Genomic DNA, 44,606 nt, shown 5'->3' with positions numbered 1-44,606 from the left:
GGCTTCGGCTTCGGCTTCGGCTTCGGCTTCGGCTTCGGCTTCGGCTTCGGCTTCGAAATCAGCGTGCACGGCCACTGCGGCGGCCGACAAGCTCGGCGCACCACCGCTCTGGCGGAAGCTGCGGATCGCCTCGATCAGCGCCGCCGGATCGTTCAGTGGCCGGCGGCCCTGCAGTTGTTCCAGCAGTACGGCCAGGCTGTCGTGGCTCTGCTGCAGCAGGCCGGCCAGGTACGGCGAATGGCTGAAGCGGCGATCGACCAGCCCTTCGTACAAGGATTCCAGCTCGTGGGCCAGATCGCCGATGGCGCGAATCTCGGCCATCCGCGCACCACCCTTGAGGGTATGCAGGTCGCGCTGCAGGGACGACAGCGCCAGGCCGTTGTCGGGCTCGGCGAGCCAGCGGTCCAGCGCCTGACCGGCGCTGTCGAGGATATCCACGGCCTCTTCGAGGAATATCTCGACCATTTCCTCGTCGAGGTTTTCCGGCATGCCGCTGACCACCGGTGCGGGCTGCTCAGGCTCAGCCGCAACCGGCGGGCTCGGCTCGCGCACGGCGGGGAAATCGGCTTCATCCAGCTCGACGACTTCCAGCCCGGCCATCTGCGGTTCGAGCAGGGCCAGGGTGGCCGGGGCGATGGCCTCGGCCAGCAGGGCGTGGAGGGCGGCGACCCGCTCCGGCTGGGCGCTGACCTGCAGGCCGGCGGCGACCTGGTCCATCATGCCGATCAGGGCTTCGTGGGCCGCTTCGGCCTCGCTGAAGAAGCGCTCGCTGATCGGCAGGCGGCCGTCCAGGGCGGCCTGGTACAGGGCCAGCAGGGCCTGGCACAGCTCGTCGATCTGCGGCAGCTCGGCCATCTCGGCACCGCGGCCGAGGGTCGCCAGCTCTTCCAGCAGGGCGCTCAGCTCCTGCTGTTCGCTAGGGTGCTCGCGCCACTTGCGCAGCAGGTCCTCGGCATCCAGCAGGATGTCCATGCCTTCGGCGAGGAAGATCGAAATCAGTTGCGGGTCGCGGGTTTCGCCCGGCTCGTCCTGGCGCTCCTGATCGGCGCTGTCCAGGCGTTCGTGGTGCAGCTTGTGCACATCGGCGAGCAGCTCGGCGGCCCCCGGGATCGGCGCCAGCGGCTGGCTTTCCAGTTGCTCCAGGCCGGCGCGGAACAACTGTTCGGCGCGGTGCAGCAGCTCGGCCTCGGCCAGATCCATGGGGATCAGGTTGGCCTTGAATTCCTTGGCCAGTTTCTCCAGCGGCGTGGCGATTTCGGCGATCGGCAGGATGCCGGCCATGTACGCGCTGCCCTTGAGGGTGTGCAGGGCGCGCTGCAGGGCATCGGTCACCGGCTGCGGCAATTCCTGGGCGCAGTCGGCGAGAAAGCCGACCAGGGCGTCCAGATGGGTTTCCGCCTCGTTGCGGAAGATTTCCAGCAGCTGCGGGTCGAGGGCCTCCTCCAGCTCGGCGGCAGGTGCCTCACCCACCGGAGCGGCGGACTCCGGCGTGGCCTCGGCCTCAGGCGCCTCGGCAACCTCGCCGGCCGGCAGCTCGGGCTCGGCGCCCGGAGCCGAACCAGGACCGCTCGGCGGCGGCTGCTGGCCACGGGCCAGGGCATGGGCGGTGGCGGCCAGCAGGTCGACGTCGTCGCGCTGGCGCTGGGCCTTGGCGGCGAACTCTTCGACCAGGGCCGGCATCAGCGCGACCACATCCTTGACCACCTGCTGCACCGGCGCAGAAGCCTCGATGCTGCGGTCGAGCACGCGGTTGAGCAGGTTCTCGATCGACCAGCCCAACTCGCCGATGACCAGGGCGCGAACCATGCGCCCGCTGCCCTTGAGGGTGTGGAAGGCCCGGCGGATTTCCGTCAGGGCGTCCTTGTCGGCGGTGTCGGCGCACCACTGCGGCAGGTATTGGCCAATGGTTTCCAGCACTTCGCCGACTTCCTCGACGAAGACTTCCAGCAGTTCCTCGTCCACCGGCTCTTCGTCGGCCGGCGGCGGCAGCAGGCTGGGTGGCACATCCTGGGCCGGCGGGTTGATCGCCTGCACCGGGGCGGCCATCACGTCGGCCATCGACAGCGGCTTGTCGATCAGCGGAGCGGGGACTTCGACGGCGAACGGTTCGTTCGACAGCTCGACTTCCGGCAGGTCCAGTTCGGCGATCTCGGCCGTATCCCAGTTCAGCAGTTCGTCGCCCGGGGCATCGAGATCCAGTTCCGCCAGCGGCAGATCGACGGCAATCGGCGCCACCTCAGCGGCCTGCGGCGCCAGCTCCTCGAGATCGAAGCTCGGCAGTTCGGCATCGAAGTCGGCAAGTTCCAGCGGCGCATCCAGGCTCAGGTCGATACTTTCCGGCGCTGCGGCGCCGTCGATCTCGCCGAGGCTCCAGTTGTCGTCGGTGACCAGCAGCTCGGTCTCGCTGGCCGGCTGCTCGTGCGCGGCGAACTCGCTGCTCAGCTCATCCAGGCTGAAGGGTTCGGCCTCGCCCAGCGCCTCGAGGTCGAGCGCCGGCGCCTCGCCTTGAGGCAGCTGCAGTTCGATCTCCGCCTCGGGTTCGGCCGGCTCGGCGGCGGACAGCACGTCGATGTCGTGCAGCGGATCGGCCAGAGGGGCAAAGGTTTCTGCCACCGGCTCGATGCGATCGAGGATCGACGGCTTTTCCTTGAGCGGATAGCCCAGGCTTTCCAGGCTTTCCTCGGCGACATCGAGAATCAGGTCGCCCTGGGTCGCGTGGTCTTCGGCCAGGCGTTCGAGGTAGTACTCGACGCTGGTGATGGCGTCGGCCAGGGTGTCGAGGTTCTGCCAGTTGGGCACGGCCTTGCGCGCCAGCAGCTGTTCCTGGATATAGCGGTTGCAGGCCTGCAGCAGGGCGGCGGCCCGCGCCAGCGGAATCATCGCCAGGCCGCCACGGACCTGGGTCAGCAGCTCCGGCACTCGGGCCAGGTGCTCGTGGTTCCACTGCGAGGCGATGAACTCGATGATCGCGTCCTTGGCCTGTTCCAGGCCATTGCGCGCTTCCTTGATCACCAGCTGGTGAATCTGCGCCACGTCGGTGGTGGGCAGGTGGCTCTGTTCGTTCTGCCGGTCATCGGCCGGGCCGACCATGCCGGCCAGCGTCGCCTCGACGTACAGCAGGGCACCGGCGACATCCATCAGCACCGCATCGCTGGGTTCGCGCTGGCCGAGGGACAGGCTGTGCACCACGTCGATCTGATCGACTATCACCTTGCGCGGCTGGCCGAAGCCGAGCACCGCCAGGGTGTCGGCGATCTGCTTGAGCGGCGCCAGCAGGCCGTCCAGTTCGGCGACCTGCTTGCGGTCGCTGCGCACGAACAGGTCGAGGCTGTCCTTGACCCGCACCAGTTCCTCGCACAGGGCGGCGACCACCGAACGCATGGCGTCGCGGTCCGGACCGGCCAGGCGCGCGCGTTCCTCGTCGACCACTTCGCTGTCCGGCAGCGCGTCGTCGAGACGGTATTGGTCTTTCAGGGCGCGAATGCGTGGCGACTGCGCGGGAGCCTTGGCCACATAGAACAGCAGGTTCTTCGCCAGGTCATCCGGCGCGGCCTGGTTGATGCCGTCGGCGCCCTGTTCGACCAGGCGCTTGAGCTCCTTGTCGACCTGGCGCAGCAGGGTACGCACCGACGCGCCATTGGCCACGCTGCCATTGGCCAGGCCTTCGACCATGCCCGAGGCGATCTGCCAGATCGGGCCGAGCGGCGCGTCCTTGCACAGGCTTTCCAGGCGGGCGAAGACGCGCGCCATGTAGCCCAGGTTGGTCGGCAGATCCTGATTGCGGATCACCCCGACCAGGGCCATCTGCAGCATCTGCCGCAGCTTGCGCAGCAGCACCGGCAGTTCGGCGGTGCGCAGCTTGTCGAGGGATTCGTGGGACAGCGCCGGCTGGCTGCCGGAGAGGTCGGGGGAGAACAGGCTGGTTTCCGACAGCAGTTTCTCGCCGCGGGCGGCACGCAGGTCGTTGAGCAGCGGCAACACCACCATCGGCAGGTCGCGCCGCGCGCTCTGGATCCGCTCCAGGTACACCGGCAGCTGCAGGATGGCCTGCATCAGCACTTCCAGGGCCTCGCCCTGGTTGCTCACGCGGCCTTCCATCAGGGCCTGGGCGAGTTGCTCCATTTCCTCGGCGAGCAGGGCTGCGCCGTAGAACTCGACCATCTGCAGGGTGCCATGCACCTGGTGCACATAGGTCAGGCAGAAACGCATGCGCGTCGGGTCCTGCGGGTTCTCGACGAACGCCTCCAGGGCCTGGCGGGCCTGTTTCAGGGTTTCCGCGATCTCGCCTTTGACCCACTCCAGGGCGACATAGTCGTGCCGATCACCCATACCGACTCCACTCATATTCTTGTCTTAGCCCTTGCGGGTAAACGCCAGCACGCGCTCGTCGGCGACCGGGACCAGGTCCGGGTGCTGCCAACCGATCACTTCCCCCACTCCGACGACCAGCAAGCCCCCCGGCGCCAGGCGTTCGGCCAGGCGGTTGAGGATTTCGCGGCGCCGCCAGCGGCGGAAATAGATCAGCATGTTCTGACAGAAGATAACGTCCATGCCGGTCAGGGGCGCCTTGCCCAGTTCCAGCACATTCAATCTGGCGAAACAGATACGTGCCGCCAGATCCGGCACTACCTTGAAACGACCATCGGCCTGGGTGGCGAAATAGCGCTCGCCCAGGTCCGCGTCCAACTGTTCCAGCCGGCGCGCGCCGTACACGGCCTCGCGGGCCTTGCTCAACGCATTCAGGCTGATATCCGTACCGGTGACGCCGAACTGCTGGGCACTGCCGCTCTCACGCAGCACCTCGGCGGCACAGATGGCCATCGAGTAGGGCTCTTCGCCGCTCGCGCAGCCGACACTCCACAGCGCCCAGGGTTGTTGCTGTTGATCGGTCGCCAGGCGCCCGCGCAAATAGCTGTCGAGCACATCGAAGGACGGCCGATGACGAAAGAAGCGGGTCTCCTGTACGGTCAGGCGATCCAGCAGGGTCGACCATTCCACCGCGCCCCGCGGGCCATCGGTGACCTGACGGTAGTAGGTGGCGTAGTCGGCGACGTCCAGTTCGCGCATGCGCGCAGTCAGGTTGGTCTGCAGAAAGGCCCGGCGCTGCTCGCTGATCACCACGCCGGTGCGCTCTTCCAGCAGCGCCTGCCAGTCGCGGAACTCCGTCTGTGACATATCGGCCAGGGGTTTCAAGGCCCAGACGCCGCTTGGCTGCATGCCGTGCCCCTCGCTCATGGCCGCGTTCCCCGGGCAGCGACCCGTTCAGGCCGCTGCACCTCCCATGATCAGACCTGGCCGTCCGGCAGGGTGAAGCCGGATACCGACTTGCGCATCTCGCTGGCCATCTTGGCCAGGTTACCAATGCTCTTGGCGGTGGCGGTGGTACCGGCGGAGGTCTGCGAGGTGATCTCCTGGATCACGTTCATGGTGTTGGAAATGTGACCGGCCGAAGAGGCCTGCTGACGGGCAGCGTTGGAGATGTTCTGGATCAGGGCCGCGAGGGTCTTGGATACCTTCTCGATCTCTTCCAGGGCCACACCGGCGTCCTGCGCCAGGCGGGCACCGCGTACCACTTCGGAAGTGGTCTGCTCCATGGAGATAACCGCTTCGTTGGTGTCGGTCTGAATCGTTTTAACCAGCGCCTCGATCTGCTTGGTTGCGGCCGAGGAACGTTCCGCAAGGCGCTGTACTTCGTCCGCTACCACGGCGAAGCCGCGGCCCGCGTCACCGGCCATGGAGGCCTGGATCGCGGCGTTCAGGGCGAGGATGTTGGTCTGGTCGGCAATGTCGTTGATCAGGCTAACGATGTCACCGATCTCCTGGGACGATTCACCGAGGCGCTTGATCCGCTTCGAGGTGTCCTGGATCTGCTCACGGATGTTATCCATGCCGGTGATGGTGTTGTGTACGACTTCGTTGCCCTTGTTGGCGATGGCTACGGAACGTTCCGCTACCGCGGAGGACTCCGAGGCGTTCGCCGATACCTGGTCAATCGACACGGCCATTTCGTTGATCGCCGCGGAAGCACCGGCGATTTCCTGGGCCTGGTGCTCGGAAGCCTCGGCCAGGTGCATCGCGGTAGCCTGGGTTTCCTGGGCGGCGGCGGCCACCTGCACGGCGGTCAGGTTGATCGTCGCGACCAGGTCGCGCAGCTGGTCGATGGAGTAGTTGATGGAGTCGGCGATGGCACCGGTGAAGTCTTCGGTTACCGTCGCGGCCACGGTCAGGTCACCGTCGGCGAGGTCGGCGATTTCGTCGAGCAGACGCAGAATGGCGGACTGGTTGCGTTCGTTCTTCTCGGCGGTGGAAGCCAGGCGGCGGTTGGTTTCGCGCACCATCACCAGACCGATCAGGATGATCGAGGCCAGGGCGATCAGGCCCAGCACATAGCCGGCCAGGGTGTTGAAGTAGCGGCCGCCGGCCAGGCTCTCGAAGCCGCCGGTCAGTACCGAGGCCTTGTCCAGCAGGGTCTGCGATTCGTTGAAGATGGTGCTGGCGGATTCGCGGACCTGGAACAGTTCCGGCGAGGTTTCCAGGATCTCGTCCACCGAGCCGGAAACGAACTGGAACAACTCGGAGATCTCGGCCAGACGCTCAAGGGCGTCCGGGTCGGTGACCTGGGAGATTTCCATGGCGGCGTTGCCTTCGGTCATCGCCTTGAGCACGCGACCGAACAGGCTGGCGTCGCGGCCGAACATGTCGGCGGCCTGTACCGAGTCATCGTCACCGGCCAGTACCTTGTTCACCGAGCCGAGGATACGTTCGGCCAGCAGCGACTGGCGCTGGGCCACGGACACCTGGGCCGCCGGCGCACCGCTCTGCAGCAGGATGTCGACCACCTCTTCGTACTCGACCTGCAGCTGCGGAATGGTTTCCGCCAGGGTCGCGGCTACCTGGTGCAGCGAGAGGACGGTCTGTTCGCTGGCGAGAATGGCGTCGGCGTTCTTGCGCAGGCTGTCCCAGTCCTTCTGTACCGCTTCCATTTCCGCCTGCATCGAGGCCGGCGCCGGCGGCAGGCCGCTGGCTTCGCTGCCTGCGGTGAGGAAGCCCCAGCGCTCTTCGAAGCCGTTGCGCGCTTCCTTCAGCAGCGGGAAGGCTTGCGCCTTGCCGGTCGCCGCTTCGGTGGCGTTCTTCGCAATCCGCTGGGACAGAACACGCAGCTCACCGGCGTGGCTGATGTATTCCTTGTCGTAGTTCGACTGGGTGTTGAGGTAGGCGAAGTTGGCGAACAACAACACGATGGAGATGATCAGGACGATGAACAGTCCGGCGATCAGCGTGTTACTGCGCACACCTGCCAAAAGATTGCCTGCGTTGAATTTTTTCATTATCTGGCCCCCGCCTGGACCGACCGCACTACGGTTCCCATGTAACGCCAAAGGGCCGGCAAATGCCGACCCAACCGAAAAACTTTAGATCGCCACGTCGAGAAAACCCTGGTGCTGAGCCAGCGCATGCGGGCTGAACACCAGCCAGGGCTGCTCGCGCTGGAAGACGCCGTGGATAAAAGGTTCTATGGAAGCTTCGAGCGGTGGCAACTGCTCGGAAAAGGTATCCACCGGGAAGTGCTGCATGCCGAACACTTCGTCGACCGTCAGCCCGGCAAATACTTCCTGGTGATCCACCACCAGTACGCGCCGCTGCTTGCGCAGTGGCGACAGGTCGGAACCAAAGAAGCCGCACAGATCCATGACCGGCAGCAGCCGGCCACGCACGTTGGCGACCCCCTTGACCCAGTGTTTCACGCTCGGCAACAAGGTGTGCCGCGGCTCATGCAGGACTTCGCCGATCTCCCCCATGGGCGCCACGAAATAGCGCTCGCCCATGCGAAAACCGATGCCGCTCCAGGTCTGCACGGCCTGCTGCTGGGACGGCAGGCCGGCGGCCAGCAGCCGACAACGCTGGTCGATCTGTACGAGGAGCTGAAAGGGGGATTGCGCGTCCGACATGCCAGCCTTGGCCTTTTCTTGTTATTGGGCTCTACGCTCGTGCCCGGCCTTAGCCGGCCAGCACCGCATTCAGGGTTTTCATCAGGGTGTCTTCGTCGACCGGCTTGGTCAGGTAGTCACGCGCGCCCTGGCGCTTGCCCCAGACCTTGTCGGTTTCCTGATCCTTGGTGGTGACGATGATCACCGGGATGTGACTGGTGTCGGCATCCTTGGTCAGCTGGCGGGTGGCCTGGAAGCCATTGAGCCCCGGCATGACGATGTCCATCAGCACCGCATCCGGCTTTTCCTGGCGCGCCAGGGCGACGCCATCGGCGCCATTCTCCGCCTTGAGCACCTGATGGCCGTGCTTTTCCAGCATGGCGGTCAGTTTGTACATCTCGGTTGGCGAATCATCAACAATCAAAATACGAGCCATGGAGTTCCCCATACGGAATAGGCTTCACCGGCCTGCGGCCGGAAATCAGGAGGCTTGTTCCACCGGAACGAAGTCGGGGACATGCGTCTTGATGGCACCGAGCAGCTCTTCCTTGCTGAAGGGCTTGGTCAGGTACTGGTCGGAGCCAACGATACGCCCCTTGGCCTTGTCGAACAGGCCGTCCTTGGAAGACAGCATGATCACCGGGGTGGATTTGAAAGCACTGTTGTTCTTGATCAGGGCGCAGGTCTGATAGCCATCGAGCCGCGGCATCATGATGTCGACAAAGATGATGCTCGGGTGAGTATCGGCGATCTTAGCCAGTGCATCGAAACCATCAACAGCCGTGATGACTTCGCATCCGACTTTTTTCAGCAGAGTTTCAGCGGTGCGACGAATCGTTTTCGAATCGTCGATCACCATCACCTTCAAACCCTCGGAATGCTGTTCCATGTTTGCCCTACCATCGCCTCGGTGAGTCATTATTCTTGCGTTATCAGTGTGCCTGAGGCCCTGCCACCGACGGGCTGCGTCCCAATCGTCGGGCCTTTTTAGCACACTCTCCAGATGCAATCTATAAGCCCCGGATTCGCGGGGTTTTCCTTGACCGGCAAGGCCACCGGCGCCACCCTTGCGCATCACCGTATGGCCACCCAGGCCTTTTTAGCCGGATTACGCTGCCGAGGTTTACCCCGATGAGCATTCGCCTGGGGATCGTCATGGATCCCATTGCCCAGATCAGTTTCAAGAAGGACAGCTCGCTGGCCATGCTCCTGGCCGCCCAGGCCCGTGGCTGGTCGCTGTTCTATATGGAACAGCAGGACCTTTACCAGAACGCCGGCCAGGCTCGCGCCCGCATGCGCCCCCTGCGCGTGTTCGACAACCCGCTGCAGTGGTTCGAGCTGGACGCCGAGCAGGACAGCCCGCTGAGCGAGCTGGACGTGATCCTGATGCGCAAGGATCCGCCGTTCGACAACGAGTTCGTCTACTCCACCTACCTGCTGGAACAGGCCGAGCGCGCCGGCGTGCTGGTGGTCAACCGCCCGCAGAGCCTGCGCGACTGCAACGAAAAACTCTTCGCCACCCTGTTCCCCCACTGCATGCCGCCGACCCTGGTCAGCCGCAGGCCAGACATTCTGCGCGAGTTTGCCGAACAGCAGCGTGACATCATTCTCAAACCCCTGGATGGCATGGGCGGCTCCTCGATCTTCCGCCACCGCGCCGGCGACCCCAACCTCTCGGTGATCTTGGAAACCCTCACCGCCCATGGCAGCCAGCAGTGCATGGCCCAGGGCTACCTGCCGGGGATCAAGGATGGCGACAAGCGCATCCTGATGATCGACGGCGAGCCGGTGCCCTACTGCCTGGCGCGTATCCCGGCGCAGGGCGAAACCCGCGGCAACCTGGCCGCCGGCGGCACCGGCGAAGCCCGCCCGCTGACCGAGCGCGACCGCTGGATCGCCGCCGAAGTCGGCCCGGTGCTGCGCGAGAAGGGCCTGTTATTCGTCGGCCTGGACGTGATCGGCGAACACCTCACCGAGATCAACGTGACCAGCCCGACCTGCATCCGCGAGATCGACAAGGCCTTCGATACCCGCATCGGCGAACGCCTGATGGATGCGATTGCCGACAAGCTCGCAGCGCGCAGTGCTTCATAGACTTTTGCCCCCTCACTGGGCAGACTGCGCGGCATCCTGATGCCTGTCGAAACCCGATGAACGCAGCCACTCTCGCGCCCGAACTGCCCAGCACTGGCGTCCGCCCGGCGGACCGGCTGGGCTTCACCCTGCTGATTGCGACCATCGTGCACCTGGCACTGATCCTCGGCGTCAGCTTCACCCTGGCCAAACCGGGCACCCTGAGCAAGAGCCTGGAAATCACCCTGTCCACCTTCAAGAGCGAAGAGAAGCCCAAGGACGCGGACTACCTGGCGCAGGACAACCAGCAGGGCAGCGGCACCCTGGAACACAAGGCGGCGCCGAAGACCACCGAACAGGCGATCTTCCAAGACACCCAGGTCAAGCGCGTCACCCCGCCCAGCGCGCCGCCGCAGGCGCAGCGCCAGGAAGCCGCGCCCAAGGCCGCCATTGCCACCCGCAGCCCGCAGCAGCAGAAGACCCCGAGCAAGACCGAGCGCACCCAGCCCGAGCCGGACGCCCGCGCCGCGCCGGTGTTCGACAGTTCGCAGCTGTCCGCCGAGATCGCCAGCCTGGAAGCCGAGCTGGCCCAGGAAGTCCAGCAGTACGCCAAACGGCCGAAGATTCACCGCCTGAATGCCGCCTCCACCGCGCGCGACAAGGGCGCCTGGTACAAGGACGAATGGCGCAAGAAGGTCGAACGGGTCGGCAACCTCAACTACCCGGACGAGGCCCGCCGCCAGCGGATCTACGGCAACCTGCGCCTGCTGGTGTCGATCAACCGCGACGGCACCCTGTATGAAGTGCAGGTCCTCGAGTCGTCCGACCAGCCCCTGCTGGACCAGGCCGCCCTGCGCATCGTGCGCCTGGCCGCGCCCTTCGCCCCGTTCACCGGCGACATGGCCGAATTCGATCGCCTGGAAATCATCCGCACCTGGCGCTTCGAGCGCGGCGACCGCCTGTCCAGCAACTGAGCCGCCGCCGCGCGACGGCGCGCCACACTTGAAGCCGGCGCCGCGAAGCTTGAAACTAGGCCGATGAAGAATTCCGCGCCCAGCTACCTCAAGCACCACTTCCTGATCGCCATGCCGCACATGGCCGATCCGAACTTCGCGCAGACCGTCACCTACCTGGTCGAACACAACGAGCAGGGCGCCATGGGCCTGGTGATCAACCGCCCCAACGGCCTCAGCCTGGCCGACGTGCTTGAGCAGTTGCGCCCGGACGAAGAGCCGCCCGCCCTCTGCCAGAGCCTGCCGATCTTTGCCGGCGGCCCGGTGCAGACCGATCGTGGCTTCGTCCTGCACCCGAGCGGGACCAGCTTCCAGGCCACCCTGGAGCTGGGCGAACTGGCCCTGTCGACCTCCCAGGACGTGCTGTTCGCCATCGCCGAAGGCAACGGCCCACGCCAGCACCTGATCACCCTCGGCTATGCCGGCTGGGAAGCCGGCCAGCTGGAGAGCGAACTGGCCGACAACGCCTGGCTGACCTGCCCGGCCGCCCACGACATCCTCTTCGACCTGCCCGCCGAGCAGCGCCTGGAAGCGGCCGCCGCCCGCCTGGGCGTCAACCTCAGCCTGCTCAGCGCCCAGGCCGGCCACGCATGAGCGCCGACAAACCGCTGCGCCTGCTGCTCGGCTTCGACTACGGCAGCAAGCAGATCGGCGTCGCCGTCGGCCAGGTGATCACCGGCCAGGCCCGCGAGCTGTGCGTGCTGAAGGCGCAGAACGGCGTCCCCGACTGGCAGAAGGTCGAGGCGCTGATCAAGGAGTGGCAGCCGGATGCGATAGTCGTCGGCCTGCCGCTGAACATGGACGGCAGCCCCAGCGAGATGAGCGAACGCGCCGAGAAGTTCGCCCGCCGCCTCAATGGCCGCTTCAACCTGCCGGTACACACCCACGACGAGCGCCTGACCACCTACGAAGCCAAGGGCGAACGCATGGCCCAGGGCCAGCGCGGCGGCAGCTACCGGGACAACCCGGTCGACGCCCTGGCCGCGGCCCTGCTGCTGGAAGGCTGGCTGGCCGAACAGCCGTGAAACGCCGGCGCCTGGCGCCGTCGACCGCTACCGCCGAGCATCCGGCCCAGCTACGCTGAGCCGGATCGCCCACCGCCTGTTAACTGCACGAGGATCGCCCATGGCCCTGCCCAACCCCGCCGAACTGCTGCCGCGCATGGCCGCCGAGCTGCAGCAGCTGCTGGCCAGCCGCGGCATCACCCAGCCGCACTTCATCGGCATCCGCACCGGCGGCGTGTGGGTGGCCGAGGCCCTGCTGAATGAGCTGGGCCTGGACCAGCCGCTCGGCACCCTCGACGTGTCCTTCTACCGCGACGACTTCACCCGCAGCGGCCTGCACCCGCAGGTGCGCCCGTCGGAGCTGCCGTTCGACATCGAAGACCAGCATCTGGTGCTGATCGACGACGTACTGATGAGCGGGCGCACCATCCGCGCCGCACTCAACGAGCTGTTCGACTACGGCCGCCCGGCCAGCGTGACCCTGGTCTGCCTGCTCGACCTGGATGCCCGCGAGCTGCCGGTGCATGCCGACGTGCTCGGCGCGACCCTCGCCCTGGCGGCCAACGAGCGGGTAAAATTGCTCGGCCCCGCGCCGCTCGCCCTCGAGCTGCAAACCCTCTCCGACTCCTAAGGCCTGCCCCATGCCTATCGACGCCAAGCGCTCGCTGCAGCTCAACGACCAGGGCCAGCTGCGCCACTTCCTCTCGCTCGACGGCCTGCCGCGCGAGCTGCTGACGGAAATCCTCGACACCGCCGACTCCTTCCTCGAAGTCGGCGCCCGCGCGGTGAAGAAGGTCCCGCTGCTGCGCGGCAAGACCGTGTGCAACGTGTTCTTCGAGAACTCCACGCGCACCCGCACCACCTTCGAACTGGCCGCCCAGCGCCTGTCCGCCGACGTGATCAGCCTCAACGTGTCGACCAGCTCGACCAGCAAGGGCGAGACCCTGTTCGACACCCTGCGCAACCTGGAAGCCATGGCCGCCGACATCTTCGTCGTGCGCCATGCCGACTCCGGCGCCGCGCACTTCATCGCCGAGCACGTCTGCCCGAACCTGGCGATCATCAACGGCGGCGACGGCCGCCACGCGCACCCGACCCAGGGCATGCTCGACATGCTCACCATCCGCCGGCACAAGGGCGGCTTCGAGAACCTCTCGGTGGCCATCGTCGGCGACATCCTGCATTCGCGGGTAGCGCGCTCCAACATGCTGGCCCTGAAGACCCTGGGCTGCCCGGACATCCGCGTGATCGGGCCGAAGACCCTGCTGCCGGTGGGCATCGAGCAGTACGGGGTGAAGGTCTACAGCGACCTGGCCAGCGGCCTCAAGGACGTCGACGTGGTGATCATGCTGCGCCTGCAGCGCGAGCGCATGCAGGGCGGCCTGCTGCCCAGCGAGGGCGAGTTCTACAAGCTGTTCGGCCTCACCGAGCAGCGCCTCAAGCTGGCCAAGCCGGACGCCCTGGTGATGCACCCGGGGCCGATCAACCGCGGCGTGGAGATCGAGTCGGCGGTAGCCGATGGCCCGCAGTCGGTGATTCTCAACCAGGTCACCTACGGCATCGCCATCCGCATGGCCGTGCTGTCCATGGCCATGAGCGGCCAAACCGCCCAGCGTCAACTGAATGCCGAGGAGCAGAACTGATGCGCACCCGTATCTTCGGCGCCCGGGTCATCGACCCGGCCAGCGGCCTCGACCAGGCCGGCGACCTCTACCTCGACGGCGGCAAGATAGTCGCCCTCGACCAGGCCCCGGCCGGCTTCGTCGCCGACAAGACCATCGACGCCACCGGCCTGATCGCCAGCCCCGGCCTGGTCGACCTGTCCGTGGCCCTGCGCGAGCCCGGCTACAGCCGCAAGGGCAACATCGCCAGCGAGACCCTGGCTGCCGCCGCCGGCGGTGTGACCAGCCTGTGCTGCCCGCCACTGACCAAGCCGGTGCTGGACACCTCGGCGGTGGCCGAGCTGATCCTCGACCGCGCCCAGGAAGCCGGGCACACCAAGGTGTTCCCCATCGGCGCACTGAGCAAGAATCTCGCCGGCGAGCAGCTGGCCGAACTGGTGGCCCTGCGCGATGCCGGCTGCGTGGCCTTCGCCAACGGCCTGGCGCCGATGGCCAACAACCGTACCCTGCGCCGCGCCCTGGAATACGCGGCGACCTTCGACCTGACCGTGGTGTTCCACGCCCAGGACTTTGAGCTGGCCGAAGGCGGCCTGGCCCACGAAGGGCCGACCGCCAGCTTCCTCGGCCTGGCCGGCATCCCGGAAACCGCCGAGACCGTGGCCCTGGCCCGCGACCTGCTACTGGTCGAGCAAAGTGGCGTACGCGCCCACTTCAGCCAGCTGACCAGCGCGCGCGGCGCCGAGATGATCGCCGCCGCCCAGGCCCGCGGCCTGCCGGTGACCGCCGACGTGGCGATGTACCAGTTAATCCTCACCGACGAGGCACTGCTCGGCTTCTCCAGCCTGTACCACGTGCAGCCACCGCTGCGCACCGCCTTCGATCGCGACGGCCTGCGCCAGGCGCTGAAGGCCGGGGTGATCGGCGCCATCGCCAGCCACCACCAACCCCACGAGGCCGATGCCAAGCTGGCGCCGTTCGGCGCCACCGAGCCGGGCATCAGCAGCGTCGAACTGCTGCTACCGCTGGCCCTGACCCTGGTGGAAGACGGCCTGCTCGACCTGCCGACCCTGCTCGCCCGCCTCACCGCCGGCCCGGCCAAGGCCCTGCGCCTGCCGGCCGGGCGCCTGGCCGTGGGCGCTCCGGCCGACCTGCTGCTGTTCGATGCCGGGGCGCAGACCCTGGCCGGCGAAACCTGGCACTCGAAGGGCGGCAACAGCCCGTTCATCGGCCACTGCCTGCCGGGCAAGGTGCGTTACACCCTGGTCGACGGACGCATCAGCTTCCAGGGCTGAACCGTCCACCGATGAAAAAGCCCGCCACTCGGCGGGCTTTTTCATGGCTATGTCCCAATAGCGTGTTGCACAGGCCATCGAGTTTTAGTGGGAGCGGATTTATCCGCGATAAACAGGCAGCTCGGCGTAGGCCCTGATCGCGAATGAATTCGCTCCCACCAACAGCCAGAGCAGCCACCGCGAGCGCTTGAGCCAAACAACAGCGCGGCGTAGCAACGCGTAACAGGTACATAGCTTTTTTCATGGCCGCAGCATTCAGCCGCGCTGGGCGTTGCGCAGCGACACCTGGTCGTTCAGGGTCCAGAAGTCGTAGAGCACGCCCAGGCCGAACAGGCCCAGGGTCAGCAGATAGAGGATGCCGCTGATCCACTTGCCCTGGTACATGCGGTGCACACCGAAGGCGCCGAGGAAGGTCAGCAGGATCCAGGCCACGTTGTAGTCGATGTCGCCGGCGTGAAAGCGCAGATCCGCCTCGCGGTCCATGCTGGGGATCAGGAACAGGTCGATGATCCAGCCGATGAAGAACAGGCCGAGGGTGAAGAACCAGATGGTCCCGGTCACCGGCCTGCCGTAATAGAAACGGTGCGCACCGAGAAAGCCGAAGATCCACAGTAGATAGCCAATGACCTTGCTGTGGGTGTCCTGTCGTTGCATGTCTGCCTCCTGCCGGCATCGAGTCCTAGTGATGCCACAATCTACGCCAGCTGGGCCGCGCAGGAAAATGCCGCGTGCGACAAGGCATGTCCTGGCGGTTCAGATGCGCGCGGGGCTCACTTGGGCTCGACTATGCCCTTGAGCAGCTCCAGCGGCAGCGGGAAGACGATGGTCGAGCTCTTGTCGCCGGCGATCACGCCGAGTGTCTGCATGTAGCGCAGCTGCATGGCGCCGGGCTGGCGACCGAGCACCTCGGCGGCCTGGGCCAGCTTCTCCGAGGCCTGCAGCTCGCCCTCGGCGTGGATCACCTTGGCCCGCCGCTCGCGCTCGGCCTCGGCCTGCTTGGCGATGGCGCGAATCATCGACTCGTTGAGGTCGACATGCTTGATCTCCACGTTCGCCACCTTGATGCCCCAGGCGTCGGTCTGCGCATCCAGCACCTGCTGGATGTCGGCATTCAGCCGTTCGCGCTCGGCCAGCAGCTGATCCAGCTCGTGCTTGCCAAGCACCGCGCGCAGGGTGGTCTGCGCCAGCTGGCTGGTGGCCATGTGGTAGTCCTCGACCTGGATGATCGCCTTCTGCGCATCCAGCACGCGAAAGTAGATCACCGCATTGACCTTGACCGAGACGTTGTCGCGGGTGATCACGTCCTGCGTCGGCACGTCCAGCACCACGGTGCGCAGATCCACCCGCACCACCTGCTGAATCGCCGGGATGATGATCACCAGCCCCGGGCCCTTGACCTTCCAGAAGCGCCCGAGCTGGAACACCACGCCCCGCTCGTATTCGCGAAAGATGCGGAACGCCGAGACGATCAGCGCCACCAGTAGCACCAGCAGGGTGCCCAATGTCAGTGGAAAACCCATGGTCAACCTCCTTGCGGCGGCTGCTCGTCAGCCGCGGCGACATCCAGCAGCAGGCCGCGACGCGCCAGCACCCGCACCCGTTGCCCGGTGCGTAGCGGTGCCTGGCTCTGCACCTGCCAGTTTTCCCCCTGCCATTTCACCCAACCACTCTGCGGATCGTCCGCGCGCAGCTCGGCCACTTCCAGCAGGCAGCCGACCAGGCCGGCGTCACCGCTGACCAGCACGCGCCGGCGCGCCTTCAGGGCCATGCCGAGGATGGCGACGATCAGCACGGCACTGCCCAGGGCCAGGGCCACGATCAGCCCCAGCGGAATGCCGAAGCCCGGCACCTCGGTATCGATCAGGATCACCGCGCCGATGACGAAGGCGGCCACGCCGCCCAGGCCGATCACGCCGAAGCTGGGCAGGAACGCCTCGGCCGCCATGAAGGCGAGGCCGAGCAGGATCAGCGCCACCCCGGCATAGTTCACCGGCAGCAGCTGCAGGGCGTACAGGCCGAGGATCAGGCAGATGCCGCCGAGCACCCCGCCGACGCCGCTGCCGGGGTTGGAGAACTCGAAGAACAGCCCGTAGACGCCGAGCATCATCAGGATCAGGGCCACGCTGGGGTTGGTGATCACCGCCAGCAGGCGGGTGCGCCAGTCCGGCGCATGGACCACCTGCACGGCCTGGGCCGTGTGCAACTGCAGCTCCCGGCCGGCGACACTCAGGCGCTTGCCGTCCAGCTGCCGGAGCAGGTCGTCGAGGTCACGCGCCAGGTAGTCGATCACCCGCTGCCGCAGCGCCTCCTCGGCGGCCAGGCTGACCGCCTCGCGCACCGCCTGCTCGGCCCACTGGGCATTGCGCCCGCGCAGCTGGGCCAGGCCGCGAATATAGGCGGCGGCGTCGTTGACCTGCTTGCGGGCCAGGGTGGCCTCGGCGTCGCCGGCCTTGTCCGCGCCTTGCTCGCCGGCAGGCTTGTCCGGTTTCGGCGCACCGGGCAGGCCGCCGACCTGCACCGGGGTGGCGGCGCCGAGGTTGGTGCCCGGCGCCATGGCGGCGATATGGCTGGCATAGAGGATATAGGTGCCGGCGCTGGCGGCCCGTGCCCCGCCGGGGGCGACGTAGGTGGCCACCGGCAGCGGGCTGGCGAGGATCGCCTTGATGATCTCGCGCATCGAGCTGTCCAGGCCGCCGGGCGTGTCGAGGCTCAGCACCACCAGCTGGGCGCCCTGCGCCTGCGCCCGCGCCAGGCCGCGCACCAGGTAGTCGGCGCTGGCCGGGCCGATCGCGCCCTCGACCGTCAGCAGAACCACCGGCGCCGTGGCCGCCCCCACCCCGCCCGGCACCACCAGCAATGCCAGAATCAGGACCACGCTCTGCATGAGCAGGCGCAACATGGCCGCCTCCACCCTCTGCCGAATGCACCACCGCCGCCGCACCGACAGCCCTGCGACGGTGTGCATATATAAGAGCGTAGTTGAGCCCGCTACGGGGCAACGGATGACCGGACGGAACGGGTAGGTGCGAAGAGCGCCTGGCGGTTTTTTTCCAACGCCTGGAGTGCCGCGCCACGGCCGGATGGTCGCGGCACGGCGAGCGGGCGGGTTAGCGGAAACGCCGGCCCGGTTCTTCCTCGCTGACCTCCAGGCTGAGCCCCTGATTGGAGCTGGTCAGGTGTTCGCCGTCGGTTTCCGAACCGAGCTTGATCATCAGGCGCAGGTCGTTCGCCGAGTCGGCGTAGAGCAGCGCGTCTTCGTAGGTGATCTCGCCCTGGGTGTAGAGGTTGTACAGGGCCTGGTCGAAGGTCTGCATGCCCAGCTCGGTGGAGCGCTTCATCAGGTTCTTCAGCTCGTGCACCTCACCCTTGCGGATCAGGTCGGCGGCCAGCGGGGTGTTGATCAGCACCTCGATCACCGCGCGGCGGCCCTTGCCGTCCGGGGTCGGCACCAGCTGCTGGGCGACGATGGCCTTGAGGTTGAGCGACAGGTCCATCCACACCTGGTTCTGCCGGTCCGGCGGGAAGAAGTTGATGATCCGGTCCAGCGCCTGGTTGGCGTTGTTGGCGTGCAGGGTGGCCAGGCACAGGTGGCCGGTCTCGGCGAAAGCCACGGCATGGTCCATGGTCTCGCGGGTACGGATCTCGCCGATCAGGATCACGTCCGGCGCCTGGCGCAGGGTGTTCTTCAGCGCCACCTCGAAGGACTCGGTGTCGATGCCCACTTCGCGCTGGGTGACGATGCAGCTCTGGTGCTGGTGGATGTATTCGATCGGGTCTTCGATGGAGATGATGTGGCCGCTGCTGTTCTTGTTGCGGTAGCCGATCATCGCCGCCAGCGAGGTGGACTTGCCGGTGCCGGTGGCGCCGACGAACAGCACCAGGCCGCGCTTGGTCAGGGCCAGCTTCTTGAGGATCTCGGGCAGCTTGAGGTCGTCGATGGTCGGGATGTTGGTCTCGATGCGGCGCAGCACCATGCCCGCCAGGTTGCGCTGGTAGAAGGCGCTGACGCGGAAGCGACCGATGCCGCGGGCGCTGATGGCGAAGTTGCACTCGTGGTTCTCGGCAAAGTCGCGGCGCTGCTGCTCGTTCATCACCGAATGCACGGTTTCCCGGGTCTGTTCCGGCGACATGGGGCTCTTGGTCACCGGCATGATCTTGCCGTTGACCTTCATCGACGGCGGTACCCCGGCGGTAATGAACAGGTCAGAACCACCCTTTTCCACCATCAAACGCAGCAGCTTTTCGAATTCCATCGTTCCCGCCCATCGTGCCAGTGCAGGGCCGCAACCGGGGCGGCCCGCTTATTATTAGAAGTTTTCCGGGGTCTTGGCCTTCTCGCGGGCCGCCTCGCGGCTGACCAGGCCCTTGGCCACCAGGCCTTTGAGGCAGGAGTCGAGGGTCTGCATGCCCAGCGAGCCGCCGGTCTGGATCGCCGAATACATCTGCGCCACCTTGTCCTCGCGGATCAGGTTACGGATCGCCGGGGTGCCGATCATGATCTCGTGGGCCGCCACCCGGCCGCCGCCGATCTTCTTCAGCAGGGTCTGCGAGATCACCGACTGCAGCGATTCGGAGAGCATGGAGCGGACCATGGACTTCTCCTCGGCGGGGAACACGTCGACCACCCGGTCGATGGTCTTGGCCGCCGAGGTGGTGTGCAGGGTGCCGAACACCAGGTGGCCGGTTTCCGCGGCGGTCAGCGCCAGGCGGATGGTTTCCAGGTCGCGCATCTCGCCGACCAGGATGATGTCCGGGTCTTCACGCAGGGCCGAACGCAGGGCCTCGGAGAAGCCGTGGGTATCGCGGTGCACTTCGCGCTGGTTGACCAGGCACTTCTTCGACTCGTGAACGAATTCGATCGGGTCTTCGATGGTCAGGATATGGTGGTACTTGGTGCTGTTGAGGTAGTCGAGCATCGCCGCCAGGGTGGTCGACTTGCCCGAGCCGGTCGGCCCGGTGACCAGTACCAGGCCGCGCGGCACGTCGGTGATCTTCTTGAACACCTCGCCCATGCCAAGGTCTTCCATGGTCAGCACTTTCGACGGAATGGTCCGGAATACCGCACCGGCGCCGCGGTTCTGGTTGAATGCGTTGACCCGGAAGCGCGCCACGCCAGGGACTTCGAAGGAGAAGTCGGTCTCGAGGAATTCCTCGTAATCCTTGCGCTGCTTGTCGTTCATGATGTCGTAGATCAGCGCGTGAACCTGTTTGTGGTCCATCGCCGGCAGGTTGATCCGCCGTACGTCGCCGTCCACCCGAATCATCGGCGGCAGGCCCGCCGAGAGGTGCAGGTCCGACGCGCCTTGCTTGGCGCTGAAGGCCAACAGCTCGGTAATATCCATGGGACTCCCCAATCACATGCAAGCAGGTAGAATGCCGCAAACCCCTGACGGGCGGGCTATAGAGCGCGAGTAATGTCCACGATAGCAGAGAATATTGCAAAGGTTCGCGAGCGTATCCGTGAGGCGGCGCAAGCCTCGCAGCGAGATTCGGCGACTATCGGCCTGCTCGCGGTGAGCAAGACCAAACCCGCCGCCGCGATCCGCGAGGCGCATGCGGCCGGGCTTCGCGACTTCGGCGAAAACTACCTGCAGGAAGCCCTGGGCAAGCAGCTGGAACTGGCCGACCTGGACTTGACCTGGCACTTCATCGGCCCCATTCAATCGAACAAGACCAAGCCGATCGCCGAGCATTTCGCCTGGGTGCACTCGGTGGATCGGCTGAAGATCGCCGAGCGCCTGGCCGCCCAGCGCCCGGCCGGCTTGCCGCCGCTGAATATCTGCCTGCAGGTGAATGTCAGCGGCGAGGCCAGCAAATCCGGCTGTACCCCGGACGAACTGCCGGCCCTGGCACAGGCGGTTACACAACTGCCGCAGCTGCGTCTGCGCGGATTGATGACAATCCCCGAACCGACCGACGACCCGGCCGAGCAGCATGCCGCCTTCGCCCGCCTGCGCGAGCTGCGCGACCGCCTGGGCCCAGGCCTCGACAGCCTGTCCATGGGCATGAGCCACGACCTGGAGGCGGCGATCGCCGAAGGCGCGACCTGGGTACGCATCGGCACCGCTCTGTTTGGCGCGCGAGATTACGGCCAGCCCTGAGCGGGCCAACCACCCCGAATTGAAGAACGAAGGAAACCCGACATGAGCCACCCACGTATCGCCTTCATCGGTGCCGGCAACATGGCCACCAGCCTGATCGGCGGCCTGCTCGCCCAGGGCATCCCGACCAGCCACATCCGCGCCAGCGACCCGGGCGCCGAACAGCGGGCCAAGGTCGCCGGCGAATACGGCATCGAGCTGTTCGCCAGCAACGCCGAGGCCATCGCCGGCGCCGACGTGGTGGTCCTGGCGACCAAGCCGCAGGTGCTCAAGGACGTCTGCCAGGCCCTGGCCCCGAGCCTGGCCGCCGGCCAGCTGATCGTCTCCATCGCCGCCGGCATCGGTTGCGCCAGCCTGGCCAACTGGCTGGGCGAGCGCCCGATCGTGCGCTGCATGCCCAACACCCCGGCCCTGCTGCGCCAGGGCGTCAGCGGCCTGTTCGCCAACGCCGAGGTCTCCAACGCCCAGCGCCAGCAGGCCGAACAGCTGCTGTCCGCCGTCGGCCTGGCCCTGTGGCTGGACCAGGAGCAGCAGATCGACGCGGTCACCGCCGTGTCCGGCAGCGGCCCGGCCTACTTCTTCCTGCTGATCGAGGCGATGACCGCCGCCGGCGAGCAGCTCGGCCTACCGCGCGAGATCGCTGCCCAGCTGACCGTGCACACCGCCCTCGGCGCCGCGCGCATGGCCAGCGAGAGCGAGGTCGACGCCGCCGAACTGCGCCGCCGGGTAACTTCGCCCAACGGCACCACCGAAGCGGCGATCAAGACCTTCCAGGCCGGCGGCTTCGAAGCCCTGGTGCAGAAGGCCCTGGACGCCGCCGCCCAGCGCTCAGCCGAACTCGCCGCGCAACTGGGTCAATAAACAGCTGGATTACCAAGGAGCCCGCATGTCCGGATTCACGGAAGCCCTCATCTATATCATCCAGACCCTCGGCAGCCTGTACCTGCTGATCGTGCTGCTGCGCTTCATCCTGCAACTGGTGCGCGCCGACTTCTACAACCCGCTCAGCCAGTTCACCCTGAAGGCCACCCAGCCGCTGCTCAAGCCGCTGCGCCGGGTCATCCCCGGGCTGGGCGGGCTGGACCTGGCCTCGCTGGTGCTGGCGATCCTGGTGCAACTGCTGCTGATGGTGGTGATCATCCTCGTCGCCGGCGCCAACCCGCTCGCGGTCGGCCTGCAGCTGCTGGTGTGGGCGGTGATCGCGGTGACCTCGCTATTCCTCAAGATCTTCTTCTTCGCCATGATCATCAGCGTGATCCTCTCCTGGGTCGCCCCCGGCAGCTACAACCCCGGGGCGCAACTGGTCAACCAGATCTGCGAGCCGCTGCTGGCGCCGTTCCGCCGGCTGATCCCCAATCTTGGCGGCCTGGATATCTCGCCGATCTTCGCCTTCATCGCGCTGAATCTGCTGGATCGCTTCGTCATCGGCAATCTCGCGGCCATGAGTGGCATGCCCGCCATCCTCAGCCCGTTCATCTGAGATGGCCTGGTTCCGCTGGGATGGTGACGACCTGATCCTCGACTGCCACCTACAGCCCAAGGCCAGCAAGGACGAATTCGCCGGCCTGCACGGTGAGCGGCTGAAGATCCGTCTCACCGCGCCACCGGTGGAAGGCAAGGCCAATGCCCACCTGCTGGCCTTCCTCGGCAAGGCCTTCGGCGTGGCCAAGAGCCAGGTCAGCCTGGAAAGCGGCGAGCTGAACCGGCAGAAACGCGTGCGCATCCATGCCCCGCAGCGCCTGCCGGAACTGCCCGGACTGACCGCTCGGGTGCCTTGAGCGACCACAGGGAGCCGCGTGTGCGGCGGGGCGATTGACGCCGGCGCCATCCCCCGCATAATGCGGGCATCTCCGGCAAAGCCTCGGCTATCGTGGCAGTGCCGCACGACAGTCTGCCGCCCTCGCCACCCACGACCCACGCAGGATGCGTTACCCGAGAGGAGAAGCCCGGATGAGCATGGAACGTCTCAGTCAGCAGGTAGACGCCTACGTCGCCTGGAAGCGCGAGCTGATGCGCGAGATCACCCGTTACCGCAGCTGGCTGGCGCACAACCGGCTCGGCTCGGAAGCGCTCGACACCCGCCTGGAGCGGGCCCTGCGCCTGCTGCGCACCGACCACATCACCCTGGCCTTCGTCGGCGAGTTCTCCCGCGGCAAGACCGAGCTGATCAACAGCCTGTTCTTCTCCGAGTACGGCCAGCGCATGCTGCCGTCCCAGGCCGGGCGCACCACCATGTGCCCGACCGAGCTGCTCTTCGACCCGCGCTCCGAGCGCTCCTACATCCGCCTGCTGCCGATCGAGACGCGCACCGCCTCGGCCAGCGTGGCGCAGTTCAAGCGCATTCCGCGGCACTGGGTGAACATCCCGCTGGACACCAGCGACCCGGACAACATGGTGCAGGCCTTCAGCCAGGTGGCGAAGACCAAGCCGATGCCGGTGGAACAGGCGATCCAGCTCGGTTTCCACCCGGACATGCTGGAAAGCGCCGGCAAGCCCGGCCAGGTGCTGGTACCGGCCTGGCGCCACGCCATTGTCAACTTCGACCATCCGCTGCTGCGCCAGGGCCTGCGCATCCTCGACACGCCCGGCCTGAACGCCCTCGGCAGCGAACCGGAACTGACCCTGTCGATGCTGCCCAGCGCCCAGGCGATCATCTTCCTGCTGGCCGCCGACACCGGCGTCACCGCCAGCGACATGGCGATCTGGCAGCAGCATATCCGCCAGCTCGACGAAGACACCCAGTCCAGCCTGTTCGCCGTGCTGAACAAGATCGACGTGCTGTGGGACGACCTCGCCGGCGAGCAGTTCGTGCACCACGCCATCAGCCAGATCCGCCACGCCACCGCGCGCCAGCTGGGCATCGGTGCCGACAGCGTGCTGCCGCTGTCGGCCAAGCAGGCCATGCTGGCCAAGGTGCGCAAGGACGAGGCGCTGCTCGCGCGCAGCCAGCTCGGCGACCTGGAAAGCCTGCTGTGCGAACGCATCGTCGCGCAGAAGGAACGCCTGCTCGAAGACCGCGTGGTCAACCAGGTGCTGGCCCTGCTCAACAACAGCCAGCACGTGCTCAACCTGCGCCTGGCCAAGGTGCGCGAGCAGCAGGAACTGCTCTCCAGCCACCAGCAGGACAACGGCCAGATGCTCTTCGAGCTGACCGCCAAGACCAAGGAAGACCACAGCCAGCACCACAAGCGCCTGCTCGGCCTGAAGACCAACCAGCGCCTGCTCAAGCGCCAGGGCGACCTGCTGCGCGCCGCCGTCCTCCCGGACCGCCTGGAAGCCCACCTGGCGCGGGTCCGCGAGGGCCTGAGCGGCAGCTGGACCACCTTCGGCATCAACCAGGCGATCCTGCAGTTCTTCCACAACGTCGAACACGACCTCGGCAACCTGGCCCAGGAAGCCGAGATGGCCAACAAGATGGTCGCCGCCATCTACCGCCGGCACAACGAGGAAAACCCGCTGCACGGCGTCGACGCGCCGCAGTTCAACAGCCGCCGCTACCTGCGCGAGCTGCAGCAGCTGCAGGCCAAGGCCGACCAGTTCCGCCTGCACCTGAAGACCCTGCTCACCGAGCAGAAGATCCTGACCCGGCGCTTCTTCGCCACCCTGGTGCAGGAAGTCATCGGCCTGCACCAGCGCCTGCGCCACGAGGCCGAGCAGTGGGCCAGCGACGCGCTGATGCCGCTGATGCAGCACACCCTGGAGCACAAGCAGCTGCTGGAAACCCACATGCTGCGGCTCAAGGCCCTGGCCCAGGACACTCAGCAGGCGCGCCAGCGCGGCCAGCAACTGGCGCGCTATATCGGCGAACTGGAAACCCAGCTGGGCCAGGCCAGCGACATGCTCCGCGCGCTGCGCCGCCCGGCGCCGATCCAGCGCCAGGGCAAGGTCGTCACCCTGCCCGGCGCAGCCCGCCAGCAAGGGGCCGGCGACCCGGCGTAGAGCCTTTCCATTCAAGGCCTTAGGGCCCCCGCGGCGCTTGCCGCTGGGGGCCCCGGTCTTTAGACTGCTGCACTTCCTTGATCGAGAGCAGGGTCGATGCCGACAGCCTTTCCCGAAGATTCCGTCGGTCTGGTCACACCGCAGACTGTGCACTTTGCCGAGCCGCTGCCCCTGGTTTGCGGGCGCACGCTGGCCGACTACCAGCTGATCTACGAGACCTACGGCACGCTGAACGCCGCGGCGAGCAACGCCGTGCTGATCTGCCATGCGCTGTCCGGGCATCACCACGCCGCCGGCTACCACCGCGCGGACGAGCGCAAGCCGGGCTGGTGGGACAGCTGCATCGGCCCCGGCAAACCGATCGACACCAACAAGTTCTTCGTCGTCAGCCTCAACAACCTCGGCGGCTGCAACGGCTCCACCGGCCCCGGCAGCCTCAACCCGGCCACCGGCAAGGTCTACGGCGCCGACTTCCCGGTGATGACCGTGGAAGACTGGGTGCACAGCCAGGCGCGCCTGGCCGACCGGCTCGGCATCGACCGCTGGGCCGCGGTGATCGGCGGCAGCCTGGGCGGCATGCAGGCGCTGCAGTGGAGCATCAGCTACCCCGAGCGTGTGCGTCACTGCCTGGCCATCGCCTCGGCGCCCAAGCTGTCGGCGCAGAACATCGCCTTCAACGAAGTGGCGCGCCAGGCGATCCTCACCGATCCGGACTTCCACGGCGGGCACTTCCAGGAACAGGGCGTGATCCCCAAACGCGGCCTGATGCTGGCGCGCATGGTCGGCCACATCACCTACCTGTCGGACGACGCCATGGGCGAGAAATTCGGCCGCGAGCTGAAAACCGACAAGCTCAACTATGACTTCCACAGCGTCGAGTTCCAGGTGGAAAGCTACCTGCGCTACCAGGGCGAGGAATTCTCCGGGCGCTTCGACGCCAATACCTACCTGCTGATGACCAAGGCGCTGGACTACTTCGATCCGGCCGCCGCCCAGGGCGGCGACCTGGCCAAGACCCTGGCGGTGGCCCAGGCCGACTTCTGCGTGATGTCCTTCACCACCGACTGGCGCTTCTCGCCGGCGCGCTCGCGGGAAATCGTCGACGCCCTGCTGGCGGCGAAGAAGAACGTCAGCTACCTGGAAATCGACGCGCCGCAGGGCCACGACGCCTTTCTCATCCCGATCCCGCGCTACCTGCAGGCCTTCGGCGGTTACATGAAACGGATCGAGGTATAAGCCATGCGCGCAGATCTGGACATCATCCAGGAATGGATCCCCGCCGGCAGCCGCGTGCTCGACCTCGGCTGCGGCGACGGCGAACTGCTGGCCTGGCTGCACGCCAACAAGCAGGTCAGCGGCTACGGCCTGGAGATCGACGGCGACAAGATCGCCACCTGCATCGAGCGCGGGGTCAACGTGATCGAGCAGGACCTCGACCAGGGCCTGGGCAACTTCGCCAGCAACAGCTTCGACGTGGTGGTCATGACCCAGTCGCTGCAGGCCCTGCGCTACCCGGACAAGGTGCTGGCGGAAATGCTGCGGGTCGGCAAGACCTGCATCATCACCTTCCCCAACTTCGGCCACTGGCACTGTCGCTGGTACCTGGCGCGCAACGGCCGCATGCCGGTGTCGGAGTTCCTGCCCTACACCTGGTACAACACGCCGAACATCCACTTCTGCACCTTCGCCGACTTCGAGCGCCTATGCCTGCAGCTGGGCGCCCGGGTCGAGGAACGCCTGGCGGTGGACCACGAACACCGGCACAGCCTGGGCAGCAAGCTTTGGCCTAATCTGATGGGAGAGATCGGCATCTATCGCGTCAGCGGGCCCGGCCTGGCCGATCACCGCGTAGCCCTCTAACCCCCTGACGTCCAGGAGAACCACCATGCCTCGCCTCGCTTCCCTGCTGCTGTGCCTGCTCGTCGCCCTGCCCGCCTTCGCCGAACGCAAGCAGAGCTTCGGCGACCTGGATGTGCATTACAGCGTGTTCAACTCCAGCTTCCTGCAGCCGGATATCGCCGCCGCGGCGGGCCTGAACCGCAGCAAGACCACCGGCGTGGTCAACGTCGCCGCGCTCAAGGCCGGCAAAGGCGTACCAGCCCAGGTCAGCGGCCAGGTGAAGAACCTGCTCGGCCAGACCAGCGCCCTGAGCTTCAAGCAGGTGCTGGAAAGCGGCGCGGTGTACTACCTGGCCGAGTTCCCGCTGCGCGAGCGCGAAATGCTCAACTTCACCCTCAACCTGCAGGTCGGCGATGCCGCGCCGCAGAGTTTCAGCTTTGACCAGGAAGTGTTTCCGGACGAATGATGCAGCTCACCGAACTCGTGCTGGCCAGCCACAACGCCGGCAAACTCAAGGAACTCCAGGCCATGCTCGGCGACGCCGTGCGCGTGCGCGCGATCGGCGAGTTCTCCAGTGTGGAGCCGGAGGAAACCGGCCTGTCCTTCGTCGAGAACGCCATCCTCAAGGCCCGCCATGCCGCCCGGGTGTCCGGCCTGCCGGCGCTGGCCGACGACTCGGGGCTGGCCGTGGATTGCCTCGGCGGCGCACCCGGCATCTACTCGGCGCGCTATGCCGATGGCCAGGGTGACGCGGCCAACAACGCCAAGCTGCTGGAAGCGCTCAAGGCTGTGCCGGACGCCGAGCGCGGCGCCCAGTTCGTCTGTGCCCTGGCTCTGGTGCGACACGCCGACGACCCGCTGCCGATCCTCTGCGAGGGCCTCTGGCACGGCAGCATCCTGCACGCGCCGTGCGGCGAGCATGGCTTCGGCTACGACCCACTGTTCTGGGTCGCCGAACGCGGCTGCTCCAGCGCCGAGCTGACCGCGATCGAGAAGAACCAGCTCAGCCACCGCGCCCGCGCCATGGCCCTGCTCAAGCAGCGCCTGGGGCTGGCATGAGCCCGCTCAGCGGCGGGGGCTTCCAGCTCCCGCCCCTTGCCCTGTACATCCACATCCCGTGGTGCGTGCGCAAATGCCCGTACTGCGACTTCAACTCCCACGCCGCCGGCCCCACGCTGCCGGAAGAGGACTATGTCGACGCCCTGCTGGCCGACCTGGACGCCGACCTCGGCCATGTCCACGGCCGCGAGCTTTCCTCGATCTTCTTCGGCGGCGGCACCCCCAGCCTGTTCTCGGCCCGCACCCTGAGCCGCCTGCTGGAAGGCGTCGAGCGGCGCGTGCATTTTGCCCGTGACATCGAGATCACCCTGGAAGCCAACCCCGGGACCTTCGAGCAGGCCAAGTTCCGCGATTACCGGCGCCTCGGCATCAATCGCCTGTCGATCGGCGTGCAGAGCTTCCAGCAGGCCAAGCTCAAGGCCCTCGGCCGCATCCACGACGGTAATGAGGCCGTGCGAGCCGCCGATATGGCGCGCGCCGCCGGTTTCGACAACTTCAACCTCGACCTGATGCACGGCCTGCCCGAGCAGAGCATCGAGGACGCCCTGTTCGACCTGCGCACCGCCATCGCTCAGGGGCCGACCCACCTGTCCTGGTACCAGCTGACCATGGAGCCCAACACGGTGTTCTGGAGCCAGCCGCCGGCGCTGCCGGAAGACGACCTGCTGTGGGACATCCAGGAAGCCGGCCAGGCCCTGCTGGCCGAGCAGGGCTACGCCCAGTACGAGGTCTCCGCCTACGCCCAGGCCGGCCAGGCGGCGCGGCACAACCTCAACTACTGGACCTTCGGCGACTTCCTCGGCATCGGTGCCGGTGCCCACGCCAAGCTGAGCAGCCCGGCCGGGCAGATCGCGCGCAGCTGGAAGACCCGCCTGCCCAAAGACTACCTCGACCCGGCCAAGGCCTTCCAGGCCGGCGAACGCCTGCTGACCGCCGACGAGCTGCCGTTCGAGTTCCTGATGAATGCGCTGCGCCTGACCGAAGGCGTACCCGCCAGCCTGTTCACCGCGCGCACCGGCCTGCCCCTGACGCAACTGGCCGCGGCCCGCCGCGAAGCCGAATCGCGCAAGCTGCTGCTGGCCGACCCGACGCGCCTGGTCGCCACCCGCGAAGGCCAGCTGTTCCTCAACGATCTGCTGCAGCACTTCCTGCCGTAGGTTGGGTTGAGGCACGCAGTGCCGAAGCCCAACGAGCGAGGGTGCGGCAACGCCGTGCCCCCATCCGTCCGCCGTTGGGCTTCGCTGTGCTCAACCCAACCTACCCCGCCCCGGGCGACAGACGGTAAACTGCCAGGCACGCTCGCCTACCGCCCACAATAAGGACCACCGATGGATCTGCTGCTCGACCTGATCACCACCCTGTCGCGCTGGTGCCGCGGCAACCTGCACGACATTTCCCTGGCCATCATGGCCACCCTGTTCGTGCTGTTCGGGCCGGGTATCAATGCCTGGGTGCAACGCTCGATCAGCAGCTTCAACTTCTTCCTGCGCACGCTGATCTTCGTCCTGGTCTGCGCGGTCGGCTACGGCCTGGCCATCGTCTTTCTCACCCCCTGGCTGGCCCAGGGCCTGGGCTACTTCAACAACTTCACCCTGGCGCCGGTGCTGTTGCTGGTGTTCTTCCTGATCGGCGTGCTGGCCGACCGCAGCTGAACCCGCCCACCGCGCGGAGCACCTTGTTCGCGCGCGGCCTTGCACAAAAGCCGCTGATCGCCTTTTCTGTGTAACCAGGCGGATGCCGCTGGCCATCCGCCCATGAGCCTGTCCGCGCTGCCACCGGCTGCGCCCGGACGGTCGCCTGGCAGTCCTCCCCACCGGCCCACCCCGGAGGCACCATGAAGCGCATCGCCCCGCTGCTGCTGATCCTCGCCAGCCTGCTCAGCCCAGGCGCCCTGGCGGACAACATCGTCCGCGAAGGGCACAAGAGCCTGCTGCCGCAACCCGCCTAGCCGGCGATGCGGCGCAAGGCCGTGCCGCCAGGGCGCGGCTACAGCCCCGTGCGCGGTGGCGAAAAACCAACGAGACAATCCATCCGCTGCACTATCGCCAATCCATCTAACGGACCTGCCGCGGGCGAGGTAGATTGAATTCAGTAGGGCCACACAGGAGGTAGGGCATGCAGGTATCCGGGTACAGCGGCAACCTGCCGCTCTCGACCCAGATCATCAAGAAAGCCGGCCAGGCCGTCGCATCACCCGAGACTCCGGGCAGCCCGGAACAGGTGAACCGCGCAGTCGACCGCGCTGCTGATCGAGTCGCCGAGCAACAGGACAGTCAGGCACTGAGCCAGTCCAACCGGCGTAGCGCCGCCACCCAGTTGTACAGCGCCACCAGCCAGCAACGGCAAATCGGTACCTATCTGGCGGTCGCCAGCGAAGGCGAGATCGACAGCCAGCCGGGCGCGGTGGGAACAGCGCTGCAACTGCGTGACGAGGTCCGTCGCAACCAGCTGGCACAGGACATCGCGAGCAACACCCGCCGCGTCGAGCGGCCAGAGGCAAAACCGGCAGCGCCGGAACCGTACGTAGCCACCCGTGCCTGATCTGCACCGCCAGCAGCGCACAAAAAAGCCGCCCGAGGGCGGCTTTTTCTATGGCGCTGTCAGCTTAGAGCTGCGGGCCGGCGTTGCGGATGGCGTCGGATACGTCGAACTTCTTGAAGTTCTCGATGAACAGCTTGGCCAGGCCTTTGGCGGCCTCGTCGTAGGCGTTCTGGTCGGCCCAGGTGTTGCGCGGGTTGAGCAGGTTGGTCTCGACGCCCGGCACGGCCTTCGGCACGTCCAGGTTGATCAGCGGCAGGTGCTCGGTTTCGGCACCGATCAGCGCGCCGCTCTGGATGGCCGCGATCACGCCACGGGTGGTCGGAATGTTGAAGCGCTTGCCGACGCCGTAACCACCGCCGGTCCAGCCGGTGTTGACCAGGTAGACCTTGGAGCCGAAACCATTGATGCGCTTGATCAGCAGCTCGGCGTATTCGCCAGCCGGGCGCGGGAAGAACGGCGCACCGAAGCAGGTGGAGAAGGTCGACTTGATGCCGCTGCCGCTGCCCATTTCGGTGGAACCGACCAGCGCGGTGTAGCCGGACAGGAAGTGGTAGGCCGCCTGCTCGTTGTTCAGGATCGACACCGGCGGCAGTACGCCAGTCAGGTCGCAGGTCAGGAAGATCACCGCATTCGGCTCGCCGCCGAGGTTCTTCTCGCTGCGCTTCTCGACGTGCTCCAGCGGGTAGGCGGCACGGCTGTTCTGGGTCAGGCTGTCATCGGTGTAGTCCGGCACGCGGTTCTCGTCGAGCACCACGTTTTCCAGCACGGCGCCAAACTGGATGGCTTTCCAGATCACCGGCTCGTTCTTCTCGGACAGGTCGATGCACTTGGCATAGCAACCGCCTTCGATGTTGAACACCACGCCTTCGCCCCAGCCGTGCTCGTCGTCACCGATCAGGTAGCGGCTTTCGTCAGCGGACAGGGTGGTCTTGCCGGTGCCGGACAGGCCGAAGAACAGGGTCACGTCGCCTTCTTCGCCGATGTTGGCGGCGCAGTGCATCGGCAGCACGTCTTTTTCCGGCAGCAGGAAGTTCTGCACGGAGAACATGGCCTTCTTCATTTCACCGGCGTAGCGCATGCCGGCCAGCAGGACCTTCTTGGCGGCGAAGTTGATGATCACGCAGCCGTCGGAGTTGGTGCCGTCACGCTCCGGCACGCACTCGAAGTTGGGCACGTTGAGCACCTTCCACTCGTCCTTGCCGGCCGGGTTGTAGGTCTGCGGCTCGATGAACAGCTGGCGGCCGAACAGGTTCTGCCAGGCGGTGGCGGTGGTCATCTTGACCGGCAGGTAGTGCTCGGCGGCAGAGCCGACATGCACGTGGGAGACGAAGCGATCCTGGCCGCGGTTGAATTCCTCGACGCGATCCCACAGGGCATCGAACTTGTCGGCCGGGAACGGACGGTTGATGTTGCCCCAGGCGATTTTCGCCTCGCTGCTCGGCTCCTGCACGATGTAACGGTCAGCCGGGGAGCGGCCGGTGCGATGACCGGTACGCACAACCAGCGCGCCATTGGCGGCCAGCTCGCCTTCGCCACGGCGAATGGCCTCTTCGACCAGTTGGGCAACGCTGATATCGGTGTAAACGGCGGTGTTGGCTTGCGTCATGAGGGTCCCCGTCGGCGGCTGGCCGAGTCTTCCAAACGTTGTGTAGTAAGCCGCTGGCTTCGCTACAGCGATAAAAAAGTCGCGGGAGTATGCCAGAAAAGCCGGCTTTTTGGCAGCCTCTTGTCTACCGAACTAACCGATAGACGCACGCTATAGCATCAGTGCCGGGTCGCCGAGGGCGCCTGGGTATCGCCGCTGGCGAACAGCTGCGCCACATCGGCCGCATCGAAGGCATAGCGCTGGTTGCAGAACTGGCAATCGATTTCCACCTGCCCGCCATGCTCGCCGAGCAGCAGCTCGGCATCTTCCCGCCCCAGGCTGATCAGCGCCCGCGCCGAACGCTCGCGCGAGCAGCTGCAGCGGAACTGCAGGGGCAGCGGGTCGAACAGGCGCAGGGCTTCCTGGTGATACAGGCGGTGCAGCACAGTTTCGTTATCGAGCCCCAGCAGTTCCTCGGCGCTCAGGGTGTTGGCCAGGGTCAGCAGGTGTTCCCAGCTGGCCGCCCGCTCCTCGGGGTCCGGCAGGCGGTCGGCCGGCAACTGCTGCAACAGCAGGCCGCGGGCGCGGCGGCCGTCGGCATGCAGCCAGAAGCGGGTGGGCAGCTGCTCGGAGCTGGCGAAGTAGTCGGACAGGCAATCGGCCAGGCTGTCGCCTTCCAGGCCGACGATGCCCTGGTAGCGCTGGCCCTGCTGGTGGTCGATGGTCAGCGCCAGGCTGCCTTCGGGCATCAGTTCGCGCAGGCCGGCATCGGCCTTGATCTGCTCGGCGTCGTAGCGGGCGATGCCGCGCACTTCACGCTTGCTGGAGATCTCGATCATCAGCAGCGGCACCGGGCCGTTGGAACGCGCCTGCAGGATCAGCAGGCCATCGAACTTCAGGGTACCGACCAGCAGCGCGGCGGCGGCGAGCATTTCGCCGAGCAGCTGGGCCACCGGCTGCGGGTAGGGATGCTTGGCCAGCACGTGCTGGTAGCTCTCGCCAAGGCTGGCCAGTTCGCCGCGCACATCGGAGTCGTCGAACAGGAAACGTTGAGTGAAATCGGTCATGCCCGGACTCTGCTTGGTTTCAGGGTTGGCGATTTTAGGCGCAAAGCCCGGCGCGACCAAGGCCCGGCTGTCCAGCGCCCGCCTCTCAGAGCCTGTTCACGATCTTTTGGACTAGAGCCAGACAAGGCAAAAACAGGCGAGGAAGCGGAGTTTACGAGCTGTAAATGAGCATTCCGAGCCTGCTTTTAACGCGGTATGGCCGACGGACAGGAGATCGTGAACAGGCTCTCAGTCCTGCCCGCCGCGGAACTGCTGCAGCTGGCGGCGCTGCTTCTTGCTCGGCCGGCCGTCGGTCTGCAGGCCCAGGGCGCCGGCCTTGCGCAGCTCGGCCGCGGCCTCGCGGTGCTGCCGGCTGTCGGCAGTCTCCTCGTACAGCAGCTGCGCCTGCGGCGCCCCGCGGCGCACCATGGACAGCGCGAGCACGCGCACCGTGCGCTCCTCGAAGCCGGTGCGGATGACGTATTCGTCGCCGATCCGCGGCTCCTTGCCCGGCTTGCAGCGCTCGCCGCGGCAATGCACCTTGCCACCCTCGATGGCTTCCTTGGCCAGGGCGCGGGTCTTGTAGAAACGCGCCGCCCACAGCCATTTGTCCAGGCGCACCTTGTCTGGGTCTTTATCGCTCATCGTGCCCTCGCCAAGAGATCGGTCATGACGCTGAATCTTGCCTGATGCAGTTGTCACATGGGCCTACTAGAATGCCCGCAACTTCCGGAGAAAGCCTGCATTGAAGACTTTCGACCATCTCGCCGTCATCGGCCTGCGCGAATGGATCAACCTGCCCGAGCTGGGCATGGTCGGCCTGCGCGGCAAAATCGACACCGGTGCCAGCACCTCGACCCTGCACGCCAGCGATATCCAGCCGTTCGACCGTGACGGTGAACCCTGGGTGCGCTTCACCGCCCACCTCGGCACCCAGGTGCAGCGCCGCCATCGCTGCGAGGCGCCACTGGTGACGGTGAAGACCATCAGGAGCTCCAACGGCCAGGCCCAGACCCGCTACGTGATCCGTACCCAGCTGGCGCTGGGCGATCGCCTGTGGCCGGTGGAGTTCACCCTGGCCTGCCGCAAGACCATGCGCTACCGCGTGCTGCTCGGCTCCAAGGCGCTGGTCGACGGCCAACTGGTGGTCAACCCGGCGCTGACCTACGTGCAAGACAAACCCCAGCTTTCCCTGCCTTCCGGTGCTCAATGAAGATTGCCATCCTGTCGCGCAACCCGCGCCTGTATTCGACCCGTCGCCTGGTGGAGGCCGGCACCGAACGCGGCCATGAAGTGGTAGTGATCGACACCCTGCGCGCCTACATGAACATCGCCAGCCACAAGCCGCAGATCCACTACCGCGGCCGCCCGCTGGAGAACTTCGACGCGGTGATCCCGCGCATCGGCGCCTCGGTGACCTTCTACGGCTGCGCGGTGCTGCGCCAGTTCGAGATGATGGGCGTGTTCCCGCTCAACGAGTCGGTGGCCATCAGCCGCTCGCGCGACAAGCTGCGCTCGCTGCAGCTGCTCTCGCGGCGCGGCGTCGGCCTGCCGGTGACCGGCTTCGCCCACTCGCCGGACGACATCCCCGACCTGATCCAGATGGTCAACGGCGCGCCGCTGGTGATCAAGGTGCTGGAAGGCACCCAGGGCATCGGCGTGGTGCTCTGCGAGACGGAAAAGGCCGCCGAATCGGTGATCGAGGCCTTCATGGGCCTCAAGCAGAACATCATGGTCCAGGAGTACATCAAGGAAGCCGGCGGCGCCGACATCCGCTGCTTCGTGGTCGGCGACAAGGTGATCGCGGCGATGAAGCGCCAGGCCAAGCCCGGCGAATTCCGCTCCAACCTGCACCGCGGCGGTTCGGCCAGCCTGATCAAGATCACCCCGGAAGAGCGCATGACCGCCATCCGCGCGGCCAAGGTCATGGGCCTGTCGGTGGCCGGGGTCGACATCCTGCGCTCCCACCACGGCCCGCTGGTGATGGAGGTGAACTCCTCCCCTGGCCTGGAAGGCATCGAGACCACCACCGGCAAGGACGTGGCCGGGATGATCATCCAGTACATCGAGAAAAACGGCGGCCCGCACCTGACCCGGACCAAAGGCAAGGGCTGAAGGCGCGGCCCGCCCCCCAGGCCGCCGAGCCCCGAGCCTAGCCAGCCGCCGCGGCCGGGTCGCGCCCGGCGTGGTACGCCTGCATCCACTGCAGAAACTCCGCCTCGGCCAGCGGCCGGGCAAAGTGGTAGCCCTGCCCCAGGGCGCAACCGCGGCTGCGCAGCCAGCCCAGCTGCGCCTCGTTCTCGATGCCTTCGGCCACGCACGCCAGCCCCAGGTTGCGGGCGATCAGCAGAATGGTCTCGACCAGCATCTGCCCGCTGGCATCGCTTTGCAGGTCATGGATGAAGCTGCGATCGATCTTCAGCCGGTCCAGCGGCAGGCGCTTGAGGTAGGTCAGCGACGAATAGCCGGTACCGAAGTCGTCGATGGCGAAGCGGATGCCCAGCTGCTTGAGCGCCTGCATGGCGGCGATGCAGCGTTCGACATCCTCCAGCAGCACGCCCTCGGTGATCTCCAGCTCCAGCGCACTGGCCGGCAGGCCGTGGCGCAGCAGGCAGGCATTGATGCGCTCGGCGCAGTCCGGCTGGCGCAGCTCGCGCGGGCTGAGGTTGAGCGCCAGCACCAGCTGCGGCCAGCGCGCCTGCCAGCTCGCCAGGCGGGCGCAGGCCTGCTCCAGCACCCAGTTACCGAGTTCCTGGATCAGCCCGGTTTCCTCGGCCAGGGGGATGAACTGGCTCGGCGGGATCTCGCCGCGCTCCGGGTGCTGCCAGCGCAGCAGCACCTCGGCACCGGCGACCGCGCCGTCGGCCAGTTCCAGCTGCGGCTGGAACACCAGGTACAGCTGGTCGCGGCTCATCGCCTGGCGCAGCTCGCTCTGCAGCAGCAGGCGCTGGTCGATCACCGCCTGCATCTCCGGGGCGAAGAAGTGCAGGGCATTGCGCCCGCCCTGCTTGGCCTGGTACATGGCGGTGTCCGACTGCTTCAGCGCATCGGCGGCGCCCTGCCCCGGCAGCGGGTGCAGGGTGATGCCGATGCTGGCGCTGACCGCCAGCTCGTGGCCGTGGATCAGGTAGCTGCCCTGCAGGCTGGCCAGCAGCTTCTCGCCCACCTCGGCGGCGTACTCGGCGGCCTGCGTCGGGCTGCTGGCGAGGTTTTCCAGGAGCACCACGAACTCGTCGCCGCCCAGCCGGGCCAGGGTGTCCTCGGCGCGCAGGCAGCCGCTCAGGCGGTCGCTGACCGCCTTGAGCAGGGCATCGCCGCTGGGATGGCCGAGGCTGTCGTTGACCGTCTTGAAGTGGTCGAGGTCGATGAACAGCAAGGCGCCGAAGCGCTCCTCGCGCTGTTCGCGGGCCATGGCCTGCTGCAAACGGTCCTGCAGCAGGCGACGGTTGGGCAGGCCGGTCAGCTCGTCGCTGTAGGCCAGGCGTTCGATCTCGCGCTGGTAGCGCTGGCGTTCGGAGATATCGGTGATGCTGCCGCGGATCAGCAGCGGCTGGCCGGGCATGCGTACCAGGCGCACCTCGCAGGGCAGCAGATGGCCGACGCTGTCGCGATGCAGCCACTCGAACACCGGGGTGCCGCCATTGATCGCGGCATCCAGGTACTCGCGCGCCAGCGGTGCGGACTCCTCGCCATTGGCCTGGCGGGGCGGGCTCAGCTCGAACAGGCCCTTGCCCAGCAGCTCGGCGTGGCTGAGCTTGAACAGGCGCAGGGCATTCTCGTTGGCCTCGATGATGCCGCCCTTGGGGCTGAACAGCACGATGGCCTCCGGGGCATGCTCCACCAGGGTGCGGTAACGCGCCTGCGCCTCGTGCCGCTCGGTGATGTCCTCGATCAGGACCAGGCAGGCTTCCAGCTTGCCGTCCTGCTCGCGCACCGCGCGCAGGCTCAGGCGGCTGTAGAGCACCGAGCCGTCGCGGCGCAGGAAGCGTTTCTCCAGCTCGTAGTCGTCACGCTCGCCGCGGTTGATCGCATCGAACAGCGCCGCCTCGCGGGGCACGTCCTCGGCATGGGTGATCCGCCGCCAGCTGCTGTTGCGCAGCTCCTCGCGGCTGCGCCCGAGGATCTGGCACAGCTTGTAGTTGACCTCCAGCCACCGCCCCTGCGGGTTGATCATGGCCATGCCGATCAGCGGCGCCTCGAAGAACAGGCGCAGCCATTCGTCGCGCTCGCGCAGCTGCTGCTCGGCCCGCTTGCGCGCGCTGATGTCCTGGATCGCGCCGTACAGGCGCACCATGCGCTGGCCGTCCATTTCCGGAAAGCCCTTCAGGCGCACCCAGCGCGAGGTGCCGCGGGCCCCGGACAGGCGTACCTCCATGTCGAAGGCCTGGCCGCTGCGCATGATCTGCGCCAGGGTCTGCTCGATGAGCCGGCGGCTCTCGCGGTCGTAGCGGCTCAGGGCCACCTGCAGCGAGGGCGCGCCGCCGGCCGGGTCCATCTCGTTCATGCGGAAGCAGCCGTCGGTCCAGTACATGCGCTGGTCGGCCATCTCCAGCACCCAGCCGCCGATATCGGCGATCGCCTCGGTCTGCGACAGCAGATGGGTCTGCCGCAGCAGCTCCTCGCGGCCCCTGGCCAGCTCTTCCGCCAGGCGCTCGCGCTCGCTGACGTCATGGTTGAGGGCGACGAAATGGCTGACCTTGCCGTGCTCGTCGAGCAGCGGCGCGATGATCACCTCGTTCCAGAACTCCTCGCCATTCTTGCGGTAGTTGCGCAGCACCTCCTGGTGCGGCAGGCCGCGGCTGAGCGCCTGGCGCGCGCGCAACAGGGCGCCGTGGTCCTCCTTGCCGGCCAGCAGCAGGCGGCTGGCGCTGCCGAGGATCTCCTCGCGGCGGTAGCCGCTGATCCGCTCCAGCGCCGGGTTGCAATAGATGAAGGGATTGCCGGGGCGGCGCGCATCGGAAATCGATACGCCGAGCGGGCAGGCCTGCAAGGCCAGGTTGGCCAGGGCCAGCTCCTTCTGCATCGCCGCGCTGCGCTGCAGGGTGTGGCGCAGGTCGCTGAGGGCGCGCCCGACCAGCAGGGCGGCGACCACCAGCAGCAGCACGCTGAAGTGCATTTCCAGGCGCTGCGGGCTCTGCCAGTCGCCGCCCAGCCCCAGGTCGCCGGCCAGCGGCAGGGCGAGCACCGACAGCGCCGTCAGCACCGCGCCCCAGAGCGCGCCGCTGAAACCCAAGAGCAGCGCCAACAGCAGCATCATCACGCCGATCAGCGGCAGGACCAGCAGCGGCGGCAGGCTGAACAGCAGCAGCGGCAGGCTCAGCAGCAGGCCGAGCAGCGCCCACCAGGGCGGCGCCGTCAGCGGGCTGCTCGCGGCGGCCTGCGGCCCCGGACGGGCCCAGCCACGCCGGCGCAACCAGGGCGTCAGCAGGGCCAGCAGGGGCAGGGCCACGCCGAAGCTGGCCAGGCTGTCAGCCAGCCACAGGGTCAGGGTCGCCGGCCACCAGTGCCCGCCCGCCAGCACCCCGGTCAGCAGCAGATTGCCCTGTACGCCAAGCGCCACCAGGGCGACCGGCAGCAGCACACCGAGCAGGATGAAGCGCATCAGGCTGGGCACGCTGGCCAGCGCGGCATCGAAATCGGGCCGGCGCAGCAGCAGCCAGGCGAGGCCGACCCCCAGGGTTTCCGGCAGCGCGTAGAGCGGCGCCCAGTGCCAGTCCAGGCCCCACAGCGGAATGCTGAGCGCGGCGTTGAGGTACAGCGCTGGCAACACCCGCGGCCCCCACCACAGCACGAGGGTCAGGCCCAGGGCGAACGGCAGGTACCAGAGCGCCGCGCCACTGACGAACTGGCTCGACAAGGACAACCAGGTTCCCAGGTGGAACAGTGGCAGCGGCAACCACCAACTCCACCCGGGCAGTCGATCCGACTCCACGGCCATGCTGACCTCGCGCTGATTCACTCAAGCAGCATAGATCAGCGCTACGCGCCCGGACCCAGGAGTTGGCGGGGCCGCTAACCGCCGATCAGGACAGCCTGGCGGCGCGCTGGAGCCCGGCGACCCGCCGCCTGCGCCGAGCCCCGGAACGAAAAAGCCCGCCGGAAGGCGGGCTTTTCGCTACTGCCGGACTCAGGCCGTGGCCGGTCGCAGCGAGTAGGTTTTCAGCTGTTCGGCGAACTCGCGCAGCGACTGGATGCCGCTGGCCTCGGCCTCGTTCACCCACTGCTTGATCGCCTCGAGCATGTCGTGGCCGTTGCTGCTGGTCTTGACCCAGATCTGCTGCAGGGCCAGACGCTTCTCGTAGATCACCTTGAGCGCCTGGCTCTGCTCCAGCATGCGCTGGATGCGTGCCTGGTGGCCCTCGTCGAGCAGGCTGGTCTCGCGCGACAGCAGGCGCTTGGCGCGGCGGAACTGGTGGCGTACCGACTCGTCGGCCTTGGCCAGCTCCTGCTTGACCAGCGGCGCGATGACCAGCTTGCGGTACTGCGCCATGATCTGGAAACGGTTGTTGAGGATGGCCATGGCGGTATCCATGTCCAGGTTGCGCTTGCCTGCCACGCGGTGGGCGATCGGCGCCACGCGCTGCACCTTGGCCAGGCGCAGGGCGCTGAACAGCTGGATCCAGGCCCAGCCCATGTCGAACTCCCACTTCTTCACCGACAGCTTGGCGCTGTTGGGGTAGGTGTGATGGTTGTTGTGCAGCTCTTCGCCGCCGATCAGGATGCCCCAGGGCAGCAGGTTGGTGGCCGCGTCGCGGCACTCGAAGTTGCGGTAGCCGACGGCATGGCCGAGGCCGTTGATCACGCCCGCGGCCCACACCGGAATCCACATCATCTGGATCGCCCACACGGTCATGCCGAGCACGCCGAACAGGGCCAGATCGATGATCGCCATCAGCACGATACCGCCGGTCGGGAAACGCGAATAGACATTCCGCTCGACCCAGTCTTCCGGGCAGTTCTTGCCGTAGATGCGCAGGGTCTCCGGGTTCTTCGCTTCCTGCTGGTAGAGCTCGGCACCGGTACGCAGCACGGTGCCCAGGCCCTTGATCACCGGGCTGTGCGGGTCATCCACGGTTTCGCATTTGGCGTGGTGCTTGCGGTGGATGGCGGTCCACTCGCGGGTGTTCTGGCCAGTGCTCAGCCACAGCCAGAAACGGAAGAAGTGCTTGAGCGCCGGATGCAGCTCCAGCGCGCGGTGCGCCGAGTAGCGGTGCAGATAGACTGTGACGCTGACGATGGTGATATGGGTCATCACCAGGGTGACCGCGATCAGTTGCCAGACCGACAGGTCGAGAAAGCCGTTGTACCACATGAAGGGTGTTGCCTCGCGGGGAAGAGGGAGACGGCCCGCAACGCGAACCTAGGCGCATTATCGCCTAGCGCCGGGAGAAAACCAGAGCGCCTTTAGACGGGAATACTCTGGATGACAACTCATCTATAATGCGCGCCAGTGCACATTTCCCCCCTCTTTTGACCGAATCCCCCCCTTGATGAAACTCCAGCGCAGTCCGCTGCAACTGACCCTGCTCTATTTGCTGGCGGCCCTGCTCTGGCTGCTGTGCAGCGACGCCCTGCTGCTGGGCCTGGGGCTGGACCGCGACCACCTGGCGCGCTACCAGCTGCTCAAGGGCTTGGCCTTCATCCTGTTTACCGGCCTGCTGCTGTACTGCGCCTTGCGCCAGTACCAGCACGAGCAATCGCTGATCCGCCGCCATATCAAGCACAGCGAGGAGCGCCTGAACCTGGCCCTGGACTCCGCCCAGGAAGGCCTGTGGGACTGGGACATGACGAGCGACCGAGTGTTCTATTCGCGGCGTTACTGCAGCCTGCTCGGCTATACCCCCGAGCAGTTCGGCAACAGCCGCGCGGCCTGGGAAGAACGCCTGCACCCGGATGACCGCGAACAGGCCATCCAGCGCGTGCAAGCCTTGTTCGAACAGCGCACGCCCTACTACGAAGGCACCTATCGCCTGCGCCACCAGAACGGCGACTACCGCTGGCTGCTGGCCCGCGGCCAGCTGCTGCTCGACGAGGCGCAGCAGCCGCTGCGCTTCATCGGCACTACGGTCGACATCACCCAGCGCCGCGCCGACGAGGACAGCCTGCGCCAGGCCGCCGCGGTATTCGACAGCACCCAGGAAGGCGTGCTGGTCACCGACCGCAACCAGCACATCGTCCACGTCAACCCGGCGTTCAGCCGCATCACCGGCTACGCCGCCGAGGAAGTGCTCGGGCAAACCCCGTCGCTGTTCAAGTCCGGACGCCATGACCGCGCCTTCTACCAGAGCCTGTGGCATGCCCTGGAGCAGCGCGGCTCATGGAGCGGCGAGATCTGGAACCGGCGCAAGAGCGGCGAGGTCTTCCCCATGTGGCAGTGCCTGCGCAGCATCCACGACGAGAGCGGCAACCTCAGCCACTACGTCGCGGTGTTTTCCGACATCAGCGCGCTCAAGCGCTCGCAGCACGAGCTGGACTACCTGGCCCACCACGATCCGCTGACCACTCTGCCCAACCGCCTGCTGTTCAGCGAGCGCATCGAGCAGGCCCTGCAGCGCGCCCAGCGCGGCGCCCTGCTGCTGATCGACCTCGACCACTTCAAGATCATCAACGAGAGCCTCGGCCACAACACCGGCGACCAGTTGCTCAAGCTGATCGGCGAGCGCCTGGCCGGCAGCCTCGGCAAGCATCTGACCCTGGCGCGCCTGGGCGGCGACGAGTTCGGCCTGCTCAGCACCGACTGTGCCCAGGCTGCGCAGGCCTCCGCGCTGGCCCAGCGCCTGCTCGAATGCCTGGCCGAGCCGTTCAGCATCCAGGGCGAGACCCTGTTCATCGGCGCCAGCATCGGCATCAGCCTGTACCCGGATGACGGCGACTCGGTCGAGCAGCTGCTGCGCAACGCCGACTCGGCGCTGTTCCGCGCCAAGAGCAGCGGCCGGCAGACCTTCAGCTTCTACAGCCAGGACATGACCATCCTGGCGCGCCAGCGGGTCAAGCTGGAGGCCGAGCTGCGCCAGGCCCTGGAACAGGACCAGCTGCGCGTGTACTACCAGCCGATCCACCACCTGAGCGGCGACCGGCGCATGCTCGGCGTCGAGGCCCTGGTGCGCTGGCAGCATCCGGAACGCGGCCTGGTGCCGCCGGGCGAGTTCATTCCGATGGCCGAGGACAGCGGCCTGATCGGCGCAATCGACGCCTGGGTGCTGGAACAGGCCTGCGCCCAGATGTGCCGCTGGCAGGCCCGCGGCATCGGGCTGGAGTTCGTCGCGGTGAATGTCTCCAGCCGCCTGTTCAGCCGCGGCGAGCTGGATCTGCAGGTGGCGCGGGTCCTGGCCAAGACCGGCCTGGACCCCGCCCATCTGGAGCTGGAGGTCACGGAAAGCGCGGTGATGGAAGACCCGGACCGCGCCCTGGAACTGCTGCAGCACCTGCGCAGCCTGGGCGTGCGCCTGGCGATCGACGACTTCGGCACCGGCTACTCCTCGCTGGCCCGCCTCAAGCGCCTGCCGGTGGACAAGCTCAAGCTCGACCAGAGCTTCGTCCGCGGCCTGCCCAGCGACCCGGAAGATGCCGCCATCGCCCGTGCCGTGGTGACCCTCGGCCGCAGCCTGGGCCTGCACGTGCTCGCCGAAGGCATCGAGCAGGAGCAGCAGGCGCGTTTCCTCCTCGACCTCGGCTGCGACTTCGGCCAGGGCTACTGGTTCGGCCACCCGCAGCCGGCCGACCAGCTGCTACCCACGACAACGGCCTAGAGCCGGGTGCGCCGTGCACCAGGCCAACCCCAGGGGGCCGAAGGTCTGGCCCTGCTCAAGGACGGCGAGCAGCTGCCGGTAGCGACCCCGAAGCCCCCCGGCAACCACTGCTACACCGCCTGGGACTAGGTGCCGAGCAGGGCGGTGACGAAAATGCCGCCGCTCAGCCCATCCAGCCCAGCGCCTTGGCCCGCGCCACCGCCTGGGTGCGCCGCTCGACGCCGAGCTTGACGTTGATCCGCCGCGCGTGGGTCTTCACCGTGTGCAGGGAGATGTACAGCTGCTCGGCGATCTGCTGGTTGGAACAGCCCAGGGCGATCAGCTGCAGCACCGCCTCCTCGCGCTTGCTCAGCAGCGACTCGCTGGGCGCCACCCCCGCCGCTCCCGCCGACGCCGGTTGCAAGCGGGCCTGCCAGTGGGCTTCGGCCAGCACCGGCAGCGCCTGCTGCAGCCAGGCCGGCTGGCGCCGGTACAGCGCCAGCAGGGGCCGCAGCTGCTGCTGGCGCTCGGCCTCGGCCAGGGCCAGCTGCAACTCGGCAGCGGCGGCGGCCGGCTCGTCGGCCTGACGCAACGCCTCGGCCAGGCTGAAGCGGCACTCGCAGGCCAGGCCGCGGTGGCCCAGGCGCAGGCTGTCGTCCAGCAGACCGCGCAGGGCCGCGCCGGCCGCCTGCGCCTGGCCCAGGGCCAGCTCGGCCAGGGCCAGGGCATGCCGGCTGCGCAGCTGCAGGTCGTAGAAGCCGGAGGGCGCCAGCAGGTCGTGGTTCTGCAGGTGCTGCTGCACCTGGAGGAAACCGCCGCGCGCCTGCTCCACATCGCCCTGGCGCAGGCTGAGCAGCCCGGCGGCCATCTGCAGCACGCCGCGGTAGCGCACTTCCGGCACGCGCTGCCACTGCATCTGCCGCTCGGCCTTGCGCAGCAGCAGCTGGGCCTGGGCAAACTCGCCGCGCTCGGCGGCCAGTTGCGCCAGGCCCTGGTAGCCGAACAGCACATAGGCATCGGTGCAGCTCTCGGCCTCGCGCAGGCCGGCGACAAACGCCGCCTCCGCCGCCTGGTCGGCCCCCTGGCTCGCCAGCAGGCTGCCGCGCAACAGCAGCAGTCGGGCCAGCACCGGCCCCTGCAGGCCGGCCTGCTGCAGGTGCTGCAAGGACTGCTCGACCAGTTCGGCGGCGCGTACGCCTTCGCCGAGCATGTCCAGCAGGTGGATGCGGTCGACGCTGAGCAGCGCCTCGAACAGCACGCTGCCCTGCTCGCGCGCCAGCTTGAGGCCTGCCTCGCTGTAGTGCTGGGCCGCGCTCAGGTCGTTCTCGGCCATCGCCTGCTGGGACAGCGCCTGGTAGCACAGCACATGCTGCGACCAGGCCGCCGGTGCCAGCACCGCCAGCGCCTCCAGGCAGTGCTGACGGGCGCTGCGCAGGCCGCGCTGGCGCTGCAGCACACCCTGGATCGCCTGGTACTGAGCCAGCCACTGCTGCTGGCGGCGCGCATCGGGTTGCGGCAGGAAGCGCGCGAGGTGCTCCAGGCAGGCGGCGGCCTCGTCGAGCCGGGCACAGATGATCAACGCCCAGGCCTGCTGGCAGACCAGCCGCGGCGTGCTGGAGAACAGGCTGGCCGGCAGCCCGTCGCGCCAGTGCAGGTACTGCGCCACGCTGTGGCCGATCAGCAGCTGTTCCTGGCCATAGCGCTGCAGGAAGTTGGCCGCCACCTCCGGCTGCTCGGCCCACAGCGCATGTTCCACCGCGGCGCGCACATCGCCACGGGCGGCGAACCACTGGCAGGCGCGCACATGCGCCTGCAGCGGCACCGGGCTGTGCCGGC

General features: G+C 67.1%; 40 protein-coding genes (1 of these 40 running past the window's edge). 23 read left to right on the top strand and 17 right to left on the bottom strand.

Annotated features, from left to right (window positions below; translation table 11 throughout):
- The 6 genes from F3I16_RS03120 to pilG all read right to left on the bottom strand — a co-directional run.
- Positions 1-4,329 (bottom strand): Hpt domain-containing protein (locus F3I16_RS03120; RefSeq protein ID WP_256670057.1); only part of this gene is annotated, 4,329 nt, incomplete at its 3' end.
- A 24-nt stretch (positions 4,330-4,353) separates the two neighbouring features.
- A complete protein-coding gene (locus F3I16_RS03115; RefSeq protein WP_160492903.1) occupies positions 4,354-5,217 on the bottom strand; it encodes a protein-glutamate O-methyltransferase CheR in 864 nt (287 codons plus the stop codon).
- A gap of 68 nt (positions 5,218-5,285) precedes the next feature.
- Complete coding sequence (locus F3I16_RS03110) at positions 5,286-7,328, bottom strand: methyl-accepting chemotaxis protein (RefSeq protein ID WP_160492284.1); 2,043 nt, start codon at positions 7,326-7,328, stop codon at positions 5,286-5,288.
- Between the two features lie 84 nt (positions 7,329-7,412).
- Entirely contained in the window at positions 7,413-7,949 is a 537-nt protein-coding gene (locus tag F3I16_RS03105) for a chemotaxis protein CheW (RefSeq protein WP_160492283.1), read from the bottom strand.
- Between the two features lie 49 nt (positions 7,950-7,998).
- On the bottom strand, positions 7,999-8,364 hold the full coding sequence (pilH, locus tag F3I16_RS03100; protein ID WP_068824882.1) for a twitching motility response regulator PilH: 366 nt from the start codon (positions 8,362-8,364) through the stop codon (positions 7,999-8,001).
- 45 nt (positions 8,365-8,409) lie between these two features.
- The gene (gene pilG / locus F3I16_RS03095; RefSeq protein WP_160077107.1) at positions 8,410-8,817 is read right to left on the bottom strand and encodes a twitching motility response regulator PilG; all 408 of its coding nucleotides are present in this window, start codon (positions 8,815-8,817) and stop codon (positions 8,410-8,412) included.
- Between the two features lie 242 nt (positions 8,818-9,059).
- Between pilG and gshB the strand changes: the two genes are divergently transcribed.
- The 7 genes from gshB to F3I16_RS03060 all read left to right on the top strand — a co-directional run bounded on the left by gshB (position 9,060) and on the right by F3I16_RS03060 (position 14,932).
- Positions 9,060-10,022, top strand: coding sequence for a glutathione synthase (gene gshB, locus F3I16_RS03090; RefSeq protein WP_160077108.1), 963 nt, complete (start codon positions 9,060-9,062; stop codon positions 10,020-10,022).
- Between the two features lie 56 nt (positions 10,023-10,078).
- Positions 10,079-10,975 (top strand): energy transducer TonB, encoded by an 897-nt coding sequence (locus F3I16_RS03085; protein ID WP_160492282.1) that lies wholly within the window; start codon positions 10,079-10,081, stop codon positions 10,973-10,975.
- A 63-nt stretch (positions 10,976-11,038) separates the two neighbouring features.
- Positions 11,039-11,608: a YqgE/AlgH family protein gene (locus F3I16_RS03080; protein WP_160492281.1), complete on the top strand. Its 570-nt coding sequence runs from the start codon at positions 11,039-11,041 to the stop codon at positions 11,606-11,608.
- Positions 11,605-12,039: a Holliday junction resolvase RuvX gene (gene ruvX / locus F3I16_RS03075; protein ID WP_160487858.1), complete on the top strand. Its 435-nt coding sequence runs from the start codon at positions 11,605-11,607 to the stop codon at positions 12,037-12,039. The genes F3I16_RS03080 and ruvX overlap by 4 nt, the downstream gene beginning before the upstream one ends.
- Before the next feature lie 100 nt (positions 12,040-12,139).
- A complete protein-coding gene (gene pyrR / locus F3I16_RS03070) occupies positions 12,140-12,649 on the top strand; it encodes a bifunctional pyr operon transcriptional regulator/uracil phosphoribosyltransferase PyrR (RefSeq protein ID WP_160492280.1) in 510 nt (169 codons plus the stop codon).
- Positions 12,650-12,659: 10 nt separating this feature from the next.
- Entirely contained in the window at positions 12,660-13,661 is a 1,002-nt protein-coding gene (locus tag F3I16_RS03065) for an aspartate carbamoyltransferase catalytic subunit (RefSeq protein ID WP_160492279.1), read from the top strand.
- Complete coding sequence (locus tag F3I16_RS03060) at positions 13,661-14,932, top strand: dihydroorotase (protein WP_160492278.1); 1,272 nt, start codon at positions 13,661-13,663, stop codon at positions 14,930-14,932. Before F3I16_RS03065 ends, F3I16_RS03060 begins: the two co-directional genes overlap by 1 nt.
- Positions 14,933-15,187: 255 nt before the next feature.
- Here the strand turns inward: F3I16_RS03060 and F3I16_RS03055 are convergent, their stop codons facing one another.
- The 5 genes from F3I16_RS03055 to pilT form a co-directional block, all read right to left on the bottom strand.
- Complete coding sequence (locus F3I16_RS03055) at positions 15,188-15,586, bottom strand: TM2 domain-containing protein (RefSeq protein ID WP_160492277.1); 399 nt, start codon at positions 15,584-15,586, stop codon at positions 15,188-15,190.
- A 116-nt stretch (positions 15,587-15,702) separates the two neighbouring features.
- Positions 15,703-16,452: a slipin family protein gene (locus tag F3I16_RS03050; RefSeq protein WP_160492276.1), complete on the bottom strand. Its 750-nt coding sequence runs from the start codon at positions 16,450-16,452 to the stop codon at positions 15,703-15,705.
- Between the two features lie 2 nt (positions 16,453-16,454).
- The gene (locus F3I16_RS03045) at positions 16,455-17,831 is read right to left on the bottom strand and encodes a nodulation protein NfeD (RefSeq protein ID WP_160492275.1); all 1,377 of its coding nucleotides are present in this window, start codon (positions 17,829-17,831) and stop codon (positions 16,455-16,457) included.
- Between the two features lie 208 nt (positions 17,832-18,039).
- Complete coding sequence (locus tag F3I16_RS03040) at positions 18,040-19,185, bottom strand: PilT/PilU family type 4a pilus ATPase (protein ID WP_160492274.1); 1,146 nt, start codon at positions 19,183-19,185, stop codon at positions 18,040-18,042.
- Positions 19,186-19,239: 54 nt separating this feature from the next.
- Positions 19,240-20,274, bottom strand: a complete 1,035-nt coding sequence (pilT, locus tag F3I16_RS03035; RefSeq protein ID WP_160077127.1) for a type IV pilus twitching motility protein PilT — start codon at positions 20,272-20,274, stop codon at positions 19,240-19,242.
- A gap of 72 nt (positions 20,275-20,346) precedes the next feature.
- On the opposite strand from pilT, the gene F3I16_RS03030 reads away from it, so the two are divergent.
- From F3I16_RS03030 to F3I16_RS02975, 12 genes are all read left to right on the top strand, one after another.
- Positions 20,347-21,033: a YggS family pyridoxal phosphate-dependent enzyme gene (locus F3I16_RS03030; protein WP_160492273.1), complete on the top strand. Its 687-nt coding sequence runs from the start codon at positions 20,347-20,349 to the stop codon at positions 21,031-21,033.
- Positions 21,034-21,075: 42 nt separating this feature from the next.
- Positions 21,076-21,894, top strand: coding sequence for a pyrroline-5-carboxylate reductase (gene proC, locus F3I16_RS03025; RefSeq protein ID WP_160492272.1), 819 nt, complete (start codon positions 21,076-21,078; stop codon positions 21,892-21,894).
- 25 nt (positions 21,895-21,919) lie between these two features.
- Positions 21,920-22,513, top strand: coding sequence for a YggT family protein (locus tag F3I16_RS03020; protein ID WP_160492271.1), 594 nt, complete (start codon positions 21,920-21,922; stop codon positions 22,511-22,513).
- 1 nt (position 22,514) lies between these two features.
- Positions 22,515-22,811 (top strand): DUF167 domain-containing protein, encoded by a 297-nt coding sequence (locus F3I16_RS03015; protein ID WP_160492270.1) that lies wholly within the window; start codon positions 22,515-22,517, stop codon positions 22,809-22,811.
- Between the two features lie 172 nt (positions 22,812-22,983).
- Positions 22,984-24,972, top strand: a complete 1,989-nt coding sequence (locus F3I16_RS03010) for a dynamin-like GTPase family protein (RefSeq protein ID WP_160492269.1) — start codon at positions 22,984-22,986, stop codon at positions 24,970-24,972.
- Between the two features lie 96 nt (positions 24,973-25,068).
- Positions 25,069-26,208: a homoserine O-acetyltransferase gene (locus F3I16_RS03005; RefSeq protein WP_160492268.1), complete on the top strand. Its 1,140-nt coding sequence runs from the start codon at positions 25,069-25,071 to the stop codon at positions 26,206-26,208.
- 3 nt (positions 26,209-26,211) lie between these two features.
- Entirely contained in the window at positions 26,212-26,832 is a 621-nt protein-coding gene (gene metW / locus F3I16_RS03000; protein WP_160487872.1) for a methionine biosynthesis protein MetW, read from the top strand.
- A gap of 25 nt (positions 26,833-26,857) precedes the next feature.
- Positions 26,858-27,277, top strand: coding sequence for a DUF4426 domain-containing protein (locus tag F3I16_RS02995; RefSeq protein ID WP_160492267.1), 420 nt, complete (start codon positions 26,858-26,860; stop codon positions 27,275-27,277).
- Positions 27,274-27,870, top strand: coding sequence for an RdgB/HAM1 family non-canonical purine NTP pyrophosphatase (gene rdgB, locus F3I16_RS02990; protein WP_160492266.1), 597 nt, complete (start codon positions 27,274-27,276; stop codon positions 27,868-27,870). The genes F3I16_RS02995 and rdgB overlap by 4 nt, the downstream gene beginning before the upstream one ends.
- Positions 27,867-29,027 carry a radical SAM family heme chaperone HemW gene (hemW, locus tag F3I16_RS02985; protein ID WP_160492265.1) on the top strand — a complete coding sequence of 387 codons (1,161 nt, stop codon included), beginning with the start codon at positions 27,867-27,869 and terminating at the stop codon, positions 29,025-29,027. Before rdgB ends, hemW begins: the two co-directional genes overlap by 4 nt.
- Before the next feature lie 171 nt (positions 29,028-29,198).
- The gene (locus F3I16_RS02980) at positions 29,199-29,522 is read left to right on the top strand and encodes a DUF3392 domain-containing protein (protein ID WP_160077149.1); all 324 of its coding nucleotides are present in this window, start codon (positions 29,199-29,201) and stop codon (positions 29,520-29,522) included.
- A 463-nt stretch (positions 29,523-29,985) separates the two neighbouring features.
- Positions 29,986-30,411: a hypothetical protein gene (locus tag F3I16_RS02975; protein ID WP_160492264.1), complete on the top strand. Its 426-nt coding sequence runs from the start codon at positions 29,986-29,988 to the stop codon at positions 30,409-30,411.
- Positions 30,412-30,475: 64 nt separating this feature from the next.
- On the opposite strand, the gene F3I16_RS02970 is transcribed toward F3I16_RS02975, so the two are convergent.
- From F3I16_RS02970 to F3I16_RS02960, 3 genes are all read right to left on the bottom strand, one after another.
- Positions 30,476-32,017, bottom strand: coding sequence for a phosphoenolpyruvate carboxykinase (locus tag F3I16_RS02970; protein ID WP_160492263.1), 1,542 nt, complete (start codon positions 32,015-32,017; stop codon positions 30,476-30,478).
- Between the two features lie 158 nt (positions 32,018-32,175).
- Positions 32,176-33,063 carry an Hsp33 family molecular chaperone HslO gene (gene hslO, locus F3I16_RS02965; RefSeq protein ID WP_160492262.1) on the bottom strand — a complete coding sequence of 296 codons (888 nt, stop codon included), beginning with the start codon at positions 33,061-33,063 and terminating at the stop codon, positions 32,176-32,178.
- 228 nt (positions 33,064-33,291) lie between these two features.
- A complete protein-coding gene (locus F3I16_RS02960; RefSeq protein ID WP_160492261.1) occupies positions 33,292-33,687 on the bottom strand; it encodes an RNA-binding S4 domain-containing protein in 396 nt (131 codons plus the stop codon).
- A gap of 166 nt (positions 33,688-33,853) precedes the next feature.
- Between F3I16_RS02960 and F3I16_RS02955 the strand changes: the two genes are divergently transcribed.
- Both F3I16_RS02955 and rimK read left to right on the top strand, forming a co-directional pair.
- Complete coding sequence (locus F3I16_RS02955; RefSeq protein ID WP_372239599.1) at positions 33,854-34,255, top strand: ATP-dependent zinc protease; 402 nt, start codon at positions 33,854-33,856, stop codon at positions 34,253-34,255.
- A complete protein-coding gene (rimK, locus tag F3I16_RS02950; RefSeq protein ID WP_160077161.1) occupies positions 34,252-35,157 on the top strand; it encodes a 30S ribosomal protein S6--L-glutamate ligase in 906 nt (301 codons plus the stop codon). Before F3I16_RS02955 ends, rimK begins: the two co-directional genes overlap by 4 nt.
- 37 nt (positions 35,158-35,194) lie before the next feature.
- Here the strand turns inward: rimK and F3I16_RS02945 are convergent, their stop codons facing one another.
- Together F3I16_RS02945 and desA are read right to left on the bottom strand one after the other, a co-directional pair.
- Positions 35,195-38,980, bottom strand: a complete 3,786-nt coding sequence (locus tag F3I16_RS02945; protein WP_160492902.1) for an EAL domain-containing protein — start codon at positions 38,978-38,980, stop codon at positions 35,195-35,197.
- A gap of 189 nt (positions 38,981-39,169) precedes the next feature.
- Positions 39,170-40,354 (bottom strand): delta-9 fatty acid desaturase DesA, encoded by a 1,185-nt coding sequence (gene desA, locus F3I16_RS02940; RefSeq protein WP_160492259.1) that lies wholly within the window; start codon positions 40,352-40,354, stop codon positions 39,170-39,172.
- Positions 40,355-40,532: 178 nt separating this feature from the next.
- Here desA and dibA point away from each other — a divergent pair, with 178 nt between their 5' ends.
- Together dibA and F3I16_RS21155 are read left to right on the top strand one after the other, a co-directional pair.
- Positions 40,533-42,791, top strand: a complete 2,259-nt coding sequence (gene dibA / locus F3I16_RS02935) for a phosphodiesterase DibA (RefSeq protein ID WP_160492258.1) — start codon at positions 40,533-40,535, stop codon at positions 42,789-42,791.
- 6 nt (positions 42,792-42,797) lie between these two features.
- Positions 42,798-42,920, top strand: coding sequence for a hypothetical protein (locus F3I16_RS21155; protein ID WP_256670055.1), 123 nt, complete (start codon positions 42,798-42,800; stop codon positions 42,918-42,920).
- Positions 42,921-42,954: 34 nt separating this feature from the next.
- On the opposite strand, the gene F3I16_RS02930 is transcribed toward F3I16_RS21155, so the two are convergent.
- Positions 42,955-44,606 carry the 3' portion of a LuxR C-terminal-related transcriptional regulator gene (locus tag F3I16_RS02930; protein ID WP_160492257.1) on the bottom strand. 937 nt of this gene lie beyond the right edge of the window, so 1,652 of the gene's 2,589 nt are visible here — the last part of the coding sequence; the start codon falls outside the window, past its right edge; it ends in the stop codon at positions 42,955-42,957.

The sequence above is a fragment of the Pseudomonas sp. L-22-4S-12 genome (genome assembly GCF_009799935.1).
Lineage (GTDB): Bacteria > Pseudomonadota > Gammaproteobacteria > Pseudomonadales > Pseudomonadaceae > Aquipseudomonas.
This window is presented reverse-complemented; position numbering and strand designations above follow the sequence as displayed.

Excerpts from the sequence above, each read along its gene's own strand:
- F3I16_RS03045 (WP_160492275.1), bottom strand. The coding sequence starts at position 17,831 with ATGTTGCGCCTGCTCATGCAGAGCGTGGTCCTGATTCTGGCATTGCTG.
- F3I16_RS03110 (WP_160492284.1), bottom strand. The coding sequence starts at position 7,328 with ATGAAAAAATTCAACGCAGGCAATCTTTTGGCAGGTGTGCGCAGTAAC.
- pilT (WP_160077127.1), bottom strand. The coding sequence starts at position 20,274 with ATGGATATTACCGAGCTGTTGGCCTTCAGCGCCAAGCAAGGCGCGTCG.
- F3I16_RS03085 (WP_160492282.1), top strand. The coding sequence starts at position 10,079 with ATGAACGCAGCCACTCTCGCGCCCGAACTGCCCAGCACTGGCGTCCGC.
- F3I16_RS02970 (WP_160492263.1), bottom strand. The coding sequence starts at position 32,017 with ATGACGCAAGCCAACACCGCCGTTTACACCGATATCAGCGTTGCCCAA.
- F3I16_RS02955 (WP_372239599.1), top strand. The coding sequence starts at position 33,854 with ATGGTCGGCCTGCGCGGCAAAATCGACACCGGTGCCAGCACCTCGACC.
- hslO (WP_160492262.1), bottom strand. The coding sequence starts at position 33,063 with ATGACCGATTTCACTCAACGTTTCCTGTTCGACGACTCCGATGTGCGC.
- metW (WP_160487872.1), top strand. The coding sequence starts at position 26,212 with ATGCGCGCAGATCTGGACATCATCCAGGAATGGATCCCCGCCGGCAGC.
- proC (WP_160492272.1), top strand. The coding sequence starts at position 21,076 with ATGAGCCACCCACGTATCGCCTTCATCGGTGCCGGCAACATGGCCACC.
- F3I16_RS02975 (WP_160492264.1), top strand. The coding sequence starts at position 29,986 with ATGCAGGTATCCGGGTACAGCGGCAACCTGCCGCTCTCGACCCAGATC.
- F3I16_RS03065 (WP_160492279.1), top strand. The coding sequence starts at position 12,660 with ATGCCTATCGACGCCAAGCGCTCGCTGCAGCTCAACGACCAGGGCCAG.
- F3I16_RS03010 (WP_160492269.1), top strand. The coding sequence starts at position 22,984 with ATGAGCATGGAACGTCTCAGTCAGCAGGTAGACGCCTACGTCGCCTGG.
- rdgB (WP_160492266.1), top strand. The coding sequence starts at position 27,274 with ATGATGCAGCTCACCGAACTCGTGCTGGCCAGCCACAACGCCGGCAAA.
- F3I16_RS02960 (WP_160492261.1), bottom strand. The coding sequence starts at position 33,687 with ATGAGCGATAAAGACCCAGACAAGGTGCGCCTGGACAAATGGCTGTGG.
- F3I16_RS03040 (WP_160492274.1), bottom strand. The coding sequence starts at position 19,185 with ATGGAATTCGAAAAGCTGCTGCGTTTGATGGTGGAAAAGGGTGGTTCT.
- hemW (WP_160492265.1), top strand. The coding sequence starts at position 27,867 with ATGAGCCCGCTCAGCGGCGGGGGCTTCCAGCTCCCGCCCCTTGCCCTG.
- F3I16_RS03055 (WP_160492277.1), bottom strand. The coding sequence starts at position 15,586 with ATGCAACGACAGGACACCCACAGCAAGGTCATTGGCTATCTACTGTGG.
- F3I16_RS02945 (WP_160492902.1), bottom strand. The coding sequence starts at position 38,980 with ATGGCCGTGGAGTCGGATCGACTGCCCGGGTGGAGTTGGTGGTTGCCG.
- desA (WP_160492259.1), bottom strand. The coding sequence starts at position 40,354 with ATGTGGTACAACGGCTTTCTCGACCTGTCGGTCTGGCAACTGATCGCG.
- F3I16_RS03030 (WP_160492273.1), top strand. The coding sequence starts at position 20,347 with ATGTCCACGATAGCAGAGAATATTGCAAAGGTTCGCGAGCGTATCCGT.
- F3I16_RS02980 (WP_160077149.1), top strand. The coding sequence starts at position 29,199 with ATGGATCTGCTGCTCGACCTGATCACCACCCTGTCGCGCTGGTGCCGC.
- pilG (WP_160077107.1), bottom strand. The coding sequence starts at position 8,817 with ATGGAACAGCATTCCGAGGGTTTGAAGGTGATGGTGATCGACGATTCG.
- F3I16_RS03115 (WP_160492903.1), bottom strand. The coding sequence starts at position 5,217 with ATGCAGCCAAGCGGCGTCTGGGCCTTGAAACCCCTGGCCGATATGTCA.
- F3I16_RS03005 (WP_160492268.1), top strand. The coding sequence starts at position 25,069 with ATGCCGACAGCCTTTCCCGAAGATTCCGTCGGTCTGGTCACACCGCAG.
- gshB (WP_160077108.1), top strand. The coding sequence starts at position 9,060 with ATGAGCATTCGCCTGGGGATCGTCATGGATCCCATTGCCCAGATCAGT.
- F3I16_RS03105 (WP_160492283.1), bottom strand. The coding sequence starts at position 7,949 with ATGTCGGACGCGCAATCCCCCTTTCAGCTCCTCGTACAGATCGACCAG.
- F3I16_RS03015 (WP_160492270.1), top strand. The coding sequence starts at position 22,515 with ATGGCCTGGTTCCGCTGGGATGGTGACGACCTGATCCTCGACTGCCAC.
- F3I16_RS03080 (WP_160492281.1), top strand. The coding sequence starts at position 11,039 with ATGAAGAATTCCGCGCCCAGCTACCTCAAGCACCACTTCCTGATCGCC.
- F3I16_RS03020 (WP_160492271.1), top strand. The coding sequence starts at position 21,920 with ATGTCCGGATTCACGGAAGCCCTCATCTATATCATCCAGACCCTCGGC.
- ruvX (WP_160487858.1), top strand. The coding sequence starts at position 11,605 with ATGAGCGCCGACAAACCGCTGCGCCTGCTGCTCGGCTTCGACTACGGC.
- pilH (WP_068824882.1), bottom strand. The coding sequence starts at position 8,364 with ATGGCTCGTATTTTGATTGTTGATGATTCGCCAACCGAGATGTACAAA.
- F3I16_RS03060 (WP_160492278.1), top strand. The coding sequence starts at position 13,661 with ATGCGCACCCGTATCTTCGGCGCCCGGGTCATCGACCCGGCCAGCGGC.
- F3I16_RS03050 (WP_160492276.1), bottom strand. The coding sequence starts at position 16,452 with ATGGGTTTTCCACTGACATTGGGCACCCTGCTGGTGCTACTGGTGGCG.
- pyrR (WP_160492280.1), top strand. The coding sequence starts at position 12,140 with ATGGCCCTGCCCAACCCCGCCGAACTGCTGCCGCGCATGGCCGCCGAG.
- rimK (WP_160077161.1), top strand. The coding sequence starts at position 34,252 with ATGAAGATTGCCATCCTGTCGCGCAACCCGCGCCTGTATTCGACCCGT.
- F3I16_RS02995 (WP_160492267.1), top strand. The coding sequence starts at position 26,858 with ATGCCTCGCCTCGCTTCCCTGCTGCTGTGCCTGCTCGTCGCCCTGCCC.
- dibA (WP_160492258.1), top strand. The coding sequence starts at position 40,533 with ATGAAACTCCAGCGCAGTCCGCTGCAACTGACCCTGCTCTATTTGCTG.